General features: G+C 70.2%; 49 protein-coding genes and 1 riboswitch (2 of these 50 running past the window's edge). Of the genes, 11 read left to right on the plus strand and 38 right to left on the minus strand.

The annotated features are described in order from the left end of the window. From thrS to ACIRP2_RS15860, 4 genes are all read right to left on the minus strand, one after another. On the minus strand, positions 1-49 hold the start of the coding sequence (thrS, locus tag ACIRP2_RS15845) for a threonine--tRNA ligase (protein WP_404250524.1). It extends 1,178 nt beyond the left edge of the window; 49 of the gene's 1,227 nt are visible here — the first part of the coding sequence; the start codon lies at positions 47-49; its stop codon lies beyond the left edge, outside the window. A gap of 345 nt (positions 50-394) precedes the next feature. Then, positions 395-1,168, minus strand: coding sequence for a DUF3710 domain-containing protein (locus ACIRP2_RS15850; RefSeq protein WP_404250526.1), 774 nt, complete (start codon positions 1,166-1,168; stop codon positions 395-397). A gap of 1 nt (position 1,169) precedes the next feature. Next, positions 1,170-1,703 carry a dUTP diphosphatase gene (gene dut, locus ACIRP2_RS15855; RefSeq protein ID WP_404250528.1) on the minus strand — a complete coding sequence of 178 codons (534 nt, stop codon included), beginning with the start codon at positions 1,701-1,703 and terminating at the stop codon, positions 1,170-1,172. After that, the gene (locus ACIRP2_RS15860) at positions 1,703-2,287 is read right to left on the minus strand and encodes a PaaI family thioesterase (RefSeq protein WP_404250530.1); all 585 of its coding nucleotides are present in this window, start codon (positions 2,285-2,287) and stop codon (positions 1,703-1,705) included. Before ACIRP2_RS15860 ends, dut begins: the two co-directional genes overlap by 1 nt. A 58-nt stretch (positions 2,288-2,345) precedes the next feature. Between ACIRP2_RS15860 and ACIRP2_RS15865 the strand changes: the two genes are divergently transcribed. After that, the gene (locus ACIRP2_RS15865) at positions 2,346-2,801 is read left to right on the plus strand and encodes a DUF3093 domain-containing protein (RefSeq protein ID WP_404250532.1); all 456 of its coding nucleotides are present in this window, start codon (positions 2,346-2,348) and stop codon (positions 2,799-2,801) included. 255 nt (positions 2,802-3,056) lie between these two features. On the opposite strand, the gene ACIRP2_RS15870 is transcribed toward ACIRP2_RS15865, so the two are convergent. The 4 genes from ACIRP2_RS15870 to ACIRP2_RS15885 all read right to left on the minus strand — a co-directional run bounded on the left by ACIRP2_RS15870 (position 3,057) and on the right by ACIRP2_RS15885 (position 6,603). After that, positions 3,057-4,001 (minus strand): hypothetical protein, encoded by a 945-nt coding sequence (locus ACIRP2_RS15870; RefSeq protein WP_404250534.1) that lies wholly within the window; start codon positions 3,999-4,001, stop codon positions 3,057-3,059. Positions 4,002-4,012: 11 nt separating this feature from the next. Then, entirely contained in the window at positions 4,013-4,309 is a 297-nt protein-coding gene (locus ACIRP2_RS15875; RefSeq protein WP_003965732.1) for a DUF4193 domain-containing protein, read from the minus strand. A 404-nt stretch (positions 4,310-4,713) separates the two neighbouring features. Continuing rightward, complete coding sequence (locus tag ACIRP2_RS15880; RefSeq protein WP_404250536.1) at positions 4,714-5,943, minus strand: sensor histidine kinase; 1,230 nt, start codon at positions 5,941-5,943, stop codon at positions 4,714-4,716. 6 nt (positions 5,944-5,949) lie between these two features. Then, entirely contained in the window at positions 5,950-6,603 is a 654-nt protein-coding gene (locus tag ACIRP2_RS15885; RefSeq protein ID WP_266357093.1) for a response regulator transcription factor, read from the minus strand. 373 nt (positions 6,604-6,976) lie between these two features. Here ACIRP2_RS15885 and ACIRP2_RS15890 point away from each other — a divergent pair, with 373 nt between their 5' ends. Further along, positions 6,977-7,150 (plus strand): hypothetical protein, encoded by a 174-nt coding sequence (locus ACIRP2_RS15890; RefSeq protein ID WP_404250538.1) that lies wholly within the window; start codon positions 6,977-6,979, stop codon positions 7,148-7,150. A gap of 83 nt (positions 7,151-7,233) precedes the next feature. On the opposite strand, the gene ACIRP2_RS15895 is transcribed toward ACIRP2_RS15890, so the two are convergent. Together ACIRP2_RS15895 and ACIRP2_RS15900 are read right to left on the minus strand one after the other, a co-directional pair. After that, positions 7,234-8,052, minus strand: a complete 819-nt coding sequence (locus tag ACIRP2_RS15895; RefSeq protein WP_404250540.1) for an inositol monophosphatase family protein — start codon at positions 8,050-8,052, stop codon at positions 7,234-7,236. Positions 8,053-8,090: 38 nt separating this feature from the next. Further along, complete coding sequence (locus tag ACIRP2_RS15900; protein WP_404250542.1) at positions 8,091-9,218, minus strand: ferrochelatase; 1,128 nt, start codon at positions 9,216-9,218, stop codon at positions 8,091-8,093. Positions 9,219-9,370: 152 nt separating this feature from the next. Here ACIRP2_RS15900 and ACIRP2_RS15905 point away from each other — a divergent pair, with 152 nt between their 5' ends. Then, positions 9,371-10,618 (plus strand): MFS transporter, encoded by a 1,248-nt coding sequence (locus tag ACIRP2_RS15905; RefSeq protein WP_404250544.1) that lies wholly within the window; start codon positions 9,371-9,373, stop codon positions 10,616-10,618. After that, a complete protein-coding gene (locus ACIRP2_RS15910) occupies positions 10,575-11,897 on the plus strand; it encodes a D-arabinono-1,4-lactone oxidase (RefSeq protein WP_404250546.1) in 1,323 nt (440 codons plus the stop codon). The genes ACIRP2_RS15905 and ACIRP2_RS15910 overlap by 44 nt, the downstream gene beginning before the upstream one ends. A gap of 13 nt (positions 11,898-11,910) precedes the next feature. Here the strand turns inward: ACIRP2_RS15910 and ACIRP2_RS15915 are convergent, their stop codons facing one another. After that, on the minus strand, positions 11,911-12,942 hold the full coding sequence (locus ACIRP2_RS15915) for a hypothetical protein (RefSeq protein WP_404250548.1): 1,032 nt from the start codon (positions 12,940-12,942) through the stop codon (positions 11,911-11,913). A gap of 496 nt (positions 12,943-13,438) precedes the next feature. Here ACIRP2_RS15915 and sepH point away from each other — a divergent pair, with 496 nt between their 5' ends. Next, complete coding sequence (gene sepH / locus ACIRP2_RS15920; RefSeq protein ID WP_404250550.1) at positions 13,439-14,506, plus strand: septation protein SepH; 1,068 nt, start codon at positions 13,439-13,441, stop codon at positions 14,504-14,506. Between the two features lie 148 nt (positions 14,507-14,654). Here sepH and ACIRP2_RS15925 read toward each other — a convergent pair whose 3' ends face one another. Further along, the gene (locus ACIRP2_RS15925) at positions 14,655-15,482 is read right to left on the minus strand and encodes a sulfurtransferase (protein ID WP_404250552.1); all 828 of its coding nucleotides are present in this window, start codon (positions 15,480-15,482) and stop codon (positions 14,655-14,657) included. A gap of 233 nt (positions 15,483-15,715) precedes the next feature. On the opposite strand from ACIRP2_RS15925, the gene ACIRP2_RS15930 reads away from it, so the two are divergent. Then, positions 15,716-16,492 (plus strand): VOC family protein, encoded by a 777-nt coding sequence (locus ACIRP2_RS15930; protein ID WP_404250554.1) that lies wholly within the window; start codon positions 15,716-15,718, stop codon positions 16,490-16,492. A 16-nt stretch (positions 16,493-16,508) separates the two neighbouring features. Here the strand turns inward: ACIRP2_RS15930 and ACIRP2_RS15935 are convergent, their stop codons facing one another. The 5 genes from ACIRP2_RS15935 to ACIRP2_RS15955 all read right to left on the minus strand — a co-directional run bounded on the left by ACIRP2_RS15935 (position 16,509) and on the right by ACIRP2_RS15955 (position 23,040). Beyond that, positions 16,509-17,387, minus strand: a complete 879-nt coding sequence (locus ACIRP2_RS15935; protein WP_404250556.1) for a PaaX family transcriptional regulator C-terminal domain-containing protein — start codon at positions 17,385-17,387, stop codon at positions 16,509-16,511. A 42-nt stretch (positions 17,388-17,429) separates the two neighbouring features. Beyond that, complete coding sequence (locus ACIRP2_RS15940) at positions 17,430-18,080, minus strand: thymidine kinase (RefSeq protein WP_404250558.1); 651 nt, start codon at positions 18,078-18,080, stop codon at positions 17,430-17,432. 79 nt (positions 18,081-18,159) lie between these two features. Further along, positions 18,160-19,347, minus strand: coding sequence for an alkaline phosphatase family protein (locus ACIRP2_RS15945; protein ID WP_404250560.1), 1,188 nt, complete (start codon positions 19,345-19,347; stop codon positions 18,160-18,162). Next, positions 19,347-19,943, minus strand: a complete 597-nt coding sequence (locus ACIRP2_RS15950; protein WP_404250562.1) for a DUF5998 family protein — start codon at positions 19,941-19,943, stop codon at positions 19,347-19,349. Before ACIRP2_RS15950 ends, ACIRP2_RS15945 begins: the two co-directional genes overlap by 1 nt. A gap of 130 nt (positions 19,944-20,073) precedes the next feature. Next, positions 20,074-23,040, minus strand: coding sequence for a GNAT family N-acetyltransferase (locus ACIRP2_RS15955; RefSeq protein WP_404250565.1), 2,967 nt, complete (start codon positions 23,038-23,040; stop codon positions 20,074-20,076). Positions 23,041-23,212: 172 nt separating this feature from the next. Here ACIRP2_RS15955 and ACIRP2_RS15960 point away from each other — a divergent pair, with 172 nt between their 5' ends. Beyond that, complete coding sequence (locus ACIRP2_RS15960) at positions 23,213-23,494, plus strand: HPr family phosphocarrier protein (protein WP_376211814.1); 282 nt, start codon at positions 23,213-23,215, stop codon at positions 23,492-23,494. A 173-nt stretch (positions 23,495-23,667) separates the two neighbouring features. Here the strand turns inward: ACIRP2_RS15960 and ACIRP2_RS15965 are convergent, their stop codons facing one another. The 4 genes from ACIRP2_RS15965 to ACIRP2_RS15980 all read right to left on the minus strand — a co-directional run bounded on the left by ACIRP2_RS15965 (position 23,668) and on the right by ACIRP2_RS15980 (position 28,683). After that, positions 23,668-24,348, minus strand: a complete 681-nt coding sequence (locus ACIRP2_RS15965) for a GntR family transcriptional regulator (protein WP_404250567.1) — start codon at positions 24,346-24,348, stop codon at positions 23,668-23,670. Between the two features lie 261 nt (positions 24,349-24,609). Then, positions 24,610-25,398 carry a M23 family metallopeptidase gene (locus ACIRP2_RS15970; RefSeq protein WP_404250569.1) on the minus strand — a complete coding sequence of 263 codons (789 nt, stop codon included), beginning with the start codon at positions 25,396-25,398 and terminating at the stop codon, positions 24,610-24,612. 13 nt (positions 25,399-25,411) lie between these two features. Next, a riboswitch (cyclic di-AMP (ydaO/yuaA leader) is annotated at positions 25,412-25,578 on the minus strand. A 313-nt stretch (positions 25,579-25,891) separates the two neighbouring features. Continuing rightward, positions 25,892-27,274 carry a M16 family metallopeptidase gene (locus tag ACIRP2_RS15975; RefSeq protein ID WP_404250571.1) on the minus strand — a complete coding sequence of 461 codons (1,383 nt, stop codon included), beginning with the start codon at positions 27,272-27,274 and terminating at the stop codon, positions 25,892-25,894. Positions 27,275-27,300: 26 nt separating this feature from the next. After that, entirely contained in the window at positions 27,301-28,683 is a 1,383-nt protein-coding gene (locus ACIRP2_RS15980) for a M16 family metallopeptidase (protein WP_404250573.1), read from the minus strand. A gap of 269 nt (positions 28,684-28,952) precedes the next feature. On the opposite strand from ACIRP2_RS15980, the gene ACIRP2_RS15985 reads away from it, so the two are divergent. Next, positions 28,953-31,403, plus strand: a complete 2,451-nt coding sequence (locus tag ACIRP2_RS15985) for a DNA topoisomerase (ATP-hydrolyzing) subunit A (protein ID WP_404250575.1) — start codon at positions 28,953-28,955, stop codon at positions 31,401-31,403. A gap of 33 nt (positions 31,404-31,436) precedes the next feature. On the opposite strand, the gene ACIRP2_RS15990 is transcribed toward ACIRP2_RS15985, so the two are convergent. Next, positions 31,437-32,567 carry a CobW family GTP-binding protein gene (locus ACIRP2_RS15990; RefSeq protein WP_404250577.1) on the minus strand — a complete coding sequence of 377 codons (1,131 nt, stop codon included), beginning with the start codon at positions 32,565-32,567 and terminating at the stop codon, positions 31,437-31,439. Between the two features lie 21 nt (positions 32,568-32,588). Beyond that, a complete protein-coding gene (locus ACIRP2_RS15995) occupies positions 32,589-33,749 on the minus strand; it encodes a citrate synthase/methylcitrate synthase (RefSeq protein WP_404250579.1) in 1,161 nt (386 codons plus the stop codon). Positions 33,750-33,858: 109 nt separating this feature from the next. Between ACIRP2_RS15995 and ACIRP2_RS16000 the strand changes: the two genes are divergently transcribed. After that, positions 33,859-35,205 carry a citrate/2-methylcitrate synthase gene (locus ACIRP2_RS16000; RefSeq protein ID WP_404250581.1) on the plus strand — a complete coding sequence of 449 codons (1,347 nt, stop codon included), beginning with the start codon at positions 33,859-33,861 and terminating at the stop codon, positions 35,203-35,205. Positions 35,206-35,470: 265 nt separating this feature from the next. On the opposite strand, the gene ACIRP2_RS16005 is transcribed toward ACIRP2_RS16000, so the two are convergent. The 7 genes from ACIRP2_RS16005 to ACIRP2_RS16035 all read right to left on the minus strand — a co-directional run bounded on the left by ACIRP2_RS16005 (position 35,471) and on the right by ACIRP2_RS16035 (position 43,275). Beyond that, positions 35,471-36,208 carry a flavodoxin family protein gene (locus ACIRP2_RS16005; RefSeq protein ID WP_404250583.1) on the minus strand — a complete coding sequence of 246 codons (738 nt, stop codon included), beginning with the start codon at positions 36,206-36,208 and terminating at the stop codon, positions 35,471-35,473. Between the two features lie 302 nt (positions 36,209-36,510). After that, entirely contained in the window at positions 36,511-38,103 is a 1,593-nt protein-coding gene (locus tag ACIRP2_RS16010) for a cation acetate symporter (RefSeq protein WP_404250585.1), read from the minus strand. Then, positions 38,100-38,576: a DUF485 domain-containing protein gene (locus ACIRP2_RS16015; protein WP_404250587.1), complete on the minus strand. Its 477-nt coding sequence runs from the start codon at positions 38,574-38,576 to the stop codon at positions 38,100-38,102. Before ACIRP2_RS16015 ends, ACIRP2_RS16010 begins: the two co-directional genes overlap by 4 nt. Before the next feature lie 98 nt (positions 38,577-38,674). Next, on the minus strand, positions 38,675-39,352 hold the full coding sequence (locus tag ACIRP2_RS16020) for a response regulator (protein WP_404250589.1): 678 nt from the start codon (positions 39,350-39,352) through the stop codon (positions 38,675-38,677). Next, positions 39,349-40,512, minus strand: a complete 1,164-nt coding sequence (locus ACIRP2_RS16025) for a sensor histidine kinase (RefSeq protein ID WP_404250591.1) — start codon at positions 40,510-40,512, stop codon at positions 39,349-39,351. The genes ACIRP2_RS16020 and ACIRP2_RS16025 overlap by 4 nt, the downstream gene beginning before the upstream one ends. 82 nt (positions 40,513-40,594) lie before the next feature. Further along, positions 40,595-41,026, minus strand: a complete 432-nt coding sequence (locus ACIRP2_RS16030; protein WP_404250593.1) for a DUF1453 domain-containing protein — start codon at positions 41,024-41,026, stop codon at positions 40,595-40,597. Positions 41,027-41,154: 128 nt separating this feature from the next. After that, positions 41,155-43,275 (minus strand): type IIA DNA topoisomerase subunit B, encoded by a 2,121-nt coding sequence (locus ACIRP2_RS16035; RefSeq protein WP_376211849.1) that lies wholly within the window; start codon positions 43,273-43,275, stop codon positions 41,155-41,157. Positions 43,276-43,711: 436 nt separating this feature from the next. Between ACIRP2_RS16035 and ACIRP2_RS16040 the strand changes: the two genes are divergently transcribed. Continuing rightward, positions 43,712-43,942 carry a hypothetical protein gene (locus ACIRP2_RS16040; protein WP_283854449.1) on the plus strand — a complete coding sequence of 77 codons (231 nt, stop codon included), beginning with the start codon at positions 43,712-43,714 and terminating at the stop codon, positions 43,940-43,942. A 103-nt stretch (positions 43,943-44,045) separates the two neighbouring features. On the opposite strand, the gene ACIRP2_RS16045 is transcribed toward ACIRP2_RS16040, so the two are convergent. The 7 genes from ACIRP2_RS16045 to ACIRP2_RS16075 all read right to left on the minus strand — a co-directional run bounded on the left by ACIRP2_RS16045 (position 44,046) and on the right by ACIRP2_RS16075 (position 55,148). Next, positions 44,046-44,876 carry a S1 family peptidase gene (locus ACIRP2_RS16045; protein ID WP_404250596.1) on the minus strand — a complete coding sequence of 277 codons (831 nt, stop codon included), beginning with the start codon at positions 44,874-44,876 and terminating at the stop codon, positions 44,046-44,048. Between the two features lie 204 nt (positions 44,877-45,080). Next, positions 45,081-46,628 (minus strand): RNA polymerase sigma factor, encoded by a 1,548-nt coding sequence (locus ACIRP2_RS16050; protein ID WP_404250598.1) that lies wholly within the window; start codon positions 46,626-46,628, stop codon positions 45,081-45,083. 324 nt (positions 46,629-46,952) lie between these two features. Then, positions 46,953-47,840, minus strand: coding sequence for a FadR/GntR family transcriptional regulator (locus ACIRP2_RS16055; protein ID WP_404250600.1), 888 nt, complete (start codon positions 47,838-47,840; stop codon positions 46,953-46,955). A gap of 159 nt (positions 47,841-47,999) precedes the next feature. Continuing rightward, positions 48,000-49,760, minus strand: a complete 1,761-nt coding sequence (locus ACIRP2_RS16060) for an ATP-binding cassette domain-containing protein (RefSeq protein WP_404250602.1) — start codon at positions 49,758-49,760, stop codon at positions 48,000-48,002. A 112-nt stretch (positions 49,761-49,872) separates the two neighbouring features. Then, on the minus strand, positions 49,873-50,637 hold the full coding sequence (locus tag ACIRP2_RS16065) for an NUDIX domain-containing protein (protein WP_376272453.1): 765 nt from the start codon (positions 50,635-50,637) through the stop codon (positions 49,873-49,875). A 462-nt stretch (positions 50,638-51,099) separates the two neighbouring features. Further along, entirely contained in the window at positions 51,100-52,395 is a 1,296-nt protein-coding gene (locus ACIRP2_RS16070) for a DUF4192 domain-containing protein (RefSeq protein ID WP_404250604.1), read from the minus strand. Between the two features lie 683 nt (positions 52,396-53,078). After that, entirely contained in the window at positions 53,079-55,148 is a 2,070-nt protein-coding gene (locus ACIRP2_RS16075) for a SpoIIE family protein phosphatase (protein WP_404250606.1), read from the minus strand. A 185-nt stretch (positions 55,149-55,333) separates the two neighbouring features. On the opposite strand from ACIRP2_RS16075, the gene ACIRP2_RS16080 reads away from it, so the two are divergent. Continuing rightward, complete coding sequence (locus ACIRP2_RS16080) at positions 55,334-56,104, plus strand: MBL fold metallo-hydrolase (RefSeq protein ID WP_404250608.1); 771 nt, start codon at positions 55,334-55,336, stop codon at positions 56,102-56,104. 315 nt (positions 56,105-56,419) lie between these two features. Here the strand turns inward: ACIRP2_RS16080 and ACIRP2_RS16085 are convergent, their stop codons facing one another. Then, a protein-coding gene (locus ACIRP2_RS16085) for a RecQ family ATP-dependent DNA helicase (protein ID WP_404250610.1) crosses the window boundary here: on the minus strand, positions 56,420-57,671 show its 3' portion. The gene runs 908 nt beyond the window's last position; the window shows 1,252 of its 2,160 coding nt (coding positions 909-2,160); the start codon falls outside the window, past its right edge; it ends in the stop codon at positions 56,420-56,422.

A 57,671-nucleotide genomic window follows, 5' to 3' on the forward strand; every position in this document is an offset into this window, starting at 1 on the left:
CGGTGTCGAACAGGCCCAGTTCACGGCCGAGCTTGCGGTGGTCATGCATGGCGGTCTCCTCACGGACATCGGGCGAGTGACCGCAAGGCGAAGCCCCGGGGCACTCGCCCCGGGGCTTCGGACCAGAACATCTGTCAGCGCGCCGGGACACTCTCCGGCGTCGTCGTCATGGCAGCGCGCTTCATGCCGCAGACGTTAGCAGGACGCGGCGAAGTCCACACGGTGATTCCTCGTCAGGAGTGCCCGGCCCTTGGCCTGCGGCCTTCTGCGGAACGTCGGTCGGGCTTGTCCCGGCGATCCCCCCGGAAAGCCGAAAGGCCGGTGGGCCGCACCCCCTCGGAAGGAAGTACGGCCCACCGGCCTTCGGCTGTGCCGGGCGGCAGCCCGGATCCGCTCAGCGCACCTCGGTGATCTCGGGGCCGCGCTGGAGCTGGCCCATGCCACCGGAGAACTTCGAGCTCTCCTGGTTCTCCTGCTGGACGCCCTCGGGCACCATCTGGGCGTCGTTGGGAAGCTTGAGGACGATCGGATCGCGCGGCGCCATCGGTCCCTCGCCGCGGACGACCACGGTGTCCCGGAAGATCGTCTCCAGCAGCCCCGCGGCCTCCGGCTGCACCGCACCCTGGCCGGAGATCACTCCGCGCAGGAACCAGCGCGGCCCGTCGACGCCGACGAAGCGCACCAGCTGCACACCGTTCGTCCCGTCGGGGAGCTGTACAGGGACCTGGGCGCGCAGCTCCCAGCCCAGCGGACCCTCGACCTCGTCGATGATCCCGCCCTGCTGGGTGATGCCGGAGGCGATCTCCTCGCGGACCTCGCCCCAGATGCCCTCCTTCTTGGGCGCGGCGAACGCCTGAAGCTGGATGGCACTGTCGTGCAGCACCACGGTCGCGGCCACGATCGCGTCACCGGCGACCTCGACCCGCAGCTCCATGCCCTCGACGCCGGGCACGAACACGCCGCCCAGGTCGACCCGGCCCTCGCCGGGCTGGGAGACCTCGCTGATGTCCCACGGTCCGTCCGGCCGCGGCGCCGGCGGGAGATTCACCCGACGCGAGCCGCTGTCGGCCCCATCGGCGTCATCGAGCTCGTCGACGACCTGCTCGGCCTCGCGCGCTTCGTCCGCCACGTCATCGGCGGAACCACTCTTCTTGCGACGTCCGAACACGTCACTGTCCTTCCCGGTCGGGTACGACCGAAGCGTAGCTGTTCCCGCCCTGGGCAACCCCGCCCCTGACGCCATCGACATCACCGGAAGCGTGCCCTCCGGTGGATCCGAAGCCTCCCTCGCCGCGAGCCGAGCCGGGCAGCTCGGCCACTTCGTGGAAGCGCACCTTCTCGACCTGCTGTACGACCAGTTGGGCAATCCGGTCGAACCGCTCGAACCGCACGGGCTCCCGCGGGTCGAGGTTGATGACGATCACCTTGATCTCTCCACGGTACCCGGCATCAACCGTCCCCGGGGCATTGACGAGAGCGACTCCGCAGCGTGCGGCGAGGCCGGACCGAGGGTGCACGAACGCCGCATACCCGTCGGGCAGCGCGATCGACACCCCGGTGGGCAGAACCGCCCGCTCCCCCGGGGCCAGTTCGGCGGCCTCGGTGGTCACCAGATCGACCCCGGCGTCGCCGGGGTGCCCATAGGCCGGAATCGGCACGTCCGGGTCGACCCGGCGGATCAGTACGTCCACGGGACGGCGCATCAGGGGTTCACCTCGAACGCGCGGGCGCGCCTGACCTGATCCGGGTCGGCCATCGCGGCCCGGATCTCGGCCGGGCGGCCGTTGTCGATGAAGTGGTCGACCTTCACCTCGATGAAGAGGGCCTCGGCACGGACCGCCACGGGCCCGTCCGGGCCGCCGATCCGGCCCGTCGCCCGCGAGTAGATCTTCCGGCCGTGCACCGCGGTGATCTCGGCGTCGAGGTACAGCACGGTGTCCACCGGAACCGGCGCGACGAAGTCGGTCTCCAGCCGCCCGGTCACCGCGATCACCCGCAGCAGCCAGTTCAGCGAGCCGAGCGTCTCGTCCAGCGCGGTGGCCAGAATGCCGCCGTGCGCCAGGCCCGGGGCGCCCTGGTGGGCGGCCTTCACGGTGAACTCCGCGGTGACTCTGACACCCTCACCGGCCCGCGCCTGGAGGTGCAGCCCGTGGGGCTGTCCCCCGCCGCAGCCGAAACAGTGTTCGTAGTGCGCGCCGAGGAGTTCGCCGGGGGCCGGGGCTTCGGGGTGCCGGACCGGTTTCACCGCGTCGGCCGGGGGCTTCAGAGCCACAGATGTTCCACTCACAGGCGCAGACCTTACCCGCGCGGCCACCCGCAGGTCGCGCCGTGCCAAGCTTGGGTTCATGCAGCCTTCCACCCCGCCTTTCGACGAACGACTGACCGCACCGCGTTCGTGGTGGCTGATCGCCTCCCTGGTCGGCATCGCCTGTGCCCTGATGCTGCTGCCGCTCGGCAGCCTGCCGCTGCTGGCCGGCCTGGTGGGCGGCACGGCACTCTCGGCGGTCGCGGTCAGCTCCTACGGTTCGGCCAGGATCCGGGTCGTCGCGGGCGCCCTGGTAGCCGGTGACGCGCGCATTCCGGTGTCGGCGCTCGGTGAGGCCGAGGTGCTGGACGCGGAGGAGGCGCGTGCGTGGCGCTCGTACAAGGCGGACACCCGCGCGTTCATGCTGCTGCGCAGCTACATCCCGACGGCGGTACGGGTGGAGGTCACCGACCCCCAGGACCCGACGCCGTACGTCTACCTGTCGACCCGCGAGCCGCAGGCCCTGGTCGCCGCGCTCAGCGCGGCACGGACCTGAAAGGCGCACCGCGACACGGGCCGGGCATCGCGGCACGGCCCGAAGAGGCGTGTTCAAAAACCCCCGCCCACCCGCTGAGGCCGCACGGCGCGCGCCCTCGCGACATGGCCGGATCGCACCGGTCCCGGGTTCTTCGCAATCCCGGCCGGCTGCGTTCTTCCCGGTACCCGGGAGGAGCTCCTCGCGGGCTCTCCAGGAGCTTCGTCGGTCCCCAGCAGGCTCTGACCCGCCGGACCTGATCCCGAACGAGAGGCCCTAGCTCCCGGGCTCACCCGGCAGCCCCTCGTGCGGGCCGCCCGTCGATGGCGGCTCCGAAAGCCGGTCCCAGGGGATCTGGCGCTCGCGCAGGTCCTTCCTGACCCGCTCGGCGAGCTTTCTGGTGTCGCGTCGGTTCACCATCGCGCCGACGGCGGCGCCGATCATGAACGGGACGAGATTCGGCAGGTTGCGCACCGTGCGCTTCATGATCTGCTGGCGCAGCTCGCGCTTCATCTGGCCGCCCAGCGCGGCATTGACCGTCACGGGACGGGCGACATCGATACCGCGCTCCTCCGTCCAGGACGTCAGGTAGGCGCTGGAACGCTGGGTGAGCCCGCCCGGCGGGCGCAGCCCGTAGACCTCGTGCAGCTCGGCGACGAGCTTCATCTCGATCGCGGCCACACCGGTGACCTCCGCCGTCAGCTCGGCGAGCAGGGCGGGCGGTACGGGCATCATGGCCGCCGCGCCGATACCTGCGCCGACGGCGGCGGTGGCCTTGCTCGCCCCCGCGATGAGCTTGTCGGCGAGCTCCTCGGGCCCGAGGCCCGGGAACTGCTTGCGCAGGGTGGCGAGGTCACGCACAGGGACGCGGGGAGCCGTTTCGATGATCAGGTCGGCTATATGACCGATCGCGGCCCTGGCGCTCTCCCCGCCCTTGCGTACTCCCCGTTTCATCGAACCCAGACGGCCTGCCCCGGTCACGGGCTCCGCCCTGTCGACCTGTCCGGCCCCATCGGCCGTGTCGACTCCCTCGGCTGCCGTGACCACTTCGAGCGAGGCCGGTCGGCCTCGCTCGTCGTCCCGCACACCCGTGGAGGGTGGCAGGGCGGACCGCTCGGCAGGCGCTGCAACGCCTTCTGCCGGGCCTGTACCGCCCTGATTCGCCTCCGACGACCTCTTGCGCCGAAAGCGTCGCTTCCGGAACGGTGTGTCGCCTGCCACGGCCGCTCGGCCTAGTCGCAGTCGCGGCAGATCGGCTGGCCGTTCTTCTCGCGTGCCAACTGGCTCCTGTGGTGCACGAGGAAGCAGCTCATGCACGTGAACTCGTCGGCTTGCTTGGGCAGGACCCTCACGGCCAGTTCTTCGTTGGACAGGTCCGCGCCGGGCAGCTCCAGTCCTTCGGCCGCGTCGAACTCGTCGACGTCGACGGCGGACGCCGTCTTGTCGCTCCGTCGGGCCTTCAGCTCTTCAAGGCTGTCCTGGTCGACGTCGTCATCGGTCTTGCGTGGGGTGTCGTAATCCGTTGCCATGTCGCTCTCCCCCTCTGGGTGTCTGCGGTGTCTCAGCGCACGTAACGCGTGAGAGGCCGGACTTGTGCCCGACCCGAGGCGGAGATTTTGCCTCACATCAAGGTCTGTTACTCAATCGACACCCAAAAGGACCGCTCGGGACTGATCGGCTTGGGTGGCGATGGGGACCGTACACGGTCCCGGTGTCGTGCTTCACGGGCGCCACCCCGTGTACTTCCCGTGATATCGGGCCCCGAAAACCCCGACTTTTGCGGGTTTTCCGGCGATGACCCCGGTCACGGAGCGTTGACGTCCTGATATTCGCTTCTGTGATCGATCACACACGGCCGCTCCGGGTCCAGGTCCCGAAAATTCCGCTCAAAGCGAACAAATTCATGTACGCGCGGATCGCTCCGCCCAGCCTCTCAGACCGGCAGTGAGACACGCATCACAAGACCACCCCCCTCACGGGGCTCCGCGACGATCCGGCCACCGTGAGCGCGCGCCACGGACCGCGCGATCGACAGCCCGAGCCCCACCCCCTTGTCGCTGCCCGTTCGCTCCGTACGCAGCCGTCTGAAGGGCTCGAAGAGGTTGTCGATCTCGTACGCAGGCACCACGGGGCCCGTGTTCGAGACCACCATCACCGCATGACCGGACTGCAGCTCGGTGGTGACCTCCACCCAGCCCTGCTCGGGGATGTTGTAGCGCACCGCGTTCTGCACGAGGTTCAGCGCGATCCGCTCCAGCAGGACGCCATTGCCCTGGATCACGGCGGAGGCCAGCTCGGCACGGATCTCCACGCCCCGTTCCTCCGCCTCGCCGCGCGTCTGATCGATCGCGCGCGAGGCCACCTCGGAGAGGTCGACCGGTTTGCGCTCGACGATCTGGTTGTCGCTGCGGGCGAGCAGCAGCAGCCCCTCGACCAGCTGCTCACTGCGCTCGTTGGTGGCCAGCAGGGTCTTGCCGAGCTGTTTCAGCTCGGGCGGGGCCTGCGGATCGGAGAGATGGACCTCCAGCAGCGTCCGGTTGATCGCGAGCGGGGTCCGCAGCTCGTGCGACGCGTTCCCGACGAACCGCTGCTGGGCGGTGAAGGCCCGCTCCAGGCGGTCCAGCATCTCGTCGAAGGTGTCGGCGAGCTCCTTCAGCTCGTCGTCCGGGCCGTCCAGCTCGATCCGGCGGGACAGATCCGTTCCGGCCACCCGGCGGGCGGTGCGGGTGATCCGGCCCAGCGGGGAGAGCACCCGGCCCGCCATGGCGTAGCCGAAGGCGAAGGCGATGACGCTGAGGCCGACCAGGGCCAGCAGCGATCGGTTCAGCAGGGTGTCCAGCGCCTGCTGGCGCTGATGGTTGACGCAGGAGTTCATCGCCGCGTTGAAGGCGTCCGGCGTCGACTTCTCGTTGAAGTTGCACACGTCACTGGTGACCTGACCGCTCACGATCTTGAACGGCAGCTCGCTGCCCACGTGCAGGGCCTGTGCGGCCAGCATGTAGATGATCGACAGCAGGAGGATGCCCGCGATCAGGAACATGCCGCCGTACAGCAACGTGAGCCGTATCCGGATGGTCGGGCGCAGCCAGTAGGGCGGCTCCTGCTGTTTGGGCTCCCAGGTGGGCTTCGGAGGCGCCGTCGGCGGCGCGGGGGCGGAGGGCATCGGCCGTCAGATCCGGTAGCCGGAGCCGGGTACGGTGACGATCACGGGCGGCTCGCCGAGTTTGCGGCGCAGCGTCATGACCGTCACCCGGACGACATTGGTGAACGGGTCGGTGTTCTCGTCCCAGGCCTTCTCCAGCAGCTGCTCGGCCGAGACGACCGCGCCCTCGCTGCGCATCAGGACCTCCAGCACGGCGAACTCCTTCGGCGCGAGCTGGATCTCGGCCTCGCCCCGGAAGACCTCACGTCGGTTGGGGTCGAGCTTGATGCCCGCGCGCTCCAGGACGGGCGGCAGCGCCACCGTCGTACGCCGGCCCAGGGCCCGCACCCGTGCCGTGAGCTCGCTGAAGGCGAACGGCTTGGGCAGATAGTCGTCGGCGCCCAGCTCCAGGCCCTCGACCCGGTCGCTGACGTCGCCGGACGCGGTGAGCATGAGCACCCGGGTGGGCATGCCCAGCTCGACGATCCGGCGGCAGACGTCGTCGCCGTGCACCAGGGGGAGGTCCCGGTCCAGCACCACGACGTCGTAGTCGTTGACCTCGACGCGTTCCAGGGCCGCGGCACCGTCGTACACGACATCGACGGCCATGGCCTCACGGCGCAGCCCGGTGGCCACCGCATCGGCGAGCAGCTGCTCGTCCTCCACGACGAGTACGCGCACGGCGCTGTCCTTCCTTAGAAAAATCAGACGGAAAATTCAGAACGTCCCGATGTGCTCACGATCCGTGATGCGGGCCGCTCATCGGTGATGCTCTGTGCTGCTCCATCCTGCCCGCAACGCGCATAAACCGGCGGTAAGGCGGCGCTGGCCCGCCCCGGGCCCCGGGGAATGCGCCGGATTTCCCGGTCAGTTGAGGTTTCTCTGAGCTTGAGGCTGGGGAGGACGCATTCACACCCGCGATCACGCCTTGAATGTGGCGTACCACTGGCCGCTCCGTCCCCGGAGAGCGCGTGATCACCCGCCCTACCGCCTCCGCGCGGAGGGAAACCCGGGCACACCCCCGTGCCACCGACCCACGATGAGGGGGCGCATTATGGACGCTTTCACCGCAGGTCTGCTGCAACGAATCAGGGCAACCGAGTCCGACCTCACGAAAGCGCGCGAGACGGGCGACGACTTCCTCGCGGATGTCGAGCAGGGCGAGCTGGACGACCTGCACCGCCTCGCCGCCGAGCACGGCGTCGAAATCGGCGCCACCAGCGTCTGAGCCGCGCGAGAAGGGCCCCTGATGCCGCTGTCCGGCGTCAGGGGCCCTTCTCGCGCGCCGGAGGACTCCGGCCGACCGGGGTTTCAGTCGTGCCAGGCTCCGAACTCCTCCAGGAGGCTCTGCAGCGGCTCGAAGACACCCGGTGTCGCGGCCACCGTCAGGTCGCCGTCGGCGGGCAGCCCGGGACGGCCGCCGGTGCACGCTCCCGCCTCCCTGGCGATGAGGTCCCCGGCAGCGAGGTCCCACGGGTGGAGCCCGCGCTCGTAGTAGCCGTCGAGACGGCCGGACGCGACATCGCAGAGGTCCACGGCGGCGGAACCGCTGCGCCGGATGTCACGCAGCCGCGGAATGAGCTTCTGGGCCACGTCCGCCTGGTGCGTCCGGACGTGACCGACGTAGTTGAAGCCGGTCGAGACGAGCGCCTGGTCGAGCGGCGGCGCGGGTCGGCAGCGCAGTGCGGTGCCCTCACCGTACGCACCGCCCCTCGCGTACGCCCCGCCGCCGAGCACCGCCTGGTACGTCTCGCGGCGCATCGGTGCCTCCACGACTCCCACGATCCGTTCGCCGTCCCGTTCGGCGGCGATGGAGACGGCCCATGTCGGCAGCCCGTAGAGGTAGTTCACCGTGCCGTCGAGCGGATCGATGACCCAGCGGATACCGCTGCTGCCCGCCGCGCTGGCCCCTTCCTCACCGAGGAAGCCGTCCCGGGGGCGGCGTTCGGCGAGGAAACCGGTGATCAGCTTCTCGGCGGCGATGTCCATCTCGGTGACGACGTCGATGGGGCTGGACTTGGTCGCTGCCACTCCCAGGTCGGCCGGACGGCCGTCGCGCAGCAGCGCACCGGCGCGCTGGGCGGCCTCCAGGGCGAGGTCGAGCAGTTCGGTGGGGTTCGGGTCGGTCACGGCGCTCCAGGGGGCTCAGACGTGCGGCAGGGGGCTTGTCACGCGTACGGGCTGTCGGCGCCCGCGGCGGCGGGCCTGGAAGCCCGCGCCGGGCAGCAGCCGACCGGGCAGAGGTCGTGGCTCGGGCCGAGCGCGCCCAGCGCGCAGGGCCGCGCGCCGCGCCCCTGTTCGGCGGCTGCGCGCTCCAGCACCAGCTCCCGCGCGGCGGCGGCGAACCGGGGATCGGCGCCCACGGTCGCGGACCTGCGCACCGGGAGTCCGAGCTCGGCGGCCTTCGCGGTGGCCTCCGTGTCGAGGTCGTAGAGCACTTCCATGTGGTCCGAGACAAATCCGATGGGGGCCATCACCACGGCGGGTACGCCCGCGCCGTGCAGCGTCTCCAGGTGGTCGCAGATGTCCGGCTCCAGCCACGGGATGTGCGGGGCGCCGCTGCGCGACTGGTAGACGAGCTGCCAGGGGTACTCCACGCCGGTCTCCTCGCGCACGGCGTCGACGATCAGCCGGGCGACGTCGAGGTGCTCGGCGACATAGGCGCCGCCGTCGCCGTGCGTCTCCACCGGGCCGGAGGTGTCGGCGGCGGAGACGGGGATGGAGTGCGTGGTGAACGCGAGGTGCGCCGCGCCCCGTACGTCCTCGGGGAGGTCGGCCAGCGAGGCGAGGACACCGTCCACCATGGGCTGCACGAACCCGGGATGGTTGAAGTAGTGCCGCAGCTTGTCGACCCGGGGCACCGGCAGGCCCTCGGCCTCCAGGACGGCGAGGGATTCGGCCAGGTTCTCGCGGTACTGCCGGCAGCCCGAGTAGGAGGCGTAGGCGCTGGTGGCGAGGACGGCGATGCGGCGGTGCCCGTCGGCTGCCATCTCGCGCAGCGTGTCGGTGAGGTACGGCGCCCAGTTGCGGTTTCCCCAGTACACCGGCAGATCGAGCCCGTTCTCCGCGAAGTCCGTGCGCAGGGCGTCCAGCAGGGCTCTGTTCTGGGCGTTGATCGGGCTGACGCCGCCGAACAGGAAGTAGTGCTTGCCGACCTCCTTCAGCCGTTCCTCGGGAATGCCGCGGCCACGGGTCACATTCGCCAGGAACGGGACCACGTCGTCCGGGCCTTCGGGGCCACCGAAGGAGAGGAGCAGGAGGGCGTCGTAGGGAGCGGGATCGCGCAGATCGGACATGGCACCGATCCTGCCACCCGCCTCGGACGGCACTCCCACCGACATCGGCTCCCGGCCCACCCCCGTGCCGGGGCGCCCGCCCCGACCGTAAGCTGTACCGGCCATATTCACGCATTACTGGCGCGTGTGATCACGCTGTTCCGGAGCCCTCCTTGCCCAGTCCCTACCGTGCGATTTTCGCCGCCCCCGGCACCAAGGGGTTCTCGGCGGCCGGATTCCTAGGCCGGATGCCGCTGTCCATGATGGGCATCGGCGTGGTGACCATGGTTTCCCAGCTCACCGGCCGTTACGGGCTCGCGGGCGCGCTCTCCGCGACGCTGGCGATGTCGGCGGCGGTGATCGGGCCGCAGATCTCCCGGCTGGTCGACCGGCACGGGCAGCGCCGCGTGCTGCGCCCCGTGACCCTGGTCGCGCTGGCGGCGGTGGCCGGCCTGCTGATCTGTGCGCAGCAGCGGCTGCCGGACTGGACGCTCTTCGTCTTCGCGGCGGGCGCCGGCTCCGTCCCCAGCGTGGGATCGATGATCCGGGCGCGCTGGGCGGACATCTACCGCGGATCGCCGCAGCAGTTGCACACCGCGTACTCGTGGGAGTCGATCGTCGACGAGGTGTGCTTCATCTTCGGGCCGATCATCTCGATCGGCCTGTCCACCGCATGGTTCCCGGAGGCGGGACCGCTGCTCGCGGCCGGCTTCCTGCTGGTCGGCGTCTTCTGGCTGACCGCGCAGCGTGCCACCGAGCCGGTGCCGCATCCGCGCGAGCAGCACAGCGACGGCTCCGCGCTGCGCTCCACGGGGCTGCGGGTGCTGGTGGTGACGTTCGTGGCGACGGGGGCGATCTTCGGGGCCGTCGACGTGGTGACGGTGGCCTTCGCCGAGGAGCGGGGCCACAAGGCGGCGGCGAGCCTCGTGCTGGCCGTGTACGCGCTGGGGTCCTGTCTGGCCGGAGCCGTTTTCGGCCTGCTTCACCTCAAGGGGCGGGCTGCCACCCGGTGGCTGGTGGGTGTGTGTGCGATGGCCGTGAGTATGATCCCCCTCCAACTGGCCGGGAGCCTCCCGTTTCTGGCCGTGGCGCTCTTTGTCGCGGGCCTCGCCATCGCACCGACGATGGTGACCACCATGGCCCTCGTCGAACAGCACGTACCGCGCACCAAACTGACCGAGGGCATGACCTGGACCAGCACCGGGCTCGCCGTCGGTGTGGCGCTCGGCTCCTCTGCCGCCGGCTGGGTGGTCGACGCGTCCGGGGCCGAGGCGGGGTACGCGGTGCCCGCCGTGGCGGGAGCGCTCGCGGCCGCGGTGGCGTTCCTGGGGTATCGCCGGCTCAGCGGGCCGGTTCCTACGGAAGGGCGCGGGGCAGATGACCGAAACCGACGCACGGACGACGACGAACGCGTGGCGTAACTGGGCTGGGAACGTCAGCGCCCGTCCGGTACGGGCCGTGTCCCCCGCCTCCGTGCCGGAACTCGCCGAGGCTCTGCGCCGGGCGTCCGAGGACGGGCTGAGGGTGAAGCCGGTCGGCACCGGGCACTCCTTCACCGCGACGGCGGCCACGGACGGTGTGCTGATACGCCCGGATCTGCTCACCGGCATCCGGAAGATCGACCGCGAGGCGATGACGGTGACCGTCGAGGCCGGCACCCCGCTCAAGCGGCTGAACACCGCTCTGGCCAGGGAGGGCCTGTCGCTCACCAACATGGGCGACATCATGGAGCAGACGGTCGCCGGGGCCACCTCCACCGGAACCCACGGCACCGGTCGAGACTCGGCGTCCATATCCGCGCAGATCCGCGCCCTCGAACTCGTCACGGCCGACGGCACGGTGCTGACCTGTTCGGAGAAGGAGAACGCCGACATCTTCGCCGTCGCCCGGATCGGGCTGGGTGCCCTGGGCGTCGTCACGGCGATCACCTTCGCCGTGGAACCCGTCTTCCTGCTGACGGCCCGCGAGGAACCGATGGGCTTCGACCGGGTCACGGCGGATTTCGACGAGCTGGTCGCCGAGAACGAGCACTTCGAGTTCTACTGGTTCCCGCACACCGGCAACTGCAACACCAAGCGCAACAACCGCAGCGCGGGCCCCGCCGCCCCGCCCGGCAAGGTCAGCGGCTGGATCGAGGACGAGCTCCTCTCCAACGGGGTCTTCCAGGTGGCCTGTTCGCTCGGCCGCGCGGTACCGGCCACCATTCCCTCGATCGCCAGGATCTCCAGCCGTGCCCTGTCGGCCCGTACGTACACGGACATCCCGTACAAGGTCTTCACGAGCCCGCGGCGGGTGCGCTTCGTGGAGATGGAGTACGCGCTGCCGCGCGAGGCCGCCGTGGAGGCACTGCGCGAGGTCAAGGCCATGGTCGAGCGGTCGCCCCTGCGGATCAGCTTCCCGGTGGAGGTCCGTACCGCCCCGGCGGACGACATCGCGCTCTCCACGGCCTCGGGCCGGGAGAGCGCGTACATCGCCGTCCACCTCTACAAGGGCACGCCCTACCAGGCGTACTTCACGGCGGTCGAGCGGATCATGACGGCCCACGCCGGCCGGCCGCACTGGGGCAAGGTCAACACCCGCGACGCCGAGTACCTCGCCGGGGTGTATCCGCGGTTCGGCGAGTTCACCGCCGTACGCGACCGGCTGGACCCGGACCGGCTCTTCGGCAACGACTATCTGCGCCGGGTACTGGGCGACTGAGCGCCGCGGCCGTTCACTGTCCGGTGCCCGTGCCCGGGGTGACGCTGTCGCCCTGCGCGGGGGCGTCGCCCGCACCCGTGGTGTTCGGGCCGGTGCTGCCGCCGCTGCCGGGCGCCGACGGGGAGGGCGTGGCCGCCGGGGACGGGGCGGTCACGCCTCCGGTGTTGTCGGACGGCGTGGGGCTGGGCGTCGGATCGGCCGAGGAACGGTCGCCCTGACCGGCGTCGGGGCTGCCGCTCCGCCCGTCCTGCGGGCTCGTGCCGGGCGTCGCACCGCTCTCCTGGCCGGAGGTCTGCCCCTGGCCGGGTTCCCCGCTGGTCGACGGTGCCGGGTCGGTCGACCCCGAGCCCCGTTCCCCGCCGCGTACGACGGATCCCACAGTGGTTCCCGGGCCGCCGCTCAGGCCATTGCCGGAGACCAGCTCGAACGTGGTGATCCCGCCCATCGTCACGGCGAACACGACGGCCGCCCCGAGCGCCGACCGCTTCCAGCCGCGGAGGCGGGTGCCGTGGGTGGTGGCTTCGGAGAACTCCTCGTCCTGGTGCACAGGGCCCGCCGCGGCCGACCGCGTCCCGTCGAACTGCCGCAGCAGCCGCGTACGGTCCGGATCCACCGGCACGCCGCGCAGCACCGCCGTGGCGTCGGACTCACGCAGCACGGTCGTGGCGTCCACGGCGGGCATCGCCGTGGTGGCGTCCGCGGCCCCGTCGGGGGTCGCGTCCGGTGGCCGCCGCTCCCCCTGTACCCCGCGCGCGTCGACGGTCTCCCGCGTACGCACGGTCGCATCCCGGCCCGGGTGCTTCACCTGCACCGTGACCTCACGGATCTGCTCCCCCGTGCGGCGGAAGAAGTGCTGGAAGACCGAACCGCCACAGGTGGCGACGACGCTCATGACGCCCGCGCCGAGGATCGTCCCGTACACCCCCAGCTGGGAGGCGGCCACGGCCGCCGCGACCGCTGCCACCGCACTGCCCGCCACCTGCGGCAGGCTCAGATCTATGCGCCTTTCTTTGGGTTCTATGTCACTTTCCGGCTTCTGCACCATTTCCAGCCCTTGATTGACATCTCTCCCACCATGCAACAGGAAGGGACATGTGAGCGAAGTGAATAGTTCCGCTTCAAGAGATTCTGTGAAGCAGGACACGCGTGAAGGCCGCCCGCATCGGGCCGGGCGACCCAACTCCCGCACCTCACGAGAACTTCGGCGGCGCGGCGGTCCACCCACATGGCCCGAATGGAGTACTGTGGCGAGCCCTGGGGCAGGACTCCCACACGGGTGTCCGGGATCTTCGGGAGGGGGCCGAAGGAGGCACTCGATCCGGCGGCGCCACGGCATCGCACGGGGACTGGCTACATGAGGTGACCAGTGGTCACTTTGTGTTGCACAATAGGTCACCGTGTCATACCGGCGATCAAGGGCTCACGCCCGACACGCCGGGCAACACGGCAATGTTGTGGCAGGCTGCACCCGGGCAGGCCACACTCGACTAGCGGAAGCAGCGACGCACGTGACGTCGGCAGGCACCACCCGGGAGGTCCCCATGCCCGAACTGCGTGTCGTGGCCGTCTCCAACGACGGCACACGACTGGTGCTCAAGGCTGCGGACAGCACGGAGTACACGCTTCCGATCGACGAGCGGCTGCGAGCCGCCGTGCGCAACGACCGCGCGCGGCTCGGCCAGATCGAGATCGAGGTGGAGAGCCATCTCCGCCCCCGCGACATCCAGGCCCGGATACGAGCCGGCGCCTCCGCGGAGGAAGTCGCTCAGTTCGCCGGCATCCCGGTCGACCGTGTCCGCCGCTTCGAGGGCCCCGTGCTCGCGGAGCGCGCCTTCATGGCCGAGCGGGCCCGGAAGACTCCTGTGCGCCGTCCCGGCGAGAACACCGGCCCCCAGCTCGGCGAGGCGGTAAAGGAGCGGCTGCTGCTGCGCGGCGCCGACAAGGAGACCGTCCAGTGGGATTCCTGGCGCCGCGACGACGGCACCTGGGAGGTCCTGCTGGTCTACCGGGTCGCCGGCGAGCCGCACTCGGCGAGCTGGACGTACGACGCGCCGCGCCGCCTGGTCCAGGCCGTGGACGACGAGGCGCGTTCGCTGATCGGCGAGACCGACGACGTCGCCGCGCCCGAGCCGAGCTTCCCGTTCGTGCCCCGGATCGCAAGGCTGCCTCGCGACAGGCCGCTCGACCGTGCCCTGGACCGCCAGATGGAGCGCTCCACGGCCCCGGCCCCCGTGCCCGAGCCCGAGGAGCACATCGGCGGCATCTCGGCCGGCGAGCGCGATTCGCTGACCAGCCTGCTGGAGGCGGTACCGAGCTTCCGTGGCGACATGGTGGTGCCGGAGCGGCCCGCGCCGCCCGAGCCCCCGGCCATCGAGCCCGCCGCACAGGAACCGGAGGCCGATGAGCCGCCCGCCGCGGCCGCCTCCGCCGGCGCCGGTTCCGCCTACGCGGATGTGCTGATGCCGCGGGCGGTGGCGGGTCACCGTGACCGGCTGACCGGGACGACGGATCGCCAGGCCGAGGCGGACGGCGTCCGGCCGGGCCGCCGGGCCGCCGTGCCGAGCTGGGACGAGATCGTCTTCGGTACGCGCCGCAAGAAGCAGGACTGAGCGGGGTGACCGCAGCATGACGAGGGCCCGTACGCCACTGCGTACGGGCCTTCGGGCCTTACGCACCCCTCGCGACGGATGCGTCCCGGCCGCGCGCGGCCGGGACGCCCTGCGGCGGTGCCGGTCGATCCGCCCGGCGCAGGCCTCGTTACTGGGGGGCGGGGCCCGTGGCCACCGGGCGGGACTCGTCCGCGGACCACTCGGACCAGGAACCCGCGTACAGCGCGGCAGAGATGCCGGCGACGGCCAGCGCCAGCACCTCATGGGCACCGGACACGCCGGAGCCGCAGTAGACGCCGACCTCCGGCGCCCGGTCGGCACCGAGCCCCTCGAAGCGGGCCGCCAACGACCGGGCGGGCAGGAATCGGCCGTCGTCCCGCGCGTTCTCGGAGGTCGGGGCCGAGACAGCACCCGGGATGTGCCCACCCACCCGGTCGATCGGCTCCACATCGCCCCGGTAGCGCTCGGCGGCCCGCGCGTCGAGCAGCAGTCCGGTACGAGCCAGCGCCGCCGCCCCGTCCGCGTCCAGCAGTGGCAGCGCACCGGGGGCCGGCCGGAAGTCGCCCTCGGCCGGGATCGGGGTCTCTTTCTGGAGATCTCCCTCCCAGGCGGCGAGACCGCCGTCCAGGACCCGCACGTCCTCGTGCCCCGTCCATCGCAGCAGCCACCAGGCGCGCGCCGCCGCCCAGCCCTGGCCGCCGTCGTACACGACCACCGGAGTGCCCCGGGAGACACCGGCCCGGCGCATCACCGCGCCGAACTCCTCCGGATCGGGCAGCGGATGACGGCCGCCGGCGCCTGCCGGTCCGGCAAGTTCCGCGTCCAGATCGACAAAGACCGCGCCGGGGATGTGCCCGGCCTCGTAATCGGGTCGGCCGTGCGGGCCGCCCAGCTGCCAGCGTACGTCCAGGAGCACCGGCGGACGTGGCCCCGCCGATTCGCTCGCGTATTCGGATGCCGTGATGATGGGCTTCATGGGTGCCATCCTCGCGCAGGAGCCGCCCCACTCGTCATACCGTCGAAGCGGACGTACCACACGAAACCGGCCTCCCTCAGTCGAGATCCCGGAAAGTGCGGCGCGGCCGGGGCACATCGTGCGCCGGGTGGTGCAAGCATCTGCACGGGGCGTACACATCCTGTACCGCACGGCGGCACACCGGCCCCGTTCCCCCCGTACGGCCACCACGATGGTCCGAGGAGAGAGTGACGATGACCGAGGCTGCCGCCCGGCGCACGCCTGGAACACCTTGCTGGGTGAGTCTGATCGTGCACGGACTGAGCGCGACCCAGGACTTCTACGCCGCCCTGTTCGGCTGGGAGTTCGTGCCCGGACCGGATCAGCTGGGTCCGTACGTCCGCGCGCTGATCGACGGGAAAGTGGTCGCGGGCATCGGACAACTGCCGCCCGAACGCCATCTGCCGGTCGCCTGGACGACCTATCTGGCCACCGACAACGCCGATGTCACGGCGGAGATGATCCGCTCCTGCGGCGGCACGGTGGCCGTCGGACCGCTCGACGCGGGTCAGGCGGGCCGGCTCGCCATCGCCTCCGATCCCAGCGGCGCGGTCTTCGGAATCTGGCAGGCCGCCGCGCACATGGGTACGGCACTCGCGGGCGCCCACGGCACCCCGGTCTGGAACGAGCTGGTGACCCGCGAGACGTCAACGGTCTGCAAGTTCTACCAGACGGTCTTCGGCTACGAGCCCGAGGCCGTGGTCTCGGCCGATTTCGACTACCAGACCCTGCATCTGCACGGCCGCCCGGTGGCCTCGCTGCACGGCGTCGGACGCACACTGCCGCGTGACCGGGGGCCGCACTGGATGACGTACTTCGAGGTCGACGACACCGATGAGGCCGCCCATCGCGTGGTGGATCTCGGCGGATACATCCTGCAGCCGCCCCGGGAGGGATCGAGCGGCCGGGTGGCGACCGTGGCGGACCCGGAGGGCGCGGCGTTCACGATCGTGCGGTCGGCGGCTCGCTGACCGCCGGGCCCGGCGGTCAGCCGGCCCGGACCCGCTCGACATGGCGGTGGGCGGGGCCGGCCAGTCGGGCATGTATCTCGTCGAAGAGTTCGGACGCTTCGGTTCCGCTCCACTCCGCCGGCAGCAGTTCACGCGCCACGCCCGGGTCGAGGTAGACGAGCCGACGCCAGTCGGTGAGGACCCTGATGTACGTCGTGAACGCCTCGCGGTCCGTCACCGGTGCGCCGCTCGCGATCTGCTCGGCCACCGGACGGTGCGCCGCGAGGAATTCGACGTACAGCCGCTGCAGGCGGATGGTGTCCCACCAGGAGCGGACCTTCGTGGCCAGGTCCGCCGCGCCGTCCTCGCCCCCGGCCACGGAGAGGTAGTCGGCCCGGAACAGGTCGGCGTACGACCGCAGCCCGTGCCGGGCCAGCATGTCCTCCGCCTCACCATGCACATGCCCTGGTGCGATCCACACCCCGGCCGACACGGACCCGAAGCCGAGCCGGGTCAGTTGGGTGCGCAGGGTGTGCCGCTTGGCCCGTTCGGACTCGGGCACGGAGAAGACGACCAGCACCCAGCCCTCGTCCACCGTGGCCCTGCGGGCCGCGAAGATGCGCGGATCACCGTCGCGCAGAATGCGTTCGGTCTCGGGGGAGATCCGGTATCCGGCGGCTCCGGAGACCGATTCCGCATCGAGCAGTCCGGCGCGCTTCAGCCGGGAGACCGAGGAGCGCACGGTGGGGCCCTCGACACCGAGGTCGGCGAGCAGCTGGATCAGGGACGCCACGGACATCCAGCCGTCGGTGTCGCGCGCGTACAGTCCGTAGACCGTCACGATCAGCTGCCTCGGCTGCACCTTGCCCAGCGGGCCCGGTTCGGACTCGGCCTCTTTTGCGCTCACCGTGTTCACAGCGTCATCCTAAGCATCCGTACTCGACGCCGGAGGGGCGGATCAGGCAGAGGAGACGGGCAGCACATCCGGGGAGAGCGCGCCGGCGCGGGCGCTCGCGCTGGTCGTCCTGCGCTGGTGGTGACGGCGGCACAACACCTCGTAACCGACCTCGCCCGCCTGCTGATTGACGTCTCCCACCACCACCTGGGCGCCCTCGACGACCATCTCGCCGCCGACCGTTCGGGCATTGTGCGTGGCCCTGGCGCCGCACCAGCAGAGCGCTTCGACCTGGAGCGTCTCGACGCGGTCGGCCAGTTCGATCAGCCGCTGGGATCCGGGGAACAGCTTGGTCCGGAAGTCCGTGGTGATACCGAACGCGAAGACGTCCATGTCGAGGTCGTCGACGACACGGGCGAGCTGATCGATCTGGACGGGGGCCAGGAACTGCGCCTCGTCCACGATCACGTAGTCCGCCCGGCCGCCCCGGCTTATCCGGTCGACGAGGTGCGCGTAGAGGTCCATGCCCTCGTCGGCCTCGACGGCCTCGGTGACGAGACCCAGACGTGAGGAGAGCTTCCCCTCCCCCGCCCGGTCGTCACGGGTGAAGATCACACCTTCCAGGCCACGCGCCGAACGGTTGTGGCCGATCTGCAGCGCCAGCGTGCTCTTTCCGCAGTCCATCGTTCCGGAGAAGAACACAAGCTCGGGCATGAGGGGCTGAGGACCTTTCGGACGGGGCGAGGCAGGACCGGGAAACGGTGACGACGGACCTGCGAGGGGAAAAACGCGGTCACGAGCGTACTTCGAGCAGCGGCACGAGCTGCTCGACGGGGGTCATCGAGCCGTGCATGCCCACCATCGCGGACTCGTGCGGCTCATTGACCGAGGCGGTGATCACCACGTCGTCGTGGGCCGCCGCGACGACATCGCCGATCCTCCCGTGGACACGCTCATCGATCTTCGGGCCGAACCAGCCGGCCGCGATCGCCTCGTCCCGGCTCGCCACCCAGAACTGTTCCCCGAGCACTTCCCGCCAGACGGTCAGTACGTCGTTCTCGGCCCCCGGGACCGCGTACACATGCCGTGCCCGGCCCTCGCCACCGAGCAGGGCGACGCCCGCACGCAGCTCCCAGTCCTCGTCGAAGTCGATCCGGGACCGCTCGTCGAAGGGGATGTCGATCATGCCGTGGTCGGCGGTGATGTACAGCGCCGAGCGGGGCGGGAGCTGTTCGGCCAGCCGGCGGGCCAGGCCGTCCACGTACATCAGCTGACCCCGCCAGGCGTCGGAGTCCACGCCGAAGCGGTGGCCCTTGCCGTCGACCTCGCTGTAGTAGGTGTAGACGAGTGAGCGGTCACCGGCGGCGAGCCGTTCGGCGGCGACGTCCATCCGCTCCTCGCCGGACAGCAGGCCGAGGAACGAGCCCCCGCTGAGTGCGACCTCGGTCAGCGGGGTCTGCTCGAAGGCGGGTGCGGAGACCTGCGCGGTGCACACCCCCGCGGCCTCGGCGAGCGAGAAGACGGTGGGGTACGGCTGCCAGGCCTTCGGCGAGGTCCAGGGCTTCCAGCGGAGCTGGTTCATCAGCTCGCCGGTCTCCGGATTGCGCGCGGTGTAGCCGGGCAGGCCGTGCTCGCCGGGCGGAAGTCCGGTGCCGACCGAGGCCAGCGACGTCGCAGTGGTGGCCGGGAAGCCCGCCGTCACCGGACGGCCGGTGCCGCCGCGCGAGGTGTTGAGCAGGGAATGCAGAAACGGTGCCTCGTCCGGGTGGGCCTTGATCTGCTCCCAGCCGAGGCCGTCGATCAGGAACACGCAGTTCCGATCGGCCGGGGTGAGTTCGGGGATCGACGCCGTGAAGCCCGGTACGTCCTGTCCGGCGACGAGTGTGGGCAGCAGATCGCAGAGCGAGCCGCTGCCGTACTCCGGCACCGGGGCGGTGTCGACGGGGAGCAGAACAGGGTCCTGCCAGGCCGGCTGGGCCATCAGCGGCCGTTCGCCGCGGTCGCGGCCGTGGCCTCGGAGAGCGACTGCGCGAAGGCAAGCGTCTGGCGCACGGTGTCCGGACCGTCACCGGCCTCACTGACCCGCAGACTCAGATCGTCGGCGGTGGAGCTGCCGGTGTAACCGTGGTCGGCCTCGCAGTTGGGGTCGCCGCAGGCGGCCGGCTCCAGGTCGAGGCGGGAGACGGCGCCCCAGCCGATGGTGAGGACGACCTCGCGGGGCAGCGTGCCCGGTACGTACTTCTCGGGGTTGGCCACGACACGGCTGACCACGACCGACGAGATCCGGTCCAGCTTGACCGACTCCGTGGAGGTGGTGGCGTACGGCGTGGGGGAGCTGGTGTCCGCGTTCTGCTCGTCGGTGTGGCTGACGATGAATCGGTTGTCCGTCAGGACCAGGACCGTGACATGGCGCCGCACCTCGTTGGAGTCGAAGGTGGTCTCCTGGTGCACAAGGTACGAAGCGACCGGCTCGCCGCCCACGGCGGCCTCCACCGCCTCGGCCACGAGGGCCGGGTAGTAGCCACTGCGCTCGATCGCCGCGCGCAGCCCCTGGGTCGTCGTACCGGTCTTAGCCATGAGGACCATCCTACGGGGGACGGACGACTGCCGGGGACGTTGTGCGGCAGGGTCGACCTGGGCCCGAGCGGTGAGCGGACGCGCGCATTCACGTCCGTCCGGCGACGGATGACGAAGCCTGCCGCCCGGGTCAGTAGTTGGGGAGCCGACGGGGGCCGAGGTCGGTGCGGGCCGGGGGCGGTGAGAGCCGGACGCTCGCGCCGAGAACGGACAGCCCCTGGGTGGCGACCACGACCGGTTCCAGGGCGATGGAGACCACCTCGGGGTGGTCGTCTACCAGCCTGGACACCCGCAGCAGCAGTTCTTCCAGCGCCGCGGTGTCCACGGGTGCCGCGCCACGCCAGCCGAACAGCACCGGGGCGGCCCGGATGGACCGGATCAGCTCGGCGGCGTCGCGGTCGGTGGCCGGAACGAGGCGGTGGGCGGTGTCGCCGAGGAGCTCGGAGGGCGCGCCCGCGAGTCCGAAGGAGAGGACGGCGCCGGCCGCCGGGTCGATCGCGGCCCGGACGACGGTGTCGACGCCGCGCGGCGCCATGGCCTGGACGACGGGCTGGAGTTCGACAGGTTTGCCGAGCAGGTCGGTCAGTTCGCCGTAGGCCCGGCGAAGTGCGTTCTCGTTGGCGAGGTCCAGCCGGACACCGCCGAGATCGGCCCGGTGGCGCAGATGGGGGGCGGTGGTCTTGAGCGCCACGGGGTAGCCGAGCCGGGCAGCCGCGGCGACGGCGGTCTCGGGGTCGGGGGCCGGGAGGGTCGGTCGCACGGTGATGCCGTAGCGGCCCAGGAGTTCCCGCGCCTCGTCGGGCGCGAGCGGCCGGCCCCGCGGGTCGGGATCGGAGCCGAGCAGGGCCTGGATCAGGTCGGCGGCACCCGGCTCGTCGATGGTGTCGTCGAGGAACTCGGGCACCTTGCCCGGCACCGCGGCCTGCCGTCGCCACTGCGCGTACCTCACCGCTTCGGCCAGGGCCCGCACGGCACGCTCGGCGGCGGGGTAGGCGGGGATCCGGCCGTTGCCGGGGCCGGATCCGGGGCCGTCCGCTCCGTCCGTTCCGGTGGCGGCGGCACGTGGTGTCGCGGGTCGTGCGGGGCCGGTGGGCCCGCGGTCGGCGCCGGATGCCGCAGGAGCAGGCGGGGGGTCGGTGGCGATTCCCTGCGGGGAGGCGGCGGTTCCGGCGTACGTGGAGGTGGGGGCGCCGAGGGGCCGCGCCGAGGGGCGCGGCGGCGCGACCGTGCTGGTGGCCGCTGCGAGAGCCTCCGCCAGGCCGCCGATCTCCACATGGACGACGGCCACCGGCTTGGCGGGTCCGGCGGCCGCGGCCGCGTGCAGTGCGGTCGCCAGCACCTCTCCGTCGCCCGACTCCGCCTCGCCGTCCTCTCCCACCCACGGGATCGCCGTCACGACGACCGAGTCGCAGCCTTCGTCGGCGAGTGCCTCGGTCAGTGCGTCGCGGAAGTCCTGCGGGGTGGCGGCGGTGGTGAGGTCGCGGGGCGGGCGCGGGCGCAGCCCCTCGGCCAGGCAGGCGTCGTACGTGAGCAGACCGAGCGACTCGGAGTTGCCGAGGATCGCGACCCGCGGCCCCGCCGGGAGCGGCTGGTCGGCGAGGAGGAGGCCCGCGTCGACCATCTCCGTCACCGTGTCGACGCGGATCACGCCCGCCTGCCGCATGAGCGCCGAGACCGTCGCGTCGGGGATCCGGCTGACCGGCACCGCGTGGCCGGGCGGAGTGGAGCCGCTGTGCCGGGCGCCCTTCACCACGACCACCGGCTTCACGGCCGCGGTGCGCCGTGCGAGGCGGGTGAACTTGCGGGGGTTGCCGATCGATTCGAGGTACAGCAGGGCGACATCGGTGTCCGGGTCCTCGTACCAGTACTGGAGGAAGTCGTTGCCCGAGATGTCGGCGCGGTTGCCTGCCGAGATGAAGGTGGAGAGACCGGCTCCGCGCCGGTAGAGCCCGGAGAGCAGCGCGATGCCGATCGCACCGGACTGGGTGAACAGGCCGATGCGTCCGGGCGCGGGCGGCTCGGGGGCCAGGGAGGCGTTCAGCCGGACGGCCTCGGCGTTGTTGATGACGCCGAAGGCGTTCGGGCCGATGATCCGCATCCCGTACGAGCGGGCCTGGCGGACGAGTTCCCGCTGTCGTTCCCTGCCTTCGGCACCCCATTCGGCGTACCCGGCGGAGAGGACGACCAGGCCCTGGACGCCGTGCTCGCCGCAGTCGGCCACGGCATCCGGAACCCGGTCGGCGGGGACGGCGACGACCGCCAGGTCGACCGGTTCGTCGATCTCGCCGACCGAACGGTGCGCGGGGACACCGTCGATCGTGCCCTGGTCGGCGGGGAAGGCGCGGTTCACGGCATGGGTGCGGCCGGTGAAGCCGGCACCGAGGAGATTGCGCAGGACCGTGCGACCGACCCCGCCGGGAGTGCGGCCGACGCCGATGACGGCGACGGATCCGGGGGCGAGGAGCCGTTGCACGGAGCGGGCCTCGGCCCGCTGCTCGCGGCCGCGCTGGACCGCGAGCGACTCCGCGGTCGGTTCGAGGTCCAGGGTGAGATGGACGGAACCGTCCTCGAAGCTGCGCTGCTGGGTGTAGCCGGCGTCCCGGAACACCTTGATCATCTTGTTGTTGGCGGGCAGCACCTCGGCCGCGAAGCGGCGGATGCCCCGCTCGCGGGCGACGGCCGCGATGTGTTCGAGGAGCGCCGAGGCCACACCCCGGCCCTGATGCGCGTCCTGGACGAGGAAGGCGACCTCGGCCTCGTCGGCGGGCGCGGAGGCGGGCCTGCCCCGCTCGTCGATCCGGTCGTAGCGGACGGTCGCGATGAACTCACCGCCGACCGTGACCGCGAGGCCCACCCGGTCGACGTAGTCGTGATGGGTGAAGCGGTGCACATCACGGTCGGACAGACGCGGGTACGGGGCGAAGAAGCGGTAGTACTTCGATTCGTCGGAGACCTGCTCGTAGAAGCTGACCAGCCGTTCGGCGTCGTCCGTGGTGATGGGCCTGATCCGCGCCGTCCCCCCGTCCCGGAGGACGACGTCCGCTTCCCAGTGGTCGGGATACGCGTGCTGCGGACTCTGCTCCGGCGAGGGCTGCATGGGCCAAGACTACGGCTCCGTCAGCGGTCGCGTAGGGGCTGGGGCCGGGGCAGTCTGAGGGGGCCGATCGGCGGTACAGCACAGGTTCTGGGCGTGCTGCGGCTCGGCCGGAGCATCGCGCACCACATGAGAGACTGGTCTAGACAACCATTGATTCCTGAAGGGCAGAACCATGGCTGAGCGCCGCGTCAACGTCGGTTGGGCCGAGGGCCTGCACGCCCGTCCCGCTTCCATATTCGTTCGTGCCGCCACGGCTTCCGGCATCCCCGTGACGATCTCCAAGGCCGATGGCAACCCGGTGAACGCCGCCTCCATGCTCGCGGTGCTCGGTCTCGGCGCGCACGGCGGCGAGGAGATCGTGCTGGCATCCGAGGCCGACGACTCCGAAGCCGCCCTGGACCGCTTGGCGAAGCTGGTCGCCGAAGGGCTCGACGAACTTCCGGAGACCGTCTGAACCATTTCCTGCGAGAGAGCCGCGGCACCCTTATTCGGGACCGCGGCTCCACGCATTTCCGAGCAGGGACGATCGAAGAGAATTCGGGCAGCCCAAAGAGACCCGAACGGAATTACCAGCCTTTGTATACGGCGTGATTATTGATTCCGAACACCTGAAGCGTTTACGGGGTGTTACGAATTGCTCACCCGGCCGACGCGGGGCGCGGCCGGCCGACGGCTCGGCCGGTCGGCACGGCGCAGCCGGTGCACGGCCGTGGCCCGCTCGGCGTGCTGGGTGGCCAGCACCCTCGCCCGCTCCGCGTCGCCGCGCGTCACCGCGTCCACGATGGCTCCGTGCTCCGCCCAGGAATCCACCGGGCGGACCGGCTGGTCGACCACGTACATCCAGGCGATCTTGTGCCGCAGCTGCGTGAGCGTCGCGATCAGGCTGGAACTGCCCGAGGCCTGCGCCAACGTCTCGTGGAACCAGCCGCCCAGTGAGCGCAGGTCCTCCCCCTCACCCCGCCTGGCCCGCTCCTGACCGAGTCTGACCAGACCGCGCAGCACCTTGAGATGCGCCTCGGTGCGGCGCTGCGCGGCGCGCGCGGCACCCAGCGGCTCCAGCAGCGCCCGAACCTCCAGGAGGTCTGCGGCCTCCTGCTCCGTGGGCTCGGCGACACAGGCTCCCGCGTGCCGACGGGTGACCACGAACCCCTCGGACTCCAGGGTGCGCAGCGCTTCCCGTACCGGGACACGGGACACCCCGTAACGGCGCGCCAACAACTCCTCGGTGAGCCGGCTGCCGCGTTCGAAGACGCCGGAGACGATGTCGTCACGGATTGCCGTGCATACCGAATGCGCCGGAATGCGCATGTCCGAACCTCCGCCTCAATCCCCGCAAAACGCGACCGCCCCGACCGACGCCTGTTCTGCGACTCTATTGCAATGCGGCCACATTTCCGATGCCGGATGGAAATTCATGAATATCTTTTGGTCGCGCGGGGCCGGCCCGGCGGACAGCAGCAGGGCGGTTCGGCGGCCGGGCCCGGGGAGGGGCGGGCGCGGGTGTCGGGCACGACGAAGGCCCCGGCGTGACGCCGGGGCCTTCGAAGGGGTGTTGCGGACGGGTGCCGGTCAGACGTTGACACCGTGGGCGCGCAGGTACGCGACGGGGTCCATGTCGGATCCGTACGAGGGCGTGGTCCGGGCCTCGAAGTGGAGGTGCGGGCCGGTGGAGTTGCCGGTCGAGCCGGAGAGACCGATCTGCTGCCCGGCACCGACGCTCTGGCCGACGGAGACTCCGATCGAGGAGAGGTGGCCGTACTGCGTGTACGTACCGTCCGTCATCCGGAGGACGATGTTGTTGCCGTACGCGCCACCCCAGCCGGCCTCGACGACCGTTCCTGCGCCGACGGCGACGACGGAGCTGCCGGACACGGCGTGGAAGTCGATGCCCGAGTGGCTGCCGGAGGACCAGAGCGATCCGCTGGACTTGTAGCCGGTGGTGACGTACGAACCGGCGACCGGGAGCTGGAAGTAGCCCAGGCGGGTGCGCTCGGCGGACCGGGCGGCACGCACCTTCTCGGCACGCGCCTCGGCCGCCCGCTTCGCCTCGGCCTTCGCCTCCGCCGCCTTCTTCTCGGCCTCGGCCTTGCGCTGGGCCTGGGCCTTCGCCTCGGCCTGGTGCTTCTGTGCGTCGGCCTGGGCGGCGATCTGGTCGGCGAGTGCGCCCTGGATGGCGATGATCTGGTTCAGACCGGTCTCACTGACGGAGGGAGTCCCGGCGTCCGCGGCGAGGGCCGGAGAGGCCATGCCACCGATGACTCCGGTGGTCGCCAGAGCCGCGGCGCCGGCGATCTTGGCGCTCCCGCAGGTCAGTCGGCTCGGGGCACGATGCTTCCCGGCGGCACGGGTGAAAGCCATGTGGTGGCTGATCCTTTCCTTCCTTCTCGCCTACCGGGTTAGCTGACGGGTTCGGAGCAGGAAGGTCTCCTACGGACGCCCCGGCCTCACCGAGGATCAGGCATCCGATTCACCCCAGGGACTGCGTGGGTCCCCGGCTCCCCGGGCTCGCGCCTGACGGGGACTCGGCGATGACTGCCCGGTACGTCACGGTTGCGGCATACGAGTGGCGGACAGCCCAGCCGACGCTAAGCGGGGTCACTTTCATTCACCAAACGGACAGGCCGTTTTGTAGCGCATCCCACAGGACCGACAGGCAACCCCCGCCTCAGAACGGACAAAAGGGAGACCCTGGCGAGACATGACGCACAGGGTCTCCCTCTTGTCCCGGTATGAGCACCCATGGCGCATCGGTGGACCTACCGGGGCGACCGGCACTCAGCCGGTGCGACCTGCTCTTCCCGGAGTTCCGCCGGGTCGGTCCTCCGGCATCCGCGACGGCGTGCGACGACCGTCAGCCGGCGACCACAGACACCTCTCCGATGCCCAGGGCGCGGACCGGCTCCTCGATCCGCGCGGCGTCACCGACGAGGACCGTGACCAGGCGGTCGCCCGGGAAGGCGTTGACCACCGCTGCGGTCGCCTCGACCGTTCCGGTCTCCGCCAGCCGGGCGTACAGCTGTGCCTGGTAGTCGTCCGGGAGGTGCTGCTCGACCTGGTCGGCGAGAGTGCCCGCGACGGACGCCGCCGTCTCGAACTTCAGCGGTGCGACACCCACGAGATTCTGCACGGCCGTCTCGCGCTCCTCATCGGTCAGCCCCTCGGCCGCCAGGGTCCGCAGGACCGTCCACAGGTCCTGCAGCGCCGGTCCGGTGGACTCCGTGTCCACCGATCCGCTGATGGCGAGCATCGCGGCGCCGGTCGCCCCCGAGGCGGAGTCCGGGGCCGACGACCGCAGCACCTGGGCGAAGGCCCGCACGCCGTAGGTATAGCCCTTTTCCTCACGCAGCACACGGTCCAGCCGGGAGGTGAGCGTGCCGCCCAGGCAGTACGTGCCCAGCACCTGGGCCGGCCACACGCTGTCGTGCCGGTCGGCGCCGATACGGCCGATCAACAGCTGCGTCTGCACCGCGCCGGGACGGTCGACGATCACTACTCGGCCGGTGTCGTCGGCGGTGATCGGCGGGGCCGGACGGGGCTCGGCGGCGTCGCCCGACCAGTCACCGAGGGTGTCGGTGAGCAGCGCGTCGAGGTCGATACCGGTGAGGTCACCGACGACCACTGCGGTCGCCGTGGACGGCCTGACGTGGGCGTCGAAGAAGGCACGCACGGCCGCCGAGTCGATCCGCTCCACCGTCTCCTCGGTGCCCTGGCGCGGACGCGACATCCGCGCCGTGGCCGGGAAGAGCTCCTTGGAGAGCTGCTTCGCGGCTCGCCGGGCGGGGTTGGCCTGCTCGTGCGGGATCTCGTCGAGCCGGTTGCGCACCAGCCGTTCGATCTCGCTGTCGGCGAAGGCGGGCGACCGCAGCGCCTCGGCGACCAGCGCGAGCGCCTTGGCCAGCCGGGAGGCCGGGACCTCCAGGGATACCCGGACTCCGGGGTGGTCCGCGTGCGCGTCGAGGGTGGCGCCGCAGCGCTCCAGTTCGGCGGCGAACTCCTCGGCAGTGTGCTTGTCGGTGCCCTCGGACAGCGCCCGCGACATGATCGTGGCCACGCCGTCGAGGCCCTCGGGCTCCGCGTCCAGAGGGGCGTCGAGGAAGATCTCGACCGCCACCACCTGCTGGCCGGGGCGGTGGCAGCGCAGCACCGTGAGGCCGTTGGGCAGGGCGCCGCGCTCCGGCGCGGGAAACGCCCAGGGCCGCGCGACGCCGGGGGCGGGCTGCGGGTGGTACTGCATCGAAACTCCAGTCGCGGCAGCGTCGGTCACTTGTCCGCCCCTTCGTGCGCGTCGGTGTCGTCGGCGTCGTTCTCATCGGTGTCCGCTGCGTCCGCGGGCTCGACCGATTCGACCGGCTCGTAGACCAGCACCGCCCGGTTGTCGGGGCGCAGCTGGGCCTTGGCGACGGCCTGGACCTCTTCCGCGGTGACGTCGAGCACCCGCTGTACCGCGGTCAGGGCGAGTTGCGGGTCACCGAACAGCACGGCGAACCGGCAGAGTTCGTCGGCGCGGCCCGCGACCGTACCGAGCCGGTCCAGCCACTCCCGCTCCAACTGGGCCTGTGCACGCTCCATTTCCTCGGGCGTGGGACCCTCGGCCGCGAACCGGGCCAGCTCCTCGTCGACCGCGGCCTCGATCTGCGGCACCTCGACACCGCCGGACGTCTTGACGTCCAGCCAGCCGAGCGAGGGGGCACCGGCCAGCCGCAGCAGCCCGAATCCGGCCGCCACGGCCGTACGGTCACGGCGCACCAGACGGTTGTGCAGCCGCGACGACTCGCCGCCGCCGAGCACGGTCAGCGCGAGATCCGCCGCGTCGCACTCACGGGTGCCGTCGTGCGGCAGCCGGTAGGCGGCCATCAGTGCCCGCGCCGGAACCTCCTCGTGCACCTCTTCGCGCAGCTGCTCGCCGATGGTCTCCGGGAGCGTGCCGTCGCGCGGCGGCTGCTTGCCGTCGTGGGACGGGATGGAACCGAAGTACTTCTCGATCCAGGCGAGCGTCCGCTCGGGATCGATGTCGCCGACGACGGAGAGCACCGCGTTGTTGGGCGCGTAGTACGTTCGGAAGAAGGCACGCGCGTCCTCCAGGGTCGCCGCGTCCAGGTCGGCCATCGAGCCGATCGGCGTGTGGTGGTACGGGTGGCCCTCGGGATAGGCCAGGGCCGTCAGCTTCTCGAACGCCGTGCCGTAGGGAACGTTGTCGTAGCGCTGGCGCCGCTCGTTCTTGACGACGTCCCGCTGATTCTCCATGGACTCCTCGTCGAGCGCGGCGAGCAGCGAGCCCATGCGGTCGGCTTCCAGCCAGAGGGCCAGCTCCAGCTGGTGCGTGGGCATCGTCTCGAAGTAGTTGGTGCGCTCGAAGCTGGTGGTCCCGTTGAGCGAACCGCCGGCCCCCTGCACCAGCTCGAAGTGGCCGTTCCCCTTGACCTGGCCGGAGCCCTGGAACATCAGGTGCTCGAAGAGGTGAGCCAGACCGGTGCGTCCCTTGACCTCGTGGCGCGAACCGACGTCGTACCAGAGGCAGACCGCGGCGACCGGGGTCAGATGGTCCTCGGAGAGCACCACGCGCAGGCCGTTGGCCAGACGGTGCTCGGTCGCTGTCAAGCCGCCGGAGCCGGCCCGGGCTGTGGCCGTGTGACCCATGGGCATGTACGTCCCTTCGATCGCGATACTGGATTTCCTGCGAGACCTGCCACTGTAAGCAAGCGCACAGACACCTGACGAAGTTCCCATACCGCGGAAGTTCGCGTGAAAGAGGGGCGTGCCCCTTCCCGACGGGTCGCGGAACCACCCCGAGAGGGGTCCGGAGCGGCTCCTGGGACGGGTCGAGGTCGGCGATGTCAGTGCGGAGGTCCACAATGGTCGGCGTCAGAACCTCAGGTTGCCCGAACAGAATCCGTGAAGGAGTCGCAGCAGCGATGGCCCGCCGCAGCACGAAGACCCCGCCGCCGGACGACTTCGAGGAGAAGATCCTCGACATCGACGTCGTCGACGAAATGCAGGGCTCCTTCCTTGAGTACGCGTACTCGGTGATCTACTCACGGGCCCTGCCGGACGCCCGTGACGGCATGAAGCCGGTGCACCGCCGCATCGTGTACCAGATGAACGAGATGGGCCTGCGCCCCGACCGCGGCTTCGTGAAGTGCGCGCGTGTCGTGGGCGAGGTCATGGGCAAGTTGCACCCGCACGGCGACGCGTCGATCTACGACGCGTTGGTCCGTCTGGCACAGCCGTTCTCCATGCGGCTCCCCCTGGTGGACGGCCACGGCAACTTCGGCTCGCTCGGAAACGACGACCCGCCGGCCGCCATGCGGTACACCGAGTGCCGGATGGCCGACGCGACGTCGCTGATGACGGAGTCGATCGACGAGGACACCGTCGCCTTCCAGTCGAATTACGACGGCCAGGAGCAGGAGCCGACCGTTCTCCCGGCCGCGTACCCGAACCTCCTGGTCAACGGGTCGTCCGGGATCGCCGTCGGCATGGCGACCAATATGCCGCCGCACAACCTGGGCGAGGTCATCGCCGCCGCCCGTCATCTGATCAAGCATCCGGGCGCGGACCTGGAGACCCTGATGCGGTTCGTCCCCGGCCCCGATCTGCCGACCGGTGGCCGGATCGTCGGCCTGGGCGGCATCAAGGACGCGTACGCCGGCGGGCGCGGCACGTTCAAGATCCGTGCGACCGTCTCCGTGGAGAACGTGACGGCGCGCCGCAAGGGCCTGGTCGTGACGGAACTGCCCTTCGCCGTAGGACCGGAGAAGGTGATCGCCAAGATCAAGGACCTGGTCTCGGCGAAGAAGCTCCAGGGCATCGCGGACGTGAAGGACCTGACCGACCGCGAGCACGGCCTGCGCCTGGTCATCGAAGTGAAGAACGGCTTCGTTCCGGAGGCCGTGCTGGAGCAGCTCTACAAGCTGACGCCGATGGAGGACTCCTTCGGCATCAACAATGTGGCACTGGTGGACGGGCAGCCGCTCACGCTGGGGCTCAAGGAGCTGCTCGAGGTCTATCTCGACCACCGCTTCGACGTGGTGCGCCGGCGCAGCGAGTTCCGCCGGGGCAAGCGCCGTGACCGGCTGCATCTGGTCGAGGGCCTGCTCGTCGCGCTGATCGACATCGACGAGGTCATCCGGCTCATCCGGTCCAGTGACAACTCGGCGCAGGCGAAGGAGCGGCTCATCGAGCGCTTCTCGCTCAGCGAGATCCAGACGCAGTACATCCTGGACACCCCGCTGCGCCGCCTGACCCGGTTCGACCGGATCGAGCTGGAGGGCGAGCGGGACCGGCTCAACGACGAGATCGACAAGCTGACCACCATCCTCGATTCGGACACCGAGCTGCGCAAGCTCGTCTCCTCCGAACTGGCCGCGGTCGCGAAGAAGTTCGGTACCGACCGGCGTACGGTGCTGCTGGAGTCGGCCGGTTCGCAGGTCGCATCGGTGCCGCTGGAGGTGGCGGACGACCCGTGCCGGGTGCTGTTGTCGTCGACCGGACTGCTGGCCCGTACCGCCCATGACGATCCGATCGTCTTCGCCGAGGACGCCAAGCGTGCCAAGCACGATGTGATCGTTTCGGCCGTGCCGGCGACTGCTCGCGGCGATGTGGGTGTGGTGACGTCGACGGGACGGCTGCTGCGGCTCGCGGTGATCGATCTGCCCCAGCTGCCGGACACCCACGCGGCACCCAACCTTTCGGGTGGGGCGATGGTGTCGGAGTTCCTCACGCTGGAGAGCGACGAGGAGGTCATCTGCCTCACCACCCTCGACGAGGCCTCCCCCGGCCTGGCGATCGGCACCCTGCAGGGAGTTGTCAAGCGAGTGGTGCCGGACTACCCGGCCAACAAGGACGAGTTGGAGGTCATCGCTCTCAAGGACGGTGACCGGATCGTCGGCGCGGCCGAGCTGCGCACCGGCGAGGAGGATCTGGTCTTCATCACGTCCGACGCGCAGTTGCTGCGCTACCAGGCGGCACAAGTGAGGCCGCAGGGACGGCCGGCGGGAGGCATGGCGGGGATCAAGCTCGCGGCCGGCACGGAGGTGATCTCGTTCACCGCAGTGGATCCGGCGGCGGACGCGGTGGTCTTCACGGTGGCCGGTTCGCACGGCACGCTGGACGACTCGGTGCTGACGTGCAAGCTCACCCCGTTCGACCAGTATCCGCGCAAGGGCCGGGCCACCGGCGGGGTGCGATGCCAGCGGTTCCTCAAGGGCGAGGACGTTCTGGTGTTCGGCTGGGCGGGCGCGACGCCTGCCCGCGCCGCACAGAAGAACGGTGCGCCGACCGAGCTGCCGGAGCCGGACCCGAGGCGCGATGGCTCGGGAACGCCGCTGGTCAAGCCGGTCGCGGTGATCGCGGGCCCGGTGTAGACGGCCGGATCGAAGACGCGTCCGGTCACCGCACTAGGCTTCGTCGTCGGACCTTTGCACGTACCGCAGGACGCCCCACATGCTTCGCTCATGTGCGGCGTCCTGCGTCGCGTCGGGCGCCGGTGCCGTGCTCTCGCGGCAGTCGGCCAGCCCCTTGTGCAGGGCCTCGGGGTCGATGCCCGAGCCGATCAGCACCAGCTGGGTGAGGCGCGGTTCGTCGCGTGTCCAGGGCTGCGGGTCGAACCGCAGGAACCTGCCGACCGCATGCAGCGAGTACTTGTTGCCGCGGTCGCCCACGCCGAAGTCGACGAACCCTTTGATCCGGTAGAGACCCTGCGGCCTGGAGTCGAGAAACTCCATCAGCCGACGGGGATTCATGGGGACGGCCGCGGTGAAGGAGAGGCTCTCGTACGAGGCGTGCAGATGATGCTCGTGCCCGTCGGTCTCGTCCTCCGCGCGCTCCGCCAGCAGCAGATCCTCGAAGGTGAGCTGGCGCGACCTCTCCTCGCCGTCCGGCCGCAGCGCCGGGTCGAAGAGCAGTTCGGGATCGATGCGTCCGTACGTGGCACAGATGACGGCGGCCGCGCCGCCGCCCGCCCCTTCACCGGCGGCCGGGGCGCCTGTCGCCGCGATGGCGTCCCGGATACGGGCCTGGTCCTCGCTTCCGACCCGGTCCGTCTTGTTCAGGACGACAAGATCGGCGACAGCGAGATGGCGATCGATCTCCGGATGGCGCAGCCGGGTGGCGTCGAACTCCGCGGCATCGACGACCTCCAGCAGCCCCCCGTACACAATGTACGGATTGTCGCTGGCCAGGAGCATGCGTACGAGTTCCTGCGGCTCCGCCAGCCCGCTGGCCTCGATGACGATCACGTCGAGGCGGGCGGCGGGCCTGGTCAGCGTCTCCAGGAAGGTGTCGAGTTCGCTCGCGTCGACCGCACAGCACAGGCATCCGTTGCCCAGCGAGACCGTCGAGCCGACCTGCCCGGAGACCGTCATGGCGTCGATCTCGATGGAACCGAAATCGTTGACGATGACACCGATCCGGTTCCCCGCACGGTTGCGGAGAAGGTGGTTGAGCAACGTCGTCTTGCCGGATCCCAGGAACCCCGCAAGGACGATGACCGGGATCTGCTGCTTGCGGGGCGGGAACGACGGGCTCAACAGGGACCTTCCTCGGGGACGTCAGGGCGCCGGGACCGGCTGCGGCGGGGGCGTACCGACGTATCGGGCCGCCGGACGGATGATCTTCGAGTCCTCCGCCTGCTCCAGGATATTGGCGCTCCAGCCGACCACCCGCGCCGCGCAGAACGTCGGCGTGAACATCTCTCGCGGCAGGCCGCACAGCTCCATGACGACTCCGGCGTAGAACTCCACGTTGGTGTGCAGCTCACGGCCCGGCTTGAGCTCGGCGAGGATCGCCTCGACCTGCCGCTCGACCTCGACGGCGAAGTCGACGAGCGGGCCGCCGAAGCCCTGGGCGATACCCCGGAGCATGCGTGAGCGGGGATCCTCGGTGCGGTAGACGGGGTGACCGAATCCCATGATCCGCTCGCCGGCGAGCACCCGTCCGCGGATCCAGCCGTCGATGCGGTCGGGGGTGCCGATGGCGTCCAGGGTGTCGAGGGCGCGACTGGGCGCGCCTCCGTGCAGCGGTCCGGAGAGCGCTCCGACGGCCGCCACCAGGCAGGCTGCGACATCGGCACCGGTGGAGGCGACCACCCGGCCGGTGAAGGTCGAGGCGTTGAAACCGTGGTCGACCGTGGAGATCAGATACTGCTCCACGGCCCTGACACGTGCGGCGTCCGGCACGGAACCGGTCAGCATGTAAAGGTAGTTGGCCGCGTACGGCAGGTCGTCACGCGGCTCGACCGGTTCGAGACCCCGGCCGAGCCGGTGCAGGGCCGTCAGCACGGTGGGAACGGCGGCACAGGCTGCCAGGGCGTCACCGCGGCGCTGGTCGGCGTCGATGTCGTACACCGGCCGGAAGCCGGCCGAGGCGCCGAGGAGCGAGAGGGCGGTACGCAGACCGGCCAGGGGTCCGGAGGCGGCTCCCGCCCGGGCTATGGCGGGCAGGGCCTCCCGCACTTCCGCGGGCAGTCGGCGCAGCGCCGCGGTGCGGGCGGCGAATTCGGCTCGGGCCCCGGCATCGGGCAGCGTGCCCTCGGACATCAGGTACCAGACGTCCTCGAAGCTGCGGGTCTGTGCGAGTTCGATCGCCGAGTACTGCCGGTAGTGGTAGAAGCCCTCGCGCCCGCGGACGTCGCCGAGGGCCGTGTCGGTGACGACGACGCCCGCGAGCCCTCGGGGTACGTCGAGCGGAGTTCCGTCGGTGGTGGTCTGCATCTCTTCCTCCATGCGCGTTCTGGCGGACTCATCAATATTGATTTGACCATCCATGATTGACTCAAATGTTGTCAATGTTGATTGAATCAATATGGATACGGTTGACGGCATGAAGGATCAAGCAGCGCCCGGCGACGTCCCGGCCGCGTCCGCTCCGCAACGGCTCAGCACCCGCGAGACGGCCGAACGGCTCGGTGTGAAACCCGAGACGGTGTACGCGTACGTCAGCCGGGGGCAGCTCAGCAGCACACGCGCTCCCGGCGGACGCGGCAGCACGTTCGACGCCGCGGAGGTCGATGCGCTGGCCCGGCGCACGGGCCGCCGGGAGTCCTCCCCCGCCACCGGCGATCTGGTCTTCCGTACCGGCATCACCCTGATCGAGGGCGACCGCTACTACTTCCGCGGCGTCGAGGCGACCGAACTGGCCGGCCGGTACCCCTACGAAGAGGTCGCCGAATGGCTCTGGACCGGCGAGCTGCGACCCGGCATCCGCTTCACGGCACCCCCGGAGGCGCTCTCCGCGGCGCACCGGGCAGTCGAGTCGCTGCCCGCGCACAGTGGCTCGACGGACCGGCTGCGGGTGGCCGCGATCGCCGCGGCGACGGCCGATCCACTCCGCTTCGACCTCTCGCGCGAAGCGGTGCTCGCCGGGGCACGGAGCCTGATCCCGACCCTGGTCGAAGCCCTGCCCCTGGCCGCGGGCGGGCATTCGGAGAATGACTTGTCCGAGGAGGTGGCGAACGGAACCGGGAATCGACTGGCACGACGGCTGTGGCCGAAACTCACCAGCCGACCGGCCGACGAGCCGTCGATCGCCGCACTGGACACCGCCCTCACCCTGTTGATCGACCACGACCTCGCGGCGTCGACGCTGGCCGCCAGGGTCGCGGCGTCCGCCCATGCCCATCCGTACGCGGTGGTCTCCGCGGGCCTCGGGGTTCTGGAGGGCCCACTGCACGGCGCGGCGAGCGGCCTGGCACACCGGATGCTGGCCGAGGTCCTGGAGCGGGGCAGCGCGGTCCCGGTGGTCGCGGACCATCTCCGTACCGGACGAAGGGTGCCAGGACTCGGTCATCGCCTCTACATCCGCGAAGACCCTCGGGCGCAGGCCCTGTTCGCCCTGCTCGCGGACGTTCCACAAGCGGCTCGGGCCCTCGCTGCGGCGCGCGACGTGGTCACGACGACCGCTCGCCATGCGCCCCTGCACGCCAATGTCGACCTGGCGCTCGCCGTGCTCTCGGTCTCCTCCGGCATGGCCGCGGATGCGGGCGAGACCGTGTTCGCCGTGTCACGCACGGCGGGCTGGATCGCGCACGCACTGGAGGAGTACGAGGAACGGCCGTTGCGTATGCGGCCCAGCGGCCAGTACACAGGCCCCCGGCCCCCTCAGCCGCTGCCCACCGCCACAGTTGACCCGTCCCGTTCTCCATCCGGTCCGCACAGCAGGAAGCGGTGACGGCTGGAGCGAAACGGTCCGGGTCCGCCGGACGGTGGCACGCCGCTGCCTGTTCGGCATCGGGGCCGACGGCACCGATCGTCCTCGGGGCAGGCACCGGCGCGAGGGTCGGCCAGTTGGCCGCGGCGGCCGCCCGCGCCGTAGTCTTCGATCGGTCGTCGATGTGGACGTACAGTGCAGTCAAGCGGGTGTCCAACTCGGTCCTCACCACTCGATGTCGGACACCCTCGCCGCGTTTGCGGACCCCGGATTCGGAACTACTCGTCTAGCGGTGTTCGGGGTTCTCGTAGTCGTGGCGGCAGCCGGCGTCCCAGGCGGTGCGCTGGTTGCCGTAGGCGGGGATGCCGCCCAGGTCCTTCATCATGCGGGCCAGGTGCAGCAGGTTCCATGTCATGAAGGTGGTGTTGCGGTTGGTGAAGTCGTTCTCCGGACCGCCCGAGCCGGGGTCGAGGTAGGAGGGGCCGGGGCCCGCTTCTCCGATCCACCCGGCGTCCGCCTGCGGCGGGATGGTGTATCCCAGGTGCTGCAGGCTGTAGAGGACGTTCATGGCACAGTGCTTGACACCGTCCTCGTTGCCTGTGATCAGGCAGCCGCCGACCCGTCCGTAGTAGGCGTACTGGCCGGCTTCGTTGAGCAGGCTGGAGCAGGCGTAGAGGCGTTCGATGACCTGTTTCATCACGGAGCTGTTGTCACCCAGCCAGATCGGGCCGGCCAGCACCAGGATGTCCGCCGCGAGGACCTGCTGGTAGAGGGTGGGCCAGGCGTCTGTCGCCCAGCCGTGCTCGGTCATGTCCGGCCACACACCGGTGGCGATGTCGTGGTCCACGGCCCGCACCGCATCGACGTGCACTCCCTGCGCGTCCATGATCGTGGTGCTGTGGTCGATCAGCCCCTGGGTGTTGCTGCGCTCCGGCGACCGCTTGAGGGTGCAGTTGATCACCAGCGCCCGCAGGTCGTCGTATCGGGCGGGTGGTACGTCGGTGGTGGGCGACGAAGCGGCCACACGGTCCTCCCAGAGCTCCTTTGCCGCGTGCTGATCGGCAGCGTGTCCACGTCCAGCGTGCGGCCCGGCCGGGTGCGGCGCCATCGTAGGCGTCCGAATGGTTCCTGAGATGTCGGAGCGCCGGGGAGAGAGCCGCCACCTGTCGCATGTCACCCGGTCGCAAGTCCCCCGGTCGGCTGTCGATGGGTGGCCGATGGCGCTTGGGCGCTCGCGTACGACAGTGCCCGCGCACGGCTCCCCGCGGTGATTCCCGGGGGGGGGACAGGCCTGAGCTCCCCGGGCCGCGCGATGCGAGCACGTGGCTACACCGCTCCGGCCCCGGTCAGCGCACGCACCTCGGTCTCCGCATGCTTGGCGGCATCGGGTGGCTCGGTGGAGGTGGCTGTTCCGATCCAGCCGGCCAGGAAGCCCAGGGGAATGGAGACCAGGCCGGGGTTCTCCAAGGGGAAGAGCTGGAAGTCGGCGCCGGGGAAGAGAGAGGTGGGACTGCCGGAAACCACCGGGGAGAGGATCACCAGCAGCACGGCCGGGATCAGCCCGCCGTAGACCGACCAGACCGCCCCCCGTGTGGTGAACCCGCGCCAGAACAGGGAGTACAGCAGTACCGGAAGGTTGGCCGAAGCGGCGACGGCGAAGGCCAGCCCCACCAGGAACGCCACATTCAGGTCCTGGGCGACCAGACCGAGCCCGATGGCGGCCACCCCGATCCCGGCTGCGGCGACCCTGGCCACGGCGACCTCGCTGTACTGCTTGGCGCCCGGACGTCTGAGTGAGGCGTAGAGGTCATGGGCCACGGAGGCGGACGAGGCCAGGGTGATCCCCGCGACGACGGCGAGGATGGTCGCGAACGCGACAGCGGCGACCACGGCGAACAGAATCGCTCCCCCGGTGGACCCCTCACCGCCGCCGAGCACCAGAGCCAGCAGCGGCACGGCAGTGTTCCCCGCGGGATTCGACGCCCGCACCTCAGCCGTGCCGACCAGTGCCGCCGCCCCGAATCCGAGCACGATCGTCATCAGGTAGAAGCTGCCGATGAGCCCGATGGACCAGACGACCGATCGTCGGGCCGCGCGGGCGGTGGGCACGGTGTAGAACCGCGACAGGATGTGCGGCAGTCCCGCCGTGCCCAGTACCAGGGCCAGCCCCAGGCTGATGAAGTCGACCCGAGCCGTCCAGGTTCCGCCGTACCGGAGGCCGGGCGAGAGGAACCGGCTCCCGTGGCCGCTCCGTTCGGCTGCGGAGTTGAGCAGGGCGTTGAAGTCGCCGTGGAAGTGAACCAGGACGAGGACGGTGAGCACGACCGCTCCCGCCATCAGCAGAACGGCCTTGACGATCTGGATCCAGGTGGTGGCGCGCATCCCGCCGAGCGACACATAGATCACCATGAGCGCCCCGACACCGATGACCGTCCAGGAGCGGGCCGCGCCGCTCGTACCGCCGAGCAGCAGCGCGATCAGACTGCCCGCGCCCACCATCTGTGCCACCAGATAGAGCACGGAGACGGTCACGGACGAGGTGCCCGCGGCGATCCGGACCGGGCGCTCCGCCATCCGTGCCGCGACCACGTCGGCGAGAGTGAACCGGCCGCAGTTGCGGACCAGTTCGGCCACCAGGAGCAGGACGACGAGCCAGGCCACGAGGAAGCCGACCGAGTAGAGCATGCCGTCATAGCCGAAGAGGGCGATCAGGCCCGAGATACCGAGGAAGGACGCAGCCGACATGTAGTCGCCCGCGATGGCGAAACCGTTCTCCATGGGAGAGAACAACCGGCCGCCCGCGTAGAACTCCTCGGCCGAGCCGCGCCGGTTGCGACTCACCCAGGCGGTGATGGCGAGCGTCACTGCGATGAAGGCGCTGAACAGCAGGAGCGCCAACGTCTCATGGTTCCCGTTCAACGCCCGATCCCCCGCGTCATCTCCTGTGTCTCCCAGCGCAGTTCGAGCGCGGCCCGGTCCTTGCGCAGCCGTGCGTGTCGTGCGTACGCCCCGGTGAGCAGGAAGGTCGAGAGGAACTGTCCGAGCCCCGCGACCATCGCTACATTGACCGCTCCGACCACCGGACGGGCCATCAGCCCGGGTTCCGTGGTCGCGACGACGACGTAGGCGAGATACCAGACGAGGAAGGCCAGGGTGGCGGGGACGACGAACCGCCGGTACCGACGGCGCACTTCCCGGAAGGCCTCGCTGCGCTGCACCTCCAGATAGATGTCTGCCGCGCTGTGGCCGCACCGCGAGTTCGCCGGCGCGGGCGGCCCTGCGGGGGCGAGGCTCCCCGCGCCGTTCGGCTCGCCCCATCCGGAGGCGGGCTCGTCGTACCACGGGTCGCCGAGCCGCGTCGCTACGGCCTCACGCCCTGCTTCCTTCTCCACCGAACAACTCCCCTTGTCCACGGACCACTTCGGCCGCGTACCCAAGAATGGGCAGATCGGGAAGATCCCGGGCACTTCATTCGGCCGTCTTCACCTCTTCAGGTGAAGGCTGACCCGGGCGGCTGTGCGAGGCCCCGAACGTACGCGTAGCGAACGGCCTGTGCCCGATCGCGCACGCCGGCCTTGGCGAAGAGATTGTTGATATGACTCTTCACGGTTGCCTGCGAAATATGCAGCCTGCGGGCGATCTCCTGATTGGACAGCCCCTCCGCGATCAGGACCAGCACTTCGAGCTCACGTGGCGTCAGACCGTCGGGAAGATGCGGCTCGGGGGCCGGGCCGGGCGACGGGGTTTGCGCGGTGACGCGCTCCAGAAGGCGGCGCTGTACGGAAGGCGAGAGTCCGGCCTCGCCCGACAGCACGGCCTGAATGGCCCGCACGATCTCGTCGCCTCCGGCGTCCTTGGTGAGGTAACCCCGGGCTCCTGCCTGCAGCGCGGGAAAGAGTGAGTCGTCGTCCGCGAACGTCGTGAGCACCACCACCTGGGTTCCCGGATACTCCTTGCGAATCCGTCGTGTCGCCTCCGCCCCGTCGCAACGGGGCATCCGCAGATCCATCAGAACCACGTCCGGATCCAGCTCGGCCACGAGTGCGACGGCCTCTTCGCCGTCCTTCGCCGATCCGACCACCTCGATTCCGGGCAGCAGCCCCAACAGCATCACGATTCCCTCGCGCACCACCGACTGGTCATCGGCAACCACGACCCGCGCGTTCACGCGGGCACCCGCAGACTCACCACGAAACCCTCCTCGCCGGGGCCGGCCTCCAGCGTCCCGCCCATCAGCTCGGCCCGCTCCCTCATCCCCAGCAGACCGTATCCGGAGCCGGTGCCGGCGAGTTCCTCCTCGACTCCATGCCCGCCCCGATCCCGCACCTCCAGGGCGATTTCGTCCGGCAGATACTCCAGCCGTACGAGAACCCTGGCCCCCGGCGCATGTTTACGCACATTGGTCAGGGCCTCCTGCGCCACCCGCCGGACCGTCTGCGACGCCTCCGCGGTCAAGGCCCGCTGCTCCCCCACCACACTCATCTCGGCGGGCTCCGCGACCACCAGCTGCCGCAGGAAGTCCTCCACGGGAGACACCTCCCCCCGAAGCGCCGAGAGCGCCTGGCGGGTCTCCGCAAGCCCCTCACGTGCCATGGAACGTGCCGCCACCACCCGCTCCAGGATCTGGTCCCGGAACCCGCCCGCAGGCTCCTGCTCGATCAGCAGCCGCGCCGCCTCCAGGTGCACCAGCTGCGCGGAGAGGCTGTGGGCGAGCACGTCGTGGATCTCCCGGGCGATCCTGGCGCGCTCGTCCAGGGCAGCGGTCTCCGCCTCCGCCGCGCGGGCCGCTCGCTCCTGCGCGAGGAGTCTCCGGGCGCTGCCACGGGCCTCGGCATCCAGCCTCAGTACATAACCCGCCAGGCAGAGGCCCGCTGTGGTCATGGCCGTGTTCAGCCAGCCGTCCGTGTTGACGGCGGCGTACGCACCGAGCGCCACGGCCGTGGCCGGAATGCCTGCTGTGAGGGGCAGCCGCTCCAGAGCGGCGACCGCGCAACCGCACCACAGGATCACCGCGGGCAGACCGGCGCCGACTTGTTGTGCCCCGAATGCCGCGGCCATCAGCAGCGCCAGGAGTCCCAGCGAAGGCCACAGCCGGTGCTCCAGGCTGGCCCGGAAGAAGGCCCACGCGGCGACCGCACAGCCCACGACGCACACGAGCCCGAGGACCACCTCCCAGGGACCGAACCGTCCGCCGGTGAATGTGCCCCAGAGCATGGCCGTGAGCAGAGCGACCCGGACGGACCAGGCGATCACCGCTCGCGGACGGGTGCGATGCCCCGGCGAGAGGGCTTCACGGGACGGCCAGGCCGTCCAGGTCGTCCGAGTCACACGCGGTCCTTCCACACCGGCTGCGACGGCTCCCCGTCGGCACAGCCACCGTACGCCGGACGCATCGGACCGGCCCGCCACATCAGCACGCCGCTGCGCACCGCCAGCGTGACCGCGAGAGCCGACAGCAGAGCCGCGCCGCCTGATGTATGCCCATCAGTGCCGCAGCCCCGTAGAGGGCCGCCCGCAGCGCCAGCCCGCCCGTCCAGACGAAGACGGTGGCCTTGGTGCCCCTGCTCCACAGCGAGCCGTCCGCCTCGCGCCACAGCCGGGACGTCCAGCCCCAGCCGGCGCCGGTCACCAACCCCACCACCAGCTCCGCGCCCAGGATCGCAGCGGACAGCGCCGAGTGACGCGGGTCGAGCAGCCCGGGCTCGCGCAGCGACATGACGAGGAGAATGCCCGGCAGGATCCACCAACGCTTGTCGTCCGTGATCCGCCGTGCCGAGCACTGGCGGATCACGACAACGACGACGACGGCGACGAACACCAGGATGTTGACGGGACCGGACATGGCTGCCTCCGAGACGCGAGACGGTTGAACGCCTTCGACGCTACGGAAACAGCCAGGTCGGGGGATCGGCTCAGGGGTTGATCGTGGGTGGAGTCGCCGTCTCCACCCACGGGTGGAGACGGCATCGCTCAGGCGTCGATGCGCGAGCGGTCCAGGGTGGCGGCCGAGCTGGTGATGAATTCCTTGCGCGGCGCCACCTCATTGCCCATCAGCAGGTCGAAGACCTGCTCGGACGATTCCAGGTCGCCGATGTTGATCCGCCGCAGGGTGCGGTGCCGCGGGTCCATCGTGGTCTCGGCCAGCTGATCGGCGTCCATCTCTCCCAGCCCCTTGTAGCGCTGGATCGACTCCTTGTACCGGATGTTCTTCCGCTGAAGCTCCAGCAGCCGCTGGCGCAGCTCGTTGTCGGAGTACGTGTAGATGTACTTGTCCTGGCCCTTCTTGGGCTGGACCAGCTCGATCCGGTGCAGCGGGGGTACCGCGGCGAAGACCCGGCCGGCCTCGACCATGGGCCGCATGTAGCGCTGGAAGAGCGTCAGCAGCAGGATGCGGATGTGCGCGCCGTCGACATCGGCGTCCACCAGCAGGACGATCTTCCCGTAGCGAGCGGCGTCGATGTCGAAGGTGCGCCCCGACCCGGCTCCTATGACCTGGATGATCGCCCCGCACTCGGCGTTCTTCAGCATGTCCGAGACGGACGCCTTCTGGACGTTGAGGATCTTGCCCCGGATCGGCAGCAGTGCCTGGAACTCGCTGTTCCGGGCGAGCTTGGCCGTACCGAGCGCGGAGTCGCCCTCGACGATGAAGAGCTCGCTGCGGTCCACGTCGTCACTGCGGCAGTCGGCGAGCTTCGCCGGCAGCGAGGAGGACTCCAACGCCGTCTTGCGGCGCTGCGCGTCCTTGTGCTGGCGGGCCGCGATACGGGTCCGGGCGGCCGCCACGGCCTTGTCCAGGACCGCCCTGGCCTGGGCCTTGGCATCGCGCTTCGTCGAGGTCAGGAACGCCTTCAGTTCCTTGGCCACGACGTTGGCGACGATCCGGTTGGCAGCCGAAGTGCCGAGCACCTCCTTGGTCTGGCCCTCGAACTGCGGCTCCGCCAGCCGCACGGTGACGACTGCGGTGAGGCCCTCCAGTGCGTCGTCCTTGACGATGTCGTCCTCGGCGACGCGAAGCAGCTTGGCGGAGCGCAGCGCCTCATTGACCGTCTTGGTCACGGAGCGTTCGAATCCGGTCACATGCGTGCCGCCCTTGGGGGTGGCGATGATGTTGACGAAGGACTTGAGGTTGGTGTCGTACCCGGTGCCCCAGCGCAGGGCGATGTCGACGGCGAGTTCACGAGTGACCTCCGTCGCCGTCATGTGCCCGCGCTCGTCGAGGACCGGCACGGTCTCCTTGAACGTGCCCTGACCGGTCAGGCGCAGGACGTCGCAGACCGCCTTGTCCTGGGCGAGGTACTCGCAGAATTCACTGATTCCGCCGTCGAAGCGGAAGGTCTCCTCGGTCTTGCCCTCGCCGTCGAGACCCCGTTCGTCGCGGACGACGATCGTGAGCCCGGGGACGAGGAAGGCCGTCTGCCTGGCCCGCTGGTGGAGCGTCTCCAGGTTGAGCTTGGCGTCCTTGAGGAAGATCTGCCGGTCCGCCCAGTAACGCACCCTGGTACCGGTGCGCGCCTTGGGCACCCGCTTGCCCTTGAGCAGGCCGTTGGCCGGGTCGAACGGACTGTCCGGCCCCTGCTCGGTGAAGATTCCCGGCACTCCGCGCCGGAAGCTGATCGAATGGGTCGCGCTGTTGCGGTCGACCTCGACGTCGAGCCGGGCGGAGAGCGCGTTGACCACGGAGGCGCCCACTCCGTGCAGGCCGCCCGACGCCGCGTAGGAGCCGCCGCCGAACTTTCCGCCGGCGTGCAGCTTGGTCATCACGACTTCGACGCCGGACAGACCCGTCTTGGGCTCGACGTCGACCGGGATACCACGCCCGTTGTCCCGGACCTCGACGGACTGGTCGTCGTGGAGGATCACCTCGATGTGGTCGCAGTAACCGCCGAGAGCTTCGTCGACGGAGTTGTCGATGATCTCCCAGAGGCAGTGCATGAGACCGCGGCTGTCGGTGGATCCGATGTACATCCCGGGACGCTTGCGAACCGCTTCGAGCCCCTCGAGTACGAGCAGGTGCCGCGCGGTGTAGTTGGAACCGTCTCGGTCTGCTCCGGTCAGCAGCGCAGTGGACGGCACGGACGTATCGGCGGTCACGCGGTTCGCTCCTCGCTGAATTTCATTTGGGGCCCAGGTGGGTATCGGGCTCGGCTTCGGTCGCCGCTGAGAGGGTACCGAGGCCTGGTAGAGCGGTTGTAACGCCACCCTCCGAGAACCCCCACACTAGTCCAGCCTCGCATACACGTTCGATCCCTCGCAGGAGTGACGCGCACATCACGTTCCCTTCCAGGCATGAACCATTTAGGCTCCGGGCACGTCCTCATGAACAAACCGGCAAGCCGGCCGGGAGGATCCACCAACGACAAGCAACGCGAAACCGTAGCGCCATGCAATACGGCACATTCGCCGCGAACCGGCAACAGACAGCCATCTTGAGAAGAAGTTTCGAAGAAAAGCCACGAGCGGGAACGTTTTCGGCCTGGTTGGATGTTGACCCTGGTACGACAGCTCGTCGAGCTAGAGAAGAGGCGACGTGACTACTGTTCTGACCCCCGCGAGCCCGCTGACCGCAGCAGACCGCTGCGACCGTTGCGGCGCCCAGGCATATCTGCGCGTCGTCCTGATCAGCGGCGGTGAACTGCTCTTCTGCGCCCACCACGGTCGCAAGTTCGAGCCGGAACTCAAGAAGATCGCCGCGGAAATACAGGATGAGACGGACCGGCTCACGGCCGTACAGGCCCAAGCCACCGAAGAGGAACACTGACACCTCGCATCCACGACGAGCCTGGGGCAGGTCCCGGACCGGCCGACGGGCGGCTTCCCGAAGAGGGAAGCCGCCCGTTCTCGTAGTTGCGCGCGGATGCCGTTCAGTCACCGACCGGCATCCAGCCGATCGCGGCGGAGATCCGCGTGTAGACACCCGGGCTCCCCATCCGAGCACAACCGTTCCCCCAGGACACCAGCCCGATGAGCCGCCCACCGGCCACCAGCGGCCCTCCGCTGTCGCCCTGGCATGCGTCGTACCGGCCCAGCAGTTCGCCCGCGCAGAGCATCGCCGAGGCGTCGTACGTGCCGTCCCTGCCCCCCGGGTAGGCCTGCGCGCAGAGGCTGTCCGGCAGAACGCTCACCTTGGCGGCGTGAAGGGACGACGCGTAGTCACCGTTGCCGGTCGTGTCACCCCAGCCGTAGACGACTGCGCCGGTACCCGGCGTGTACGCCCCGTCACCCGACTCGGCCATCGGGACCACGCTCTTCGCGGGCAAGGCATCGGCCAGAGTGAGCACCGCCAGGTCTCCCGCGTTCGTGACGGGGTCGAATCCTGGGTTGCTCCATGCCTTCTGCACCGCGATCTCCTTGCCCTCGGTCCCGCGCAGGGAGTCCCGGCCGGTGATGACCCGCAGATCACGCACCTTGTCGAACTCGACACCGAGCGCCTCCCGGCTCAGGCAGTGCGCAGCGGTCAACACCTTCTTCGGCCCCACGACGACACCCCCGCAGAACTGGCCTGCGCGCGTGTCTCCGAACCGGTCGCGGCTGGACAGCGCCACGACCCAGGGGCTGTCCTTGACGTGCGCCGGCTCACCACCGATGACGACGCTGTCCGCAACGGCCTGAGCGGGGGATCCGAGCGGTGTCACGGCCATGGCGGCAACCAGGGCGAACACCCCGGCCATGGCACGGAAGACGGTACGGGACATGCGCACTCCTGACTCTGTGATGGATCATCAACACCCAGAGTCATCCCACTCGCTGTCCACCGCACCCCCAGATAGGCCAAGAGCCGGGCTCCCTCACGGGAACCCGGCCCTCTGTGTGCACTTCCGCGACCCAGGATCTTCTCTTGTTCGGATCAGGCCGGGCTCACATGCCCCGGTGTCGCACCCCGATCCAAACGGAGATCCCTAGTCGAGGTAGTCGCGCAGCACCTGCGAACGCGACGGGTGGCGCAGTTTCGACATGGTCTTCGACTCGATCTGACGGATGCGCTCGCGCGTCACCCCGTAGACCTTGCCGATCTCGTCCAGAGTCTTCGGCTGGCCGTCGGTGAGACCGAAGCGCATCGAGACCACGCCCGCCTCACGCTCGGAGAGCGTGTCGAGAACCGAGTGCAGCTGCTCCTGAAGGAGCGTGAAGCTGACGGCGTCAGCCGGCACGACTGCCTCGGAGTCCTCGATCAGGTCGCCGAACTCACTGTCTCCGTCCTCGCCCAGCGGGGTGTGGAGGGAGATCGGCTCGCGGCCGTACTTCTGGACCTCGATGACCTTCTCGGGGGTCATGTCGAGCTCCTTGGCCAGCTCCTCCGGCGTGGGCTCGCGGCCCAGGTCCTGAAGCATCTGGCGCTGCACACGGGCGAGCTTGTTGATGACCTCGACCATGTGCACCGGAATACGGATGGTGCGGGCCTGGTCGGCCATGGCGCGGGTGATCGCCTGACGGATCCACCAGGTGGCGTACGTGGAGAACTTGTAGCCCTTGGTGTAGTCGAACTTCTCGACCGCGCGGATCAGACCGAGGTTGCCTTCCTGGATCAGGTCCAGGAAGAGCATGCCGCGGCCGGTGTAGCGCTTGGCCAGCGAAACCACGAGGCGGAGGTTGGCCTCCAGCAGGTGGTTCTTGGCTCGGCGGCCGTCCTCGGCAATGATCTCCAGCTCGCGCTTGAGCTTCGGCGCGAGCTTGTCCGAATTCGCCAGCTTGTCCTCGGCGAACAGACCTGCCTCGATGCGCTTGGCGAGCTCGACCTCCTGCTCCGCGTTGAGGAGGGGAACCTTGCCGATCTGCTTCAGGTAGTCCTTGACCGGGTCGGCGGTGGCGCCGGCGACGGCGACCTGCTGCGCGGGGGCGTCGTCCTCGTCGTCGTCGGAGAGGACGAAGCCCTTGTTCTCGCCCTCGCCCTCCTCTTCCTCGCCCTTGCCGACCTTTACTTCCTCGGCCGCCTCGTCGCCGTCGAGGAGCTCGTCGTCCGACTTTCCGGACTTCTTCGTTGCTGTCTTCTTGGCCGCCGTCTTCTTCACGGCGGTCTTCTTGGCGGCCGTCTTCTTGGCTGCTGCCTTCTTCGCAGGGCCGGTCGCGGCAGCGTCCTCGGCCACCACGTCCACGGCCTCTGCCGACGGGGCGGCAGTGGCCGCGACGGTCCTGGTCACGGTCGTCTTGGCCGCGACAGTCTTGGTGGCGGTGCGCTTGACCGGGCTCTTTGCTGCGACGCTCTTGCGGGCACGCTTCGACGGCTCCGCGGCACTGACCATCAGCGTCACACCCTCTTCCTCGAGGATCTGGTTGAGGCTGCGCAGAACATTCTTCCACTGGGTTGGCGGAATCTGGTCAGCCTCGAAGGCCCGACGCACGTCATCGCCGGCGATCTGCCCATCAGCCTTTCCCCGCTCGATGAGCGCCATCACAGACTCGGACTCGGCGATCTCCGGCGGGAGCGTACGGGATGTGCTGGCCGACACGAACAACCTCTCGGAACGATGGAAACGGCTTCCGGCCCGGCCCTGGAGAGGGCTGGAGCCGACGACCGTCGGGCTGGGAATGTACCGACGGCGCGGGTTTGGCCTCAGAACTGCACAGCGCACTGAACGGCTGCTGTATTCCTTCCGTGGCGGTCACCTCTTAAGTCATCGCACTGTTTCAAGGAGTGTTACGCCCAATCCGCGTGGCCCGAGTCACACCTCATTTGCGACGAACGTGACCAGGAGCGCCATCCCACCACAATTGTGCCGCCGGACCGCCCGGGCCCGGCGACACGTGGTTCGTACACCCTGGCCGTGCTGCGCTCAGTGCTCGCGGGGCGCGGGCACCACCCGCTCCACCTCGGGGTGGACGACGAGCAGTTGACGCATGGCCGCCTCGGCGCCCGCCGCGTCACCGGACGCGAGGGCGTCGACGATTCGCGCGTGGTGCCCGAGGGACACCTCAGTGGGGCGGTCGCAGCCCGTGACGCTGCCGCCGGAGACCTGCAGGGCCGCGGAAACAATGCCGGAGAGGTGCTCGAGCATGCGATTGCCAGCCGCCTGAATGAGCAGGGAATGGAATTCCACATCGGCCCTGGAGCAGGTGATCCCGTCACCCTGCCCGAGCGCATGCCCCATGATCTCGACCATGTCACCGAGGCGCTGCTGAATGTCCTCTCGGCCATGACCTGCGGCAAGACGGGCAGCGAGCGGCTCGATCGTCCACCGGAGCTCCCCCAGCTCACGACGCTGGTCCTCGCGCTGAGGACCGAAGGCGCGCCATTCGATGATGTCGGGGTCCAGCAGATTCCAGTCACTGACCGGACGGACCCGGGTACCCACGTTGGGCCGGGCACTGACCAGGCCCTTGGCCTCAAGGACGCGCAGCGACTCACGTACGACGGTGCGGGAGACCTCGAAACGCTGACCGATCTCCTCCGGCACCAGAGGACGGTCGGCGCCCAGGTCACCGGAGACGATCATCTGGCCCAACTGCTGAACGAGTTGGCCGTGGAGGCCGCGGCCACGACTGGCCGAGCCCCGCCGGCCCGCCCGACCGAGGTCGGCATCCGGGCCGTCCCAGGAACGAAGAGGGGCGCGCTCGCCGGCCGGCGCCTCCGCGTACGGGTAGCGATCGAGTTCACCCGGGCCGGCGAGGCCGGAATCGGCGGAGCGGGCGGCGGTCATCATGGTGTGCGCAAGGGTACTCACGCATCCTTTGTCGGCGCGGCTCGCCCGGCCCTTGAGGTCTTTGGTGAAAAGCACACGAAAGGGTGATCGGCACCCACCCCCCAATTGACGCCTTATTGGTGGAAATCGGGCAACTTCCCGGAAGTTTCCGGCTGCGAGCGCTCCGTCATCGCGCCGCGATCACCAACGGACCCTGCTGCGAAGGCTGGTGAACAGATACGCACAGATCAGGACCGACAGCGACAGTGACAGCGCGGTCCCCACCGGGTGCGCCACCACGCGCACGACGACCGCCACCCATCGGTCCGTCTCGTGTGGCCAGTACGGCCACATCAGCTCTCGAAGCCTGCCTGGAAGGCCGTCGATCGAACGAGAGGCCGATCCTGTCAGCACGTTCTGGACAAGCGGGACAACGAGCACCGGAACGGCCAGCACCGCAGCGACACCGGCCGTCGCCACTCTGAAGACTCCAGCGGCCAGGAGACCCAGCCAGGCGCAGCCCACGGTCAGCCCCACCCAACTCGCACCCATGGCTACCGGATTCGCTGGAATCCGTAGCAAATCGTCGCCATAGACCAGGTGGAGAGCTTCGGCGGCGGTCAGCACGACAGCCACTGCGAGCACCAGGGCGACGCCCGCCGATACCAGCAGTTTGGCAAGGAGCAGCCCAAGACGGCGGGGGACGGTGCCTCGGCCCGCCGCGAGCGCGGGGTAGCGGAATTCGTCGCCGAACGAGATGGCGCCGAGCACTCCTGCCCCGATGGCCGCAGGTGGCAACGGCAGCGATGACGGCCACGCCGCCAGCACTTTCGGCAGCTGAGCGTGGCCGGAGCGGGCGAGGAGGACGGAGAGTCCGGCCGAGACGACAAGAACGGCGGCCATGACCAGGGGTGCGGTTCCGACCCCGAGAAGGCGACGGAGTTCGTAGCGCAGGGGGCGGAGCGGGCTGCGGGCCGGGCGGCGCCGGATGGATGGCAGCGATTTCGAGCGGGACGCACGCACGGCCGACCGCGGTGCGGCTTCCCTCTCGCCGTGAGCGTGGTCCGCAGGGGTCGTGGCACCCGCGGGACCGGTGTCGGCGACCTCGTCGGCGAGTTGATGCACCGGGAGACCGTGCCGGAATGCCGCGTCGCCGATCTCCGCACAGGTGGAGCCGTACACGGAGAGGCGGCCGCTCGCCTCGGTGATCACCTCGACCGAGCGTCTGGCCGCTCGGGCCTCGCGACCGACGACGGCAGCGAGGCGGGCCGCGTGCGGGGTCCGTACCGAGACCCGGGGACGGAGGCGGGTCCGGGAGAAGTCGCCGGCGTCCTGGTCCGCGACGAGTCGTCCGTGCTCGATGGTGACCACGCGGTCGGCAGCTCGCGCGGCCTCCTTGGGGTCGGCCGTGGTGTAGAGAACGGTCCCGTCCTGGCCCGCATGGGACTGCAACAGCTCGTGCAGCCAGCACTCCTCGCGCGGAGAGAGGCCCTCCGCGGGATCGTCGAGAACCAGCGTGTGCGGGTCACCGAGCAGCGCCGAAGCGAGGGCGAGCAGGCGGTCCATGCCGAGCGAGAGCGTGCCGATGCGCTGGTCCCGGAGTCCGGCGAGACCGACGGCTTCGAGCAACTCGTCGGCCCGGGACGCCGGCACGCCCGCGGCGGCGCAGAGCATGCGGAGCTGGCCTCGGACGGTGCGGGCGGGGTGTCCCGGCACATCCCCGAGGAGTACGCCCACCTCACGCGCCGGGTGGCGGATGCGGTGCAGCGGTCTGCCCCGGAAGTAGGTGACCCCCCGGCCCGAGTCGAGTTCGAGCATCAGGCGCAGAGCTGCGGTCTTGCCCGAACCGGGAGCCCCCAGAAGTGCGGTGACCTGGCCGGGCCGGGCTTCGAAGGTGAGATCGTCCACGGCGACCGGGAGGCCGCGGCGGGGGGAACTGGTGAGTCCGATGGCCTGGAGCATCGCTTCTCTCGCGGGAGGTGAGACCGCTCGGCGGCAGGGCGGGTACCTCAGCAAGATAACGCGGCATATCCGACTTTTCGCGCACCACTGACCTCACGGGCGCTCCGTGGGGTCAGACTTCCGGCCTCAGCATCGGCGGGTTGAGGACCGTGGCCGCCCCGGCTCGGAAGAGCTGGGCGGGACGGCCGCCCTGTCGCGTGGTCGTCCCGCCCGCAGGCACCAGGAATCCCGGCGTCCCTGTCACCTTGCGGTGAAAGTTCCGCGGGTCGAGGACCACGCCCCATACCGCCTCGTACACCCTCCGAAGCTCACCGACCGTGAACGCCGGCGGGCAGAACGCGGTGGCCAGGGAGGAGTACTCGATCTTGGAACGGGCCCGCTCGACACCGTCGGCAAGAATCTGCGCGTGATCGAAGGCCAACGGAGCCTGATTTTCGCCCTCATGGCCTACCCCGCCCTCCGGGCCGAGCAGATCCCCCACTGGCGCCCAACGCGCGCTGTTCGCATCGCCGCCCGCCCGCGGGGCCGGCAGATCGGGGGCCAGAGCGAGGTGAGCGACGCTCACCACCCTCATCCGGGGATCGCGCCCCGGGTCGCCGTAGGTGGCCAGCTGTTCCAGATGGGCGCCATTTCCCACTGCCGGCGCGGCCGGATCCTGGGCACACAGCCCGGTCTCCTCGACGAGTTCACGCGCTGCCGCGGCCCCGAGATCCTCATCGGCTTTGACGAACCCGCCGGGCAGCGCCCATCGCCCCTGGAAGGGAGGCTCACCGCGGCGAACCACCAGCGCACAGAGCGCATGGCGGCGCACCGTGAGCACAACCAGGTCGACGGTGACAGCGAAGGGCGGAAAGGTCGACGGGTCGTAGGGCGGCATGCGGTGATCATAGTCGTCTGCCTGACGATAAACACTCCCTTCGCCATGCTCCTCGGCCCGACCGGCTTCGCCGTGCTCGTCGCGCCGCTCGGCGCCGTACTCGTCGTCCGTCAGGGCGCCGGATTCCTCGTCGGAGCCCGGCATCGTTGTCCGGGAGCGTCCCGAGGGCAGGGCCCCGGCGCTGCTGCGACGCAGTCTCCGGCCGCGGGTCCTCGGCAAGGCAGGCCGGCGCCGTCCGGCATTTCGCGCCCAGGGTGGGAAGGGGCGGCGGTGATCCTCCACCTGCGCTCCGGGATCCCTGGATGCCTCGGCAGGAGAAGCGACCGGGTGAGTCGGCCCGAGCGTGCCGGAAAGTGCTCGCGGCAGGATCTCACGACCGCCGCTCTCCGCTCAGTGCGGATCAGGGGGTTCGCGATATCGGAACGCTGATCAGACGTGCCGCTGAGCGACGAGCAGCGGGGATCACCGACCGCTCCTGGACCCGCGGCGGCCGGGAGAGGCCTGCCCGGACCGCCGTCGGGCAGCGGCCGTACCGGGGCGGGCGGAGCCGGATGGAGTCTTCCTCGGCCGCGTGGCGGTCCGGCGTACCGGGCGAGGCCGTGTGCTCCGGTCCGTGCCGCGGACTCGCCGGATGGTCCGGGCGCGGCGTTCCCCTCGGAGACAACGGCGAAGCGTCTCCGGATCGAGCCCCTGGTTGCACGCCTCGTGGAGAAGTTGAGCAAAGGTGTACCCGGGGTCCACACGCAGGGCGAGCCCCAGCGCGACCCGTGCGGCCGGCTCGTCCCCCGTCGACCAGGAGACCCACCCTGCCAAGGTCAGCGGTGCCGCGGCGTGCTCCTCGTACGGTGCGACGCAGCGACGGGACAGCGCCTGCCAGAGCCGTAACGCGGAACCTGCCTCCGGCCCTTCCATCCATTCGGCGGCCCTGTCGCGGGTCTCCCGGTCCTGCAGCCCGAGGATCACCGTGGCGGCCTCGTCGTGACTGATCAACCGGTCGTCGTCGAAGTCCGATGCGGAGGGCATGACGACCGGTGCCTCACTGAGCCGTTTCATGAGCTGCCGGGCGAGCCCCAAGGTCTCTCGGGCCACGTCCAGGCGACCCACCTCGTCCAAGATCTTCGGCACCAGCTCGGCCCCGGCCGAGTCGAGCGCCCGTTGCTGCTCCGCAGCGGCCGGGGTGCGCAGAGGCATGAGCCTGGCTTCCATCTGCCGCAGCGTTCCGCGCACCTGAATACCCGCGTATGCGGCGGCGGCCGCCATCACCGAGGTGCCGGGCAGGGCCAACGGATTCCCCTCGGTCGGGCAGCAGCGCTCATCCGGGCAGCAGTACGACCAGTACCGGCCGTCCGAGATGCAGAGCGCTTCGAGAACGGGCACATCGAGCGCACCGCACGCCGTACGCAGGCGCTGGGCGAGGGGCCGGAGCCGCTCCATGATCAGACTGCCGCTCTCGCCTTCGGCCGGATCCTGGCAGAGAAAGATGACGATCGCGTCAGGACGCTCCCCGCGCCGCTCGCTTCCCTTGATCAGGCACTCGGCAAGCTGCTCGGCGACGGGCGGCCATTCCTGCGGTGACTGCGGGATGCCGAGCCTGAGCCGCCCGCCGAAGCGACCCCGGCCACCGTGCAGGGCGACCATGACCACGCTGTCGTTCGGGTGGAACCCCATGAGGTACGGGAGGGCGTCGGCGAGCTCGGCAGGGCCCCGCAGGGTGATCTGCTGTTCGACCGGACCGTTGGTTTCGTCGTGCTGGTTCATGGCATGACCGTCCCGCGGGCGGCCCATTTCCGCGACCCCTGTGGATAAAGTTATCCACAGGGGTCTTGAGGTCGTTGGCGCATTGTCGTAGCCATCGGGTTGCATGGGGACACGCCGTCCAGGCCGAGGTGGCGGCCGGGAAGGTGCATGTGCTGCTGGTCAGCCCGGAGGCCCCGTCTTGTCTACACACGAACTCTGTCCGTCGTTCAGGAAGTCCTGCGGCCTCTTCGTCGGAGCGCCGACCCGGGTGCCCAGGAGAGACAACGCGGGCAGGCGTGTGGCCGACCGCTGCCGGCCCATGGTTCGGGACCGAGCGCCGTGCTCCGTGTCGGCGCCGCGCAGGGGTGTGCCCGGCGGCGGCATCGGCTTCGGTGATGGGCGCCGCCAGGCATTCCACCAGGATGGCAGGCGGCACTGACATTGCGGCCGGCGACCGGTACGGGAGCGCCGGGTGCGATGGAGCGGGTTCCGGTGCGGCGGCACCGGCCTGGGCTGGGTTCCGCTCGGTGAGGGACCGTCGGTGCGTGTTCTCGCTCGGCGCGGAGCAGCCCGCACCGACTGCCTTCGCCGCCCTCGGACCGGGCGGCTCGGGCGGTGCGGGGATATGACCCGGTCCCTCTCCGGAGGTGCGGGGCACATATCTCACCGGAGCCGGTCGATGTGTTCCGGTGTCCTCGTAGCCACTACGGCGTGGGGGCGACGGTGCGGGCTCGGGCGAGGAGCAGGGCGACGTCGTCAGGCTCGTCACGGCGGCGCAGAGCGTCCAACAGGTGGTCGCAGGTTTCCTCCAGCCGACGCGGCGATCCCGCAAGGAGCCGCAGGAGAACGGCCAGTCGCGTGTCGAGGGCGTGGCCGCGGGTTTCGATCAGTCCGTCGGTGTAGAGCAGCAACCCGTCTCCGGGCTCGATCCGCAACCGGCTGGTCTCGAAGGGAACGCTCCCCACGCCGAGGGGCGCTCCGGTGGGGAGGTCGAGGAAGCGCGGGGCACCGGCGGCGGGGATCAGGACCGGCGGCAGGTGACCGGCGGTGGCGATGCTGCAGCAGGCGCGGGACGCGTCGTACACGGCATATGTGCAGGTGGCGAACCGTTGCTCCAGGTCGCCCGTGATGCGGTCGAGGTGGCGCAGGACCGCGGCGGGGTCCAGGTCGAGCGCGGCCAGGGTACGGGTGGCGGTGCGCAGCTGACCCATGGTGGCGGCGGCGCCGGTGCCGCTGCCCATGACGTCGCCGATGACCAGGGCGGTCTTGTCGCCGGACAACGCGATGACGTCGTACCAGTCGCCGCCTATTCCGCAGATGGTCGAGGCGGGCTGGTAGCGGCAGGCGATGTCCAGGCCTGGCCGGTGCGGCGGTTTCTGGGGCAGGAGGCTGCGTTGGAGGTTCTCGGCGGCCTGGCGCTGGTTCTGGTACCAGCGGGCGTGGTCGATGCTGACGGCGGCGCGGGAGGCCAGTTCCAGGGCCAGGGCGGTGTCGTCCTCGCTGAAGGGCAGCGGATTGCGGGCGCGGGCGAGGCCCAGCGCGCCGAGCACGCGGCCGCGGGCGATGAGCGGGACGGCGAGGCAGGAGCGTACCCCGGCCTCGGCCAGGACGGCGGCGGCATGGGAGGGGGCGATGTGAGCGAGGTCCTGGGCCGTGACGTGGGCAGCGAGGACCGGTCGGCCGGTGGTGATGCACCGGGTGATCAGGTGGTCGGGCTCGTACCGGGCGAGATGCCCGGGGGGCACGGGGACGGCCGGGGCGGGGTCGGCAGCGACGGACAGGGTGCGGAGGGCGGCCGGGCCGTCGGGCGCCCAGTCGCTGTCGCCACCCTGGAGCACGGCCTCCAGGATGTCGACCGCGGCGAGGTCTGCCAGTTCGGGCACACAGGTGCGGGCGAGTTCGTCGGCGGTGGTGTCCAGGTCCAGAGTGGTGCCGATGCGTGTCGAGGCGTCCGCGATCAGGGCAAGGCGTCGCCGCGCCGCGGCCGCCTCGGAGGACGCGCGGTGCTGTTCGGTGACGTCCACGAGTTCGAGGGCGAGTCCGAGCACCTGCCCGGCGCTGTCCTCGAGCCGGTAGTAGGAGGCCGACCAGGCGTGCACGCGGCCCGGGTCGGAGGGGGTGGGAGCGAGTGCGAACTGGTTCACCAGCGGGTCTCCGCTTTCCAGTACGCGGCGCATCGCTGCCTCGACCGGGCCGGCGTCCATGAAGTCCAGCACCTCACGCACGGGACGGCCGACCTGCCGATCGGCCGGTCGGCCGTTGATGCGCTCCAGCGTGGGATTGACCACCAGGTACCGCAGATCGGGATCCAGGATCCCCAGCCCTATCGGAGACTGCGAGACCAGGCGGGCGGAGAGCGCGAGGTCACGCTCCATACGCTGGAGAACGGCCTGATCCGCGGCGATCCCCAGCGCGTAGAAATCCCCGTGCTCACCCTCCAGCCGCACGTTCCGGAACTCCACCAGGCGGGTGCTGCCGTCCTTGTGCCGTACGGGAAAGGCCCCCGCCCAGCTCGTACCCTCCGCCATCACCTGGGAGAACAGCTCGGTGACCAGGTCCAGGTGCTGCTCGTCGACCATCAGCCGGGCCGCGGACCGTCCCAGGGCCTCCCGGGCGCTGTAGCCGAAGATCTGCTGCGCCTGAGGGCTCCAGAACACCACGCGCCCCCGCGCGTCCAGCACCACCGCCGAAACACTGAGCAGGTCGATCAGACCACCGGACGGAGCCCCAGGCGCGCGCCCGGCACCTCCCACCAAGGGTTCGGCAGACCTCACCGGTCGCCACCTCGCTCCTCGCTGTGTCACCGGCCGATCACCACCATGGTCTCTCACCTCGGCCCTGTCGGCAGCACAGCCGCGGATCGCACGGAAGCGGACGGCACCCGGCGCGCAGTCGCACAGCGTCGTTCCATGGGAGAGACGCCACCACTTATGGATCAAGTGTTCTATAGATTTCCCGGATGGTCAGTGATCTTCTCCGTCTCACCGTCCTGGGGTCCGCGACGCCCTACGCGAGCGTGGACAACCCGTGTTCCGGCTATCTGGTGTCCAGCGGCGACACCCGGATCTGGGTGGACGCGGGCAGCGGGACACTGGCGCAGTTGCAGCGACACGTCCGGCTGGACGAGCTGGACGCGATCTGGATCTCGCACCTGCACGCCGATCACAGCGCGGATCTGCTCACCGCCTACTACGCGGCGCTCTTCGCGGACATACAACTCGCCGCGCCCATCCCCCTGTTCGGGCCACCGGGCATCGCCGCGCGGCTCGTCCACTTCCTGACGAACACCTCGCGGAGCAGCCCGGTCGAGTCCGCCTTCGCCATTCATGAGCTGCATGACGGGCATCAGGCACGCGTCGGCGCACTCACCTTGACCAGCCGGGCGGTGGCACACGGCATCCCGGCCTTCGCCGTACGCATCGAGGCCGGGAACCGATCGCTGGTCTACTCCGGAGACACAGCGCCGTGCGCGAACCTCACACGGCTGGCCGAAGGGTGCGATGTGCTGCTGTGCGAGGCCGAGAGCACCCGAGCGCCGACCGAGGGCGAACAGGTGCACCACACGCCCGAAGACACCGGTGACACGGCCGACGCGGCCCGGGCAGGCCGTTTGATCGTCACCCATGTCGGCCGGTTCCTCACCCCGCAGCAGGCGGTGGCACGCGCCTCGGCCCGGTTCGACGGCCCCGTCGACCACGCCGCGCCCGGTGCCACCTTCTCGATCGGTTAGAGCCTCTCGTTCGGAGCGTGCCGGGCTCGCGTGCCCCGGTGCCCCGCCGCGTCGCCGCCGGTCGCCATGGCAGCCTCCCCGGGATCCCGGCTCCGTTCGAGCAGGGAGACCCGTCCGACTCCCTTCTCCGCCTCACGATCCACGGACCCGGCCCCGCTCGCCGAGCCGGCCCGGTCCGAACGAACGCCCCTGCGCCCGTCCGTCTCCAGGCGTCGGCCCGGACCGCTGCCGTCGGCGTCGTGGCCGCGCTTCGGCGTCGTCACCCCCGAACTCGGCACGCCGAGCCGTGGTCCGTCGGACACGAGGCGGGACATCTCAGCCTGCCGAAGCGAGGACCAACGGAAGGACTTGTTCGCTGCCTGCCCGGCGCAGCAGGCGGGCAGCGACTGCGAGGGTCCAGCCGGACTCGGTGGAATCGTCCACGAGCAGGACGGGGCCCGGAGAACTCGTCAGGGCGTCGGCCAGCTCCTCGGAGACTGCGAAGCTGCCGGACAGCGCCCGAAGGCGTTGGGCGGAGTTGCTGCGGCGCGCCGCGTGCGCGCCGCTCGGACCGGTGTACGTCAGGGTGCCCAGAAAGGGGAGACGGCCGATGGTCGCGATTCCCTGGGCGAGGGAGCCCACCAACCGGGGTCGGGTCAGAGACGGTACAGCAACCACTCCCACCGGCCGGGCCGAGGCGTCCGGGACGTTCGGCGCCCAACCGCCCGGCGAGCGTGCCCAGTCGGCGAGGACCGCCACCGCGGCGCGCAGAACGTCGTCGGGGACCGGAGCGTCGGGCGTGTTCTCGGCCAGCAGCGGACGCAGTCGGTTGCCCCAGCCGATGTCCGAGAGCCGTCCGAGGGCACGCCCGGTGGAACACTGCTCCTTGGCCGGAATGCGCCCCTTGAGCTCGATGCCCAGTGCGGGCATCCCCGTCGGCCACATCCGGCGCGGCTCGACCTCCACCCCCGGGCGATCGAGTTCCTTCGTCGCCCCCGTCAACGTCTCCGCCGAGACAGCCGGATCGGCCCAGGCTCCCGCACAGTTGTCGCAGCGACCGCACGGGGCGGCGCCCTCGTCGTCCAGCTGTCGGCGCAGGAACTCCATCCGACACCGGGACGTGCTCGCGTAATCGCGCATGGCCTGCTGTTCGGCAGCCCGCTGCCGCGCCACCCATGCATAACGTTCGGCCTCGTACACCCACTCGGTTCCCGTGGCGGTCCAGCCGCCCTTCACCCGCTTGACCGCGCCATCGACATCGAGCACCTTCAGCATCGACTCCAGTCGGCTGCGCCGCAGATCCACCGCCGCCTCCAGGGCCGGCACCGACAGCGGCCGTCCCGCACCGGCGAGGGCCGAGAGGGTCTGGCGGACCTGCGCCTCGGGCGGGAAGGCCGTATCGGCGAAGTAGCGCCAGATGGCCTCGTCCTCCTTGCCCGGCAGCAGCAGGACATCGGCGTGCTCGACCCCGCGGCCGGCACGGCCCACCTGCTGGTAGTAGGCGATCGGCGAGGACGGCGAACCCAGATGCACCACGAAACCCAGGTCCGGCTTGTCGTAACCCATGCCCAGCGCCGACGTCGCGACC

It is taken from the genome of Streptomyces sp. NPDC101194 (assembly GCF_044767885.1).
Classification (GTDB): Bacteria; Actinomycetota; Actinomycetes; order Streptomycetales; family Streptomycetaceae; genus Streptomyces.

What these genes read in the sequence shown, in the direction of transcription:
- ACIRP2_RS16065 (WP_376272453.1), bottom strand. Translation starts at nt 50,637, where the DNA reads ATGCCGCCCTACGACCCGTCGACCTTTCCGCCCTTCGCTGTCACCGTC.
- ACIRP2_RS15865 (WP_404250532.1), top strand. Translation starts at nt 2,346, where the DNA reads ATGCAGCCTTCCACCCCGCCTTTCGACGAACGACTGACCGCACCGCGT.
- ACIRP2_RS15880 (WP_404250536.1), bottom strand. Translation starts at nt 5,943, where the DNA reads ATGCCCTCCGCCCCCGCGCCGCCGACGGCGCCTCCGAAGCCCACCTGG.
- ACIRP2_RS15910 (WP_404250546.1), top strand. Translation starts at nt 10,575, where the DNA reads ATGACCGAAACCGACGCACGGACGACGACGAACGCGTGGCGTAACTGG.
- ACIRP2_RS15940 (WP_404250558.1), bottom strand. Translation starts at nt 18,080, where the DNA reads ATGCCCGAGCTTGTGTTCTTCTCCGGAACGATGGACTGCGGAAAGAGC.
- ACIRP2_RS16080 (WP_404250608.1), top strand. Translation starts at nt 55,334, where the DNA reads ATGGTCAGTGATCTTCTCCGTCTCACCGTCCTGGGGTCCGCGACGCCC.
- ACIRP2_RS15955 (WP_404250565.1), bottom strand. Translation starts at nt 23,040, where the DNA reads ATGCAGCCCTCGCCGGAGCAGAGTCCGCAGCACGCGTATCCCGACCAC.
- ACIRP2_RS15985 (WP_404250575.1), top strand. Translation starts at nt 28,953, where the DNA reads ATGGCCCGCCGCAGCACGAAGACCCCGCCGCCGGACGACTTCGAGGAG.
- ACIRP2_RS16000 (WP_404250581.1), top strand. Translation starts at nt 33,859, where the DNA reads ATGAAGGATCAAGCAGCGCCCGGCGACGTCCCGGCCGCGTCCGCTCCG.
- ACIRP2_RS15900 (WP_404250542.1), bottom strand. Translation starts at nt 9,218, where the DNA reads ATGTCCGATCTGCGCGATCCCGCTCCCTACGACGCCCTCCTGCTCCTC.
- ACIRP2_RS15930 (WP_404250554.1), top strand. Translation starts at nt 15,716, where the DNA reads ATGACCGAGGCTGCCGCCCGGCGCACGCCTGGAACACCTTGCTGGGTG.
- dut (WP_404250528.1), bottom strand. Translation starts at nt 1,703, where the DNA reads ATGCGCCGTCCCGTGGACGTACTGATCCGCCGGGTCGACCCGGACGTG.
- ACIRP2_RS16045 (WP_404250596.1), bottom strand. Translation starts at nt 44,876, where the DNA reads ATGTCCCGTACCGTCTTCCGTGCCATGGCCGGGGTGTTCGCCCTGGTT.
- ACIRP2_RS15965 (WP_404250567.1), bottom strand. Translation starts at nt 24,348, where the DNA reads ATGCGCATTCCGGCGCATTCGGTATGCACGGCAATCCGTGACGACATC.
- ACIRP2_RS15875 (WP_003965732.1), bottom strand. Translation starts at nt 4,309, where the DNA reads ATGGCAACGGATTACGACACCCCACGCAAGACCGATGACGACGTCGAC.
- ACIRP2_RS15945 (WP_404250560.1), bottom strand. Translation starts at nt 19,347, where the DNA reads ATGGCCCAGCCGGCCTGGCAGGACCCTGTTCTGCTCCCCGTCGACACC.
- ACIRP2_RS15975 (WP_404250571.1), bottom strand. Translation starts at nt 27,274, where the DNA reads ATGCAGTACCACCCGCAGCCCGCCCCCGGCGTCGCGCGGCCCTGGGCG.
- ACIRP2_RS16070 (WP_404250604.1), bottom strand. Translation starts at nt 52,395, where the DNA reads ATGAACCAGCACGACGAAACCAACGGTCCGGTCGAACAGCAGATCACC.
- ACIRP2_RS15925 (WP_404250552.1), bottom strand. Translation starts at nt 15,482, where the DNA reads ATGAAGCCCATCATCACGGCATCCGAATACGCGAGCGAATCGGCGGGG.
- ACIRP2_RS15890 (WP_404250538.1), top strand. Translation starts at nt 6,977, where the DNA reads ATGGACGCTTTCACCGCAGGTCTGCTGCAACGAATCAGGGCAACCGAG.
- sepH (WP_404250550.1), top strand. Translation starts at nt 13,439, where the DNA reads ATGCCCGAACTGCGTGTCGTGGCCGTCTCCAACGACGGCACACGACTG.
- ACIRP2_RS15980 (WP_404250573.1), bottom strand. Translation starts at nt 28,683, where the DNA reads ATGCCCATGGGTCACACGGCCACAGCCCGGGCCGGCTCCGGCGGCTTG.
- ACIRP2_RS16030 (WP_404250593.1), bottom strand. Translation starts at nt 41,026, where the DNA reads ATGTCCGGTCCCGTCAACATCCTGGTGTTCGTCGCCGTCGTCGTCGTT.
- ACIRP2_RS16060 (WP_404250602.1), bottom strand. Translation starts at nt 49,760, where the DNA reads ATGCTCCAGGCCATCGGACTCACCAGTTCCCCCCGCCGCGGCCTCCCG.
- ACIRP2_RS15915 (WP_404250548.1), bottom strand. Translation starts at nt 12,942, where the DNA reads ATGGTGCAGAAGCCGGAAAGTGACATAGAACCCAAAGAAAGGCGCATA.
- ACIRP2_RS15960 (WP_376211814.1), top strand. Translation starts at nt 23,213, where the DNA reads ATGGCTGAGCGCCGCGTCAACGTCGGTTGGGCCGAGGGCCTGCACGCC.
- ACIRP2_RS15970 (WP_404250569.1), bottom strand. Translation starts at nt 25,398, where the DNA reads ATGGCTTTCACCCGTGCCGCCGGGAAGCATCGTGCCCCGAGCCGACTG.
- ACIRP2_RS15950 (WP_404250562.1), bottom strand. Translation starts at nt 19,943, where the DNA reads ATGGCTAAGACCGGTACGACGACCCAGGGGCTGCGCGCGGCGATCGAG.
- ACIRP2_RS15995 (WP_404250579.1), bottom strand. Translation starts at nt 33,749, where the DNA reads ATGCAGACCACCACCGACGGAACTCCGCTCGACGTACCCCGAGGGCTC.